Source organism: Dictyoglomus sp. DH (genome assembly GCF_055181375.1).
The window spans coordinates 864491-922161 of record NZ_CM143706.1 but is presented as its reverse complement, the minus strand read 5'-3'; the positions used below and the strand labels follow the sequence as shown (position 1 = coordinate 922161).

At 33.8% G+C, this 57671-nt stretch carries 54 protein-coding genes, 1 tRNA gene and 3 rRNA genes (2 of these 58 running past the window's edge); 4 read left to right on the top strand and 54 right to left on the bottom strand.

Going from position 1 to position 57671, the window contains the following annotated elements; all coding sequences use genetic code 11:
* The 29 genes from lpxB to ACY3JJ_RS04225 form a co-directional block, all read right to left on the bottom strand.
* Positions 1–677 carry the 5' portion of a lipid-A-disaccharide synthase gene (gene lpxB / locus ACY3JJ_RS04365; protein WP_463092548.1) on the bottom strand. 412 nt of this gene lie to the left of the window's left edge, so the window shows 677 of its 1089 coding nt (coding positions 1–677); it begins with the start codon at positions 675–677; the stop codon falls past the left edge of the window.
* Positions 674–1468: an acyl-ACP--UDP-N-acetylglucosamine O-acyltransferase gene (lpxA, locus tag ACY3JJ_RS04360; RefSeq protein WP_463092547.1), complete on the bottom strand. Its 795-nt coding sequence runs from the start codon at positions 1466–1468 to the stop codon at positions 674–676. Before lpxA ends, lpxB begins: the two co-directional genes overlap by 4 nt.
* Positions 1465–1905 carry a 3-hydroxyacyl-ACP dehydratase FabZ gene (gene fabZ / locus ACY3JJ_RS04355; RefSeq protein WP_463092546.1) on the bottom strand — a complete coding sequence of 147 codons (441 nt, stop codon included), beginning with the start codon at positions 1903–1905 and terminating at the stop codon, positions 1465–1467. Before fabZ ends, lpxA begins: the two co-directional genes overlap by 4 nt.
* A gap of 4 nt (positions 1906–1909) precedes the next feature.
* Positions 1910–2713 (bottom strand): UDP-3-O-acyl-N-acetylglucosamine deacetylase, encoded by an 804-nt coding sequence (gene lpxC, locus ACY3JJ_RS04350; RefSeq protein ID WP_463092545.1) that lies wholly within the window; start codon positions 2711–2713, stop codon positions 1910–1912.
* Complete coding sequence (gene lpxD, locus ACY3JJ_RS04345; protein ID WP_463092544.1) at positions 2706–3698, bottom strand: UDP-3-O-(3-hydroxymyristoyl)glucosamine N-acyltransferase; 993 nt, start codon at positions 3696–3698, stop codon at positions 2706–2708. Before lpxD ends, lpxC begins: the two co-directional genes overlap by 8 nt.
* Before the next feature lie 13 nt (positions 3699–3711).
* Positions 3712–4140, bottom strand: a complete 429-nt coding sequence (locus tag ACY3JJ_RS04340; protein WP_463092543.1) for an OmpH/Skp family outer membrane protein — start codon at positions 4138–4140, stop codon at positions 3712–3714.
* Between the two features lie 2 nt (positions 4141–4142).
* Positions 4143–4613: an OmpH/Skp family outer membrane protein gene (locus ACY3JJ_RS04335; protein ID WP_463092542.1), complete on the bottom strand. Its 471-nt coding sequence runs from the start codon at positions 4611–4613 to the stop codon at positions 4143–4145.
* A 13-nt stretch (positions 4614–4626) separates the two neighbouring features.
* Positions 4627–6096 carry a POTRA domain-containing protein gene (locus tag ACY3JJ_RS04330; protein WP_463092541.1) on the bottom strand — a complete coding sequence of 490 codons (1470 nt, stop codon included), beginning with the start codon at positions 6094–6096 and terminating at the stop codon, positions 4627–4629.
* 17 nt (positions 6097–6113) lie between these two features.
* The gene (locus ACY3JJ_RS04325; RefSeq protein WP_463092540.1) at positions 6114–8984 is read right to left on the bottom strand and encodes a BamA/TamA family outer membrane protein; all 2871 of its coding nucleotides are present in this window, start codon (positions 8982–8984) and stop codon (positions 6114–6116) included.
* A gap of 20 nt (positions 8985–9004) precedes the next feature.
* The gene (locus tag ACY3JJ_RS04320) at positions 9005–12202 is read right to left on the bottom strand and encodes a translocation/assembly module TamB domain-containing protein (RefSeq protein WP_463092539.1); all 3198 of its coding nucleotides are present in this window, start codon (positions 12200–12202) and stop codon (positions 9005–9007) included.
* Positions 12203–12399: 197 nt separating this feature from the next.
* Entirely contained in the window at positions 12400–13848 is a 1449-nt protein-coding gene (locus tag ACY3JJ_RS04315) for a translocation/assembly module TamB domain-containing protein (protein ID WP_463092538.1), read from the bottom strand.
* A complete protein-coding gene (gene murA, locus ACY3JJ_RS04310; protein WP_463092583.1) occupies positions 13811–15112 on the bottom strand; it encodes a UDP-N-acetylglucosamine 1-carboxyvinyltransferase in 1302 nt (433 codons plus the stop codon). Before murA ends, ACY3JJ_RS04315 begins: the two co-directional genes overlap by 38 nt.
* A gap of 22 nt (positions 15113–15134) precedes the next feature.
* Positions 15135–15758 carry a uracil phosphoribosyltransferase gene (upp, locus tag ACY3JJ_RS04305; protein ID WP_463092537.1) on the bottom strand — a complete coding sequence of 208 codons (624 nt, stop codon included), beginning with the start codon at positions 15756–15758 and terminating at the stop codon, positions 15135–15137.
* Between the two features lie 4 nt (positions 15759–15762).
* Positions 15763–17007 (bottom strand): serine hydroxymethyltransferase, encoded by a 1245-nt coding sequence (locus tag ACY3JJ_RS04300; protein WP_463092536.1) that lies wholly within the window; start codon positions 17005–17007, stop codon positions 15763–15765.
* Positions 17004–17450, bottom strand: coding sequence for a ribose 5-phosphate isomerase B (rpiB, locus tag ACY3JJ_RS04295; RefSeq protein ID WP_463082411.1), 447 nt, complete (start codon positions 17448–17450; stop codon positions 17004–17006). Before rpiB ends, ACY3JJ_RS04300 begins: the two co-directional genes overlap by 4 nt.
* Positions 17447–17884, bottom strand: a complete 438-nt coding sequence (locus ACY3JJ_RS04290) for a low molecular weight protein arginine phosphatase (protein ID WP_463092582.1) — start codon at positions 17882–17884, stop codon at positions 17447–17449. The genes rpiB and ACY3JJ_RS04290 overlap by 4 nt, the downstream gene beginning before the upstream one ends.
* Positions 17885–17886: 2 nt before the next feature.
* Entirely contained in the window at positions 17887–18900 is a 1014-nt protein-coding gene (locus tag ACY3JJ_RS04285) for an L-threonylcarbamoyladenylate synthase (RefSeq protein ID WP_463082413.1), read from the bottom strand.
* On the bottom strand, positions 18888–19733 hold the full coding sequence (gene prmC / locus ACY3JJ_RS04280; protein ID WP_463092535.1) for a peptide chain release factor N(5)-glutamine methyltransferase: 846 nt from the start codon (positions 19731–19733) through the stop codon (positions 18888–18890). Before prmC ends, ACY3JJ_RS04285 begins: the two co-directional genes overlap by 13 nt.
* Complete coding sequence (gene prfA, locus ACY3JJ_RS04275; RefSeq protein WP_463082415.1) at positions 19720–20823, bottom strand: peptide chain release factor 1; 1104 nt, start codon at positions 20821–20823, stop codon at positions 19720–19722. Before prfA ends, prmC begins: the two co-directional genes overlap by 14 nt.
* On the bottom strand, positions 20801–21685 hold the full coding sequence (locus ACY3JJ_RS04270; protein WP_463092534.1) for a DUF1385 domain-containing protein: 885 nt from the start codon (positions 21683–21685) through the stop codon (positions 20801–20803). The genes prfA and ACY3JJ_RS04270 overlap by 23 nt, the downstream gene beginning before the upstream one ends.
* Complete coding sequence (locus tag ACY3JJ_RS04265; RefSeq protein ID WP_463092533.1) at positions 21675–22271, bottom strand: thymidine kinase; 597 nt, start codon at positions 22269–22271, stop codon at positions 21675–21677. The genes ACY3JJ_RS04270 and ACY3JJ_RS04265 overlap by 11 nt, the downstream gene beginning before the upstream one ends.
* A gap of 6 nt (positions 22272–22277) precedes the next feature.
* Positions 22278–22934, bottom strand: a complete 657-nt coding sequence (gene thyX / locus ACY3JJ_RS04260; RefSeq protein WP_463092532.1) for an FAD-dependent thymidylate synthase — start codon at positions 22932–22934, stop codon at positions 22278–22280.
* Between the two features lie 2 nt (positions 22935–22936).
* Positions 22937–23143, bottom strand: coding sequence for a 50S ribosomal protein L31 (rpmE, locus tag ACY3JJ_RS04255; protein WP_012583166.1), 207 nt, complete (start codon positions 23141–23143; stop codon positions 22937–22939).
* Positions 23144–23271: 128 nt separating this feature from the next.
* A complete protein-coding gene (locus ACY3JJ_RS04250) occupies positions 23272–23535 on the bottom strand; it encodes a stage V sporulation protein S (RefSeq protein ID WP_012548757.1) in 264 nt (87 codons plus the stop codon).
* Between the two features lie 46 nt (positions 23536–23581).
* The gene (locus ACY3JJ_RS04245) at positions 23582–24367 is read right to left on the bottom strand and encodes a TIGR00282 family metallophosphoesterase (RefSeq protein WP_463092531.1); all 786 of its coding nucleotides are present in this window, start codon (positions 24365–24367) and stop codon (positions 23582–23584) included.
* Between the two features lie 3 nt (positions 24368–24370).
* On the bottom strand, positions 24371–25885 hold the full coding sequence (gene rny, locus ACY3JJ_RS04240) for a ribonuclease Y (RefSeq protein ID WP_463092581.1): 1515 nt from the start codon (positions 25883–25885) through the stop codon (positions 24371–24373).
* Complete coding sequence (gene ispG, locus ACY3JJ_RS04235) at positions 25875–26939, bottom strand: flavodoxin-dependent (E)-4-hydroxy-3-methylbut-2-enyl-diphosphate synthase (RefSeq protein ID WP_463083641.1); 1065 nt, start codon at positions 26937–26939, stop codon at positions 25875–25877. The genes rny and ispG overlap by 11 nt, the downstream gene beginning before the upstream one ends.
* Positions 26939–27985, bottom strand: coding sequence for an RIP metalloprotease RseP (rseP, locus tag ACY3JJ_RS04230; protein ID WP_463092530.1), 1047 nt, complete (start codon positions 27983–27985; stop codon positions 26939–26941). Before rseP ends, ispG begins: the two co-directional genes overlap by 1 nt.
* 51 nt (positions 27986–28036) lie before the next feature.
* On the bottom strand, positions 28037–28984 hold the full coding sequence (locus tag ACY3JJ_RS04225) for a carbohydrate kinase family protein (RefSeq protein WP_463092529.1): 948 nt from the start codon (positions 28982–28984) through the stop codon (positions 28037–28039).
* 94 nt (positions 28985–29078) lie between these two features.
* On the opposite strand from ACY3JJ_RS04225, the gene ACY3JJ_RS04220 reads away from it, so the two are divergent.
* Positions 29079–30782 carry an alpha-amylase family glycosyl hydrolase gene (locus ACY3JJ_RS04220; protein WP_463092528.1) on the top strand — a complete coding sequence of 568 codons (1704 nt, stop codon included), beginning with the start codon at positions 29079–29081 and terminating at the stop codon, positions 30780–30782.
* On the opposite strand, the gene ACY3JJ_RS04215 is transcribed toward ACY3JJ_RS04220, so the two are convergent.
* The 13 genes from ACY3JJ_RS04215 to ACY3JJ_RS04155 form a co-directional block, all read right to left on the bottom strand.
* Positions 30706–31884 (bottom strand): divergent polysaccharide deacetylase family protein, encoded by a 1179-nt coding sequence (locus tag ACY3JJ_RS04215; protein ID WP_463092527.1) that lies wholly within the window; start codon positions 31882–31884, stop codon positions 30706–30708. The two genes, ACY3JJ_RS04220 and ACY3JJ_RS04215, sit on opposite strands and share 77 nt — an antisense overlap.
* Positions 31860–33155: a replication-associated recombination protein A gene (locus ACY3JJ_RS04210; protein WP_463092526.1), complete on the bottom strand. Its 1296-nt coding sequence runs from the start codon at positions 33153–33155 to the stop codon at positions 31860–31862. The genes ACY3JJ_RS04215 and ACY3JJ_RS04210 overlap by 25 nt, the downstream gene beginning before the upstream one ends.
* Positions 33148–33921 (bottom strand): hypothetical protein, encoded by a 774-nt coding sequence (locus ACY3JJ_RS04205; RefSeq protein WP_463092525.1) that lies wholly within the window; start codon positions 33919–33921, stop codon positions 33148–33150. The genes ACY3JJ_RS04210 and ACY3JJ_RS04205 overlap by 8 nt, the downstream gene beginning before the upstream one ends.
* Positions 33922–33925: 4 nt before the next feature.
* Positions 33926–34822 (bottom strand): PSP1 domain-containing protein, encoded by an 897-nt coding sequence (locus ACY3JJ_RS04200; protein ID WP_463092524.1) that lies wholly within the window; start codon positions 34820–34822, stop codon positions 33926–33928.
* Positions 34819–35799, bottom strand: coding sequence for a DNA polymerase III subunit delta' (gene holB, locus ACY3JJ_RS04195; protein WP_463092523.1), 981 nt, complete (start codon positions 35797–35799; stop codon positions 34819–34821). The genes ACY3JJ_RS04200 and holB overlap by 4 nt, the downstream gene beginning before the upstream one ends.
* Before the next feature lie 2 nt (positions 35800–35801).
* Positions 35802–36128 carry a cyclic-di-AMP receptor gene (locus tag ACY3JJ_RS04190; RefSeq protein ID WP_463082428.1) on the bottom strand — a complete coding sequence of 109 codons (327 nt, stop codon included), beginning with the start codon at positions 36126–36128 and terminating at the stop codon, positions 35802–35804.
* A 10-nt stretch (positions 36129–36138) separates the two neighbouring features.
* Positions 36139–36747 carry a dTMP kinase gene (gene tmk / locus ACY3JJ_RS04185; RefSeq protein ID WP_463082429.1) on the bottom strand — a complete coding sequence of 203 codons (609 nt, stop codon included), beginning with the start codon at positions 36745–36747 and terminating at the stop codon, positions 36139–36141.
* A gap of 10 nt (positions 36748–36757) precedes the next feature.
* Positions 36758–38287 carry a R3H domain-containing nucleic acid-binding protein gene (locus tag ACY3JJ_RS04180; protein WP_463092580.1) on the bottom strand — a complete coding sequence of 510 codons (1530 nt, stop codon included), beginning with the start codon at positions 38285–38287 and terminating at the stop codon, positions 36758–36760.
* A gap of 1 nt (position 38288) precedes the next feature.
* Positions 38289–39158 (bottom strand): DegV family protein, encoded by an 870-nt coding sequence (locus tag ACY3JJ_RS04175; protein ID WP_463092522.1) that lies wholly within the window; start codon positions 39156–39158, stop codon positions 38289–38291.
* Positions 39159–39180: 22 nt separating this feature from the next.
* Positions 39181–39798, bottom strand: coding sequence for a 50S ribosomal protein L25/general stress protein Ctc (locus ACY3JJ_RS04170; protein WP_463092521.1), 618 nt, complete (start codon positions 39796–39798; stop codon positions 39181–39183).
* A gap of 40 nt (positions 39799–39838) precedes the next feature.
* Complete coding sequence (locus tag ACY3JJ_RS04165) at positions 39839–40780, bottom strand: ribose-phosphate diphosphokinase (protein ID WP_463082432.1); 942 nt, start codon at positions 40778–40780, stop codon at positions 39839–39841.
* 2 nt (positions 40781–40782) lie between these two features.
* On the bottom strand, positions 40783–41697 hold the full coding sequence (locus ACY3JJ_RS04160; protein ID WP_463092520.1) for a sugar phosphate nucleotidyltransferase: 915 nt from the start codon (positions 41695–41697) through the stop codon (positions 40783–40785).
* Between the two features lie 27 nt (positions 41698–41724).
* Positions 41725–41800 (bottom strand) — tRNA-Gln (locus ACY3JJ_RS04155).
* Between the two features lie 63 nt (positions 41801–41863).
* On the opposite strand from ACY3JJ_RS04155, the gene ACY3JJ_RS04150 reads away from it, so the two are divergent.
* Positions 41864–43861: an HD family phosphohydrolase gene (locus ACY3JJ_RS04150; RefSeq protein WP_463092519.1), complete on the top strand. Its 1998-nt coding sequence runs from the start codon at positions 41864–41866 to the stop codon at positions 43859–43861.
* 26 nt (positions 43862–43887) lie between these two features.
* On the opposite strand, the gene rrf is transcribed toward ACY3JJ_RS04150, so the two are convergent.
* The 5 genes from rrf to ACY3JJ_RS04125 all read right to left on the bottom strand — a co-directional run bounded on the left by rrf (position 43888) and on the right by ACY3JJ_RS04125 (position 50699).
* A 5S ribosomal RNA gene (gene rrf / locus ACY3JJ_RS04145) occupies positions 43888–44004 on the bottom strand.
* Between the two features lie 66 nt (positions 44005–44070).
* A 23S ribosomal RNA gene (locus ACY3JJ_RS04140) occupies positions 44071–47085 on the bottom strand.
* A 117-nt stretch (positions 47086–47202) separates the two neighbouring features.
* Positions 47203–48751: ribosomal RNA gene (locus tag ACY3JJ_RS04135) — 16S ribosomal RNA — on the bottom strand.
* The 16S, 23S and 5S rRNA genes sit together here, the layout of an rRNA operon.
* A 7-nt stretch (positions 48752–48758) precedes the next feature.
* On the bottom strand, positions 48759–48896 hold the full coding sequence (locus tag ACY3JJ_RS04130; protein ID WP_463082013.1) for a hypothetical protein: 138 nt from the start codon (positions 48894–48896) through the stop codon (positions 48759–48761).
* Between the two features lie 57 nt (positions 48897–48953).
* Positions 48954–50699, bottom strand: coding sequence for an ATP-dependent DNA ligase (locus ACY3JJ_RS04125; RefSeq protein ID WP_463092518.1), 1746 nt, complete (start codon positions 50697–50699; stop codon positions 48954–48956).
* Positions 50700–50779: 80 nt separating this feature from the next.
* Between ACY3JJ_RS04125 and dapF the strand changes: the two genes are divergently transcribed.
* Complete coding sequence (dapF, locus tag ACY3JJ_RS04120) at positions 50780–51640, top strand: diaminopimelate epimerase (protein WP_463092517.1); 861 nt, start codon at positions 50780–50782, stop codon at positions 51638–51640.
* On the opposite strand, the gene ACY3JJ_RS04115 is transcribed toward dapF, so the two are convergent.
* From ACY3JJ_RS04115 to ACY3JJ_RS04095, 5 genes are all read right to left on the bottom strand, one after another.
* Entirely contained in the window at positions 51637–52113 is a 477-nt protein-coding gene (locus ACY3JJ_RS04115; RefSeq protein WP_463092516.1) for a ferritin-like domain-containing protein, read from the bottom strand. The two genes, dapF and ACY3JJ_RS04115, sit on opposite strands and share 4 nt — an antisense overlap.
* A 21-nt stretch (positions 52114–52134) precedes the next feature.
* Positions 52135–53442: a TldD/PmbA family protein gene (locus ACY3JJ_RS04110; protein ID WP_463092515.1), complete on the bottom strand. Its 1308-nt coding sequence runs from the start codon at positions 53440–53442 to the stop codon at positions 52135–52137.
* Between the two features lie 11 nt (positions 53443–53453).
* On the bottom strand, positions 53454–54845 hold the full coding sequence (locus ACY3JJ_RS04105; protein WP_463092514.1) for a TldD/PmbA family protein: 1392 nt from the start codon (positions 54843–54845) through the stop codon (positions 53454–53456).
* Positions 54846–54914: 69 nt separating this feature from the next.
* Positions 54915–55100: a ferredoxin gene (locus ACY3JJ_RS04100; RefSeq protein ID WP_463092513.1), complete on the bottom strand. Its 186-nt coding sequence runs from the start codon at positions 55098–55100 to the stop codon at positions 54915–54917.
* Positions 55101–55185: 85 nt separating this feature from the next.
* Positions 55186–55647 carry a DUF192 domain-containing protein gene (locus ACY3JJ_RS04095; RefSeq protein ID WP_463092512.1) on the bottom strand — a complete coding sequence of 154 codons (462 nt, stop codon included), beginning with the start codon at positions 55645–55647 and terminating at the stop codon, positions 55186–55188.
* Positions 55648–55691: 44 nt separating this feature from the next.
* Here ACY3JJ_RS04095 and ACY3JJ_RS04090 point away from each other — a divergent pair, with 44 nt between their 5' ends.
* Positions 55692–56768: a DUF763 domain-containing protein gene (locus tag ACY3JJ_RS04090; RefSeq protein ID WP_463092511.1), complete on the top strand. Its 1077-nt coding sequence runs from the start codon at positions 55692–55694 to the stop codon at positions 56766–56768.
* On the opposite strand, the gene nfi is transcribed toward ACY3JJ_RS04090, so the two are convergent.
* Both nfi and ACY3JJ_RS04080 read right to left on the bottom strand, forming a co-directional pair.
* The gene (gene nfi, locus ACY3JJ_RS04085; RefSeq protein ID WP_463092510.1) at positions 56745–57422 is read right to left on the bottom strand and encodes a deoxyribonuclease V; all 678 of its coding nucleotides are present in this window, start codon (positions 57420–57422) and stop codon (positions 56745–56747) included. The two genes, ACY3JJ_RS04090 and nfi, sit on opposite strands and share 24 nt — an antisense overlap.
* On the bottom strand, positions 57412–57671 hold the final stretch of the coding sequence (locus tag ACY3JJ_RS04080; RefSeq protein ID WP_463092509.1) for a glycoside hydrolase family 57 protein. 2254 nt of this gene lie beyond the right edge of the window; 260 of the gene's 2514 nt are visible here — the last part of the coding sequence; its start codon lies beyond the right edge, outside the window; its stop codon occupies positions 57412–57414. The genes nfi and ACY3JJ_RS04080 overlap by 11 nt, the downstream gene beginning before the upstream one ends.

Here is a 57671-nt window from a genome sequence, read left to right as displayed (position 1 = left end):
ATAGAATATAATAAATTAGAAAAATTTTGACTTGCTAAAGGAATAACAAATTTATATCCTGGCAATTTCTCAGCTATCTCTAAAAAAATAGGAGTAAGTTTTTTAATTTCCTGTACTCTACTTCCTGGGAAAAGTCCTATAAGATCATTTTTTTTGTCTATATTTGAATAAACTGAAAGATAATCTATAAGAGGATGTCCAAAAAAAACCACATTATCTCCAAATGATTTATATAAAGAATACTCTTGAGGAAAAGTAGCAATTATCCAATCCAAATTTGAAAGAACTTCTTTAGCTTCTTCTTTCTTTCCCCATAGCCAATATTGTGGAGCAAAATAATATACAGTTATTATACCTAAACTTTTCGCATATTTTGCTAATGGGAGGTTAAAACCTTGAGCATCAATAAATATAGCAAGATCAGGTCTTGCCTCTCTTAATAAATTTTTGGCTTCTTGCTGTATTTTTAATAACTTTGGAATATAAGGTAAAGGCTCAACAAAACCAACAGTACTATATCTTGTTAGGTCCCATCTTACATCTAAGCCTTCTTCCTTCATTCTTTCTCCGCCAAGACCAAAAAAATATATATTTTTTTGTTTTTGTTTTAGCGCATTTATAAGCTTTGATCCATGTAAATCAGCAGAAACTTCTAATGCTGAAAAGAATATTTTCATTCTTCATTCCTCCAAGATGCATCAGCAATTCCTCTTTTCGAGCCTTTAACAAAATCAAACAACATTTTAGCCTCTTCATATTCTATTTTAGATATTGCCTCTAATCTTTTCTCAAAAGATAAACCTTTATCATATAATATATGAAAGAGTTTTCTAATTATTCTAATCCTATCACTCGAAAAACCATTTCTTCTTAGACCTACCACATTAATACCATATATTAGAGCCGGATTACCATCACATAAAGAAAAGGGAGGAATATCTTTAACCAACTTAGATAATGCTCCAACCATTGCATAACTACCTATCCTTACGAACTGGTGAATCCCTACAAGACCACTTATAAATGCCTTGTCTCCAATTTCTACATATCCAGCAAGTTGTGTGGCATTGGCTATTATAACATCTCTTCCAATCTTAACATTGTGAGCCACATGAACATATGCCATTAAATAACAATTATCACCTATGATTGTAGCATTACCTTTACCAGATGCCCTATGAAATACACAATATTCTCTTATTGTTACATTATTTCCTATTATAAGAAAACTTTCTTCTCCTTTGAAACTCAAATCTTGAGGAATATCACCTAAAACACTTCCTGTATGTATATGACAACCACTACCTATAATGGTTCCTCTTTTAATATGAACATTGTTTTCAATTTTTGTATAATCTCCAATTCTTACCCCATCCTCAATTACAGTAAAAGGACCAATCTCTACATTTATACCTATTTCAGCCTTACCACTGATTATAGCAGTAGGATGTATTGATACATCCTTCATTCTTTTCCTCCTAATGCAATAGTAATTTCTCCGTCTGCCACAATATTATCATCTACTTTACAAATTGCATCAAACTTATATATATTCCTTACTGTTTGCTTTAGTTTTACTTCTAAAACTATTTGATCACCCGGAATTACTGGTTTTCTAAATTTAACGTTATTCACCCCTGCTAAATACGCTATATATTCTTTATCACTTTTATCTTTTCCATAGCTTAGAAATAAAAATATACCTGCAGACTGTGCCATAGCTTCAATTATTAATACTCCCGGCATAATAGGTCTTTCAGGAAAATGTCCTACAAAAAAATAGTCATTATACGTAACATTTTTTATTGCTTTTAACCATTCCCCTTCTTTAAAATCTAATACTCTATCAACAAGAAGAAAAGGGAAACGATGAGGAAGAATTTTAGTAATATCAATATTATTCACATCATCACCCCCTAAGTAGATATGACATAGCTTTCATATGTAGCGAGTGTCCTGATCCAATAGATATAATTTTTAATTTTAATCTTTTACCTGAAAGGGACATATCACCTATTAAATCAAGAATTTTATGCCTTACTGGCTCATCTTTGAAGCGAGGTTCATTAACATATCTACCTTCTCCCACAAGAAGTGCATTGTTAAGATCAGCACCACTTATGAGTCCTTTTTTAACAAGCTCCTCTACCTCATAATAAAACCCGAAAGTTCTTGCTGGAGCAATTTCAGTTTTATAATCTTTAAGATCTTTTAAATAAAATGTTTGCCATCTTAAAAAGGAATTAGGAAAAGAGATAGCACAAAGTACTTGAAATCTGCTTGAGGGAAAAAAGAGAATTTCAGCATTTTTAACCCTAAAAGAATATGGTTTCTCAATCGTCAATTCATCTATTAAATCATCCTGATCTTTTACTAAATCCTCAAGAATTTCTACCCAATAAAAAGCACTGCCATCTAAAATTGGCACTTCGTCTCCATCAACTTCCACATATAAGTTAGAAATTCCAAGGTAATATAATGAAGACAAAAAATGTTCAACAGTAGAAATCTTTTCGCCATCTTTTTCTAAAACAACCCTACGTGAAGTTTCTACTACAAACTTATAATTGGCTGGAATTTTTACTTTATTCTTAATAAACAAAACACCTGTATTTTCTGGGGCAGAATGTAAATACATTTTAGTATAACAACCAGTATGTAGGCCTTTACCTTCTACCTTGACAGATTCTTTTATTGTTCTTTGTCTAACCAAGTTTATCCCTCAACTTCTTTATTTCTTCCCAAATCTCAGGAAGTCTTCTCATAATAGCTTGTACTCTCATCTCTTCCCTATGAGGTCTGGCGGGAAATCCAGAAACTATCATGTTATCAGGTATGTCTTTAATCACACCACTCTTAGCAAGGATGGTTACGTTATTGCCTACTTTAACATGATCAGAAACACCGCTTTGACCCGCCATGATTACATTATTTCCTAATTTACTACTTCCAGCTATACCACTCTGACTTACTATAACGCAATTCTCTCCTATTCTTACATTATGTCCTATGATTATCAATGATCCTATTTTAGTACCTTTACCTATGCGTGTTTCTCCCAAAGTGGCTCTTTCAATAACCGTGTTTCCTCCTATTTCTACTCCATCCTCTATAACCACCTTACCAATATGAGGGATTTTGTAATGCTCTTCTCCATTCCATACATATCCAAAACCATCTATTCCAATACTACATCCTGAATGAATTATAACTCTATCTCCAATATAGCAATGGTCATAAATAGTTACTCTTGGATATATGATACAATTCTCACCTATTTCCACATTATTTCCTATTACTACTCCTGAAAATATCTTTGATCCTTTGCCAATCTTTACATTATCTCCTATAACAGTATATGGTGCTATTCCCACATCCTCTCCTAATTGAATCCCTTTGCCCATAATAACTGTAGGATGAATATCTTTAGGATATACCCGCCAATCAAAATACTTTAATAATTCTGCCATTGCAAGTTTAGGATTCTCAACCCTTATATGTGGCTTAGAAGAAGACCCACCATATGGAATCACCATTGCTTTCGCCCCTGTTTTTTCAGCTACTTTTATATCATCCAAATCAAATACAAATATAAGATCATTATCTCCTGCTTTATCCCATTCAGAGATCTTTTCTATATATACATCTTCCCCAACTAACACTCCATTAATTATCTTTGCTATTTCACTAAGATGCATCTTTATTCACCCTTTATTTATTCAAATTTTTTAAAACATCATCAGTAATATCAATCCCACCCCATATTCTTATCTTCTTTTCGATAACCACAGAAAGCTTCTTGATCTTTGCTATATTTTCAACTTCTTTTAAAATTTTATTTTTTATATCTTGTCTTGCTTTCTCTACATATTCTCCTAATTTTTTCTCTTCTTTAGCCCTTAATTCATTAATCTCCTTATCAGTTTTTCCACTTTTCTTGGCATCTACTACCAATTTCTCAATTTCAGACTGTCTTTTCTGTATTACAGTTTGAACACTCTTAGTATATCTGAAATCAAGAAATACCTTTGAATAATCTATATATCCTATATTAATACTCTGTTGAGAAGAAATAATAGAGAAAGATGAAACAAATATAATGTATACAGATAAAATTATCTTCAATAGCCTTTTTTTCATGTCTATTTACCAGAAGATAGAATATTTATAACTTTATCTGTAATATCTACTCCGCCCCAAATTACAATCTCCTGACCTTGTACATTCTTTGTAAGAACTGCTATGTATCCCTCTTTTTTAGCAAGATCAGAGAATATTTTATCAAGAGTCTTTTTTAAGCTATCTAACACTTTTTCCACTGCTTGCTTATAAGGTTGAAGTTCCGCATCATATTGGGCCGATAGTTTCTTTATTTCATCCTGAGATTTTCCAGCCTTCTGAGCTTCATTAAGCTTATTAAGCCTATCTTGATATTCTTGTTGATATTTATTATAGGCATTCATAAAAGGAGGATAACTTCTTAAAAGTTTATCTTCATCAATATATGCTATTTTCAGAGAAGTCTGAGTCTGTGCTCCAACAATTTTAATACCAACAAAGATGAATGAGATTGCAATTAGTAAAAATACTATGAACAGACCATATTTTTTCATTTTTCCTTACCTCCTAAAATTCTAATTTTGATTTGATATAAAAATTTCTTAAAGATACAAGATCACTCTCTAATCCAAAGGCATAGAATAAGGATTTTTGAGTAACTGAAAACTCCACACCAAAAAATGGATTAATTCTAATATCACTTGCAGACACTAAATCTCTTGGATTAAAACAGCTATCACCTCCCACAGATAGAGTTAAATATATCCATTTGTTTAAGGGAAATGCATAAGTAATCTTTAAATACAAAGATCCATCCTCTGGTGAATCTCCAAAAGGATATCTTATATCCCCCATAAAACCTAATATACGTTCATTAAGACCCTCTCCGTATCTTATAAAATACTTACCTGATAATGAGGCTAAAGAATAATTATAATTAGAGCCTCCTCCATGAAAATCTATGCCAAAATTAAAATAGCTTCCAGATTTATAAACACCATCCTCTTCTAAAGTTGTATCTTGAGTTATATCAAAACTCAATACTTTATCATCAAGATTCGGATTATTTTTAAAACCAATTTCACCTACTATATTATTACTACTGGAAAGAGTTTTATTAATACTCAATCCCCAATAATTATCTCCAAAATAAACTTTTAAAAACTCCCGTTGCCAAGAAATAAGGTAGCCAAAAGATCCTCGCATATTGTTAGAAATGTTTAACTCTAAATTGCCATAATTATTCAAATAGTAGCTAAAACATAAATTTACTCTCTCATTTTTTTCATAAATCAAAGAAACTATTCTTGGTGATAGATATTCAACATTAAGATATAAAATTGTATAACCTCCTTCAAAAGCCCATTCTGGTATTATTTTTATCCTTATATTCTTTTTCAAAAGTTTCTGATTAAGTTCATCTATTTTCTTTAGATCAAGAGGATCTCCTATTGAAAGATTCAAATTCTCTTCAATAACCTTCTTTTCCCATTGATTACCGCTTATTATTTCAATACTACCTATAATAGGAGCTTCTTTCCAAATAAATGAAAGAATTCCATCTTTAAAAATATATTGAGGAGAAATTTCTAAAACAAAACCCTTCTTTCTATAAAGATCCTCAATCTTTTTGCAATCCTCTTTAACTTTATCCTCAATAAAAAATTTGCCTTTGCCACTATAAATAACTTTCTGAATAGCATTAATTGTTATAAGCTTTATATCTGGAAATATTATGTCAGCAACAACAGGAAATTCTTCCACCTTTATGATCAGTTCATAACCACTATCTAATTTTTTAAGATCATAAGAGACAGATTTAAAATAACCACTTTCCTTTAACTTATTTAGTTGATCTTCTATATAATTTCCATTATAAAAATTTAACACTTTAATATTTAACATATTCTGAACCGTATCGTAAGAAACATTTTTCAAACCTATTATAGATATTCCCTGAATAAAATAATTTTCATCAGCAAAGGTAAGGTTTAAAGTAATTAAAAGAAATAAAGAAAATATTATTATCCTTTTCAAAGAGATCCCTCCATTCATTAAAATATGTCTCCAAAACTAAAATGAATTCTCCACTTAGTATTAGGATCCATTGGATCATTACCAAAATTATATCCAAAATCAAATCTTATTGGAATAATTATAGTTTCATACCTTAAACCAAGTCCTACGCCAGTATAAAGTTTAATATCAGATAAGGAGGAAATATCTTTTGAATACCATGTACTTCCTGTATCTAAAAAGAAAACTCCATAAATTCCATTCCCAAGAGGAATTCTATACTGGACATTAAAAAGAGCAAATGTATCTCCTTTAAATTCATTATCATAAAATCCTCTGATAGAACTTGAGCCACCTAAGGTAAAGAGTTCAGTAGTTGGTATATTACCCTCCCCATATCCTAATCCTAATCTAAATGATAAAACTTGTCTATTTTTCTGCTCTATAATAGTTAAGGTGGACTCTCTATTAGTGAGAGGTATATGCCACTGAAAATCTCCTACATATTTGATAAAGTTAGCATCACTTCCACCACCAGCAAATTCTAAGTTTACATATTGTCTATTTCCTTGTGTAGGATTTAAATAAAAATCTCTAGAATCTCTTATTAATCCTATCTTAAAACTCCCTACACTACTCTTAGGATTAGAGTTATCCAAATAAGTAATCTCTTCATATTTAAAACCAAAAGAAAGGCTCCAAAGTCTACCCAAAGGATAGGAGAATGAAAAAGCACCCCCAGTCTTTTCAACGGTAGATGTTGTTAATCCTGAAATAGTTGTTTTTTTGTCATAAATATCCAATTGAAAAGAATTTCTCCCTCCTAAAAACCAAGGATCACTGAAACTTAACTGATAATTGATCTTTCCTAAACCTGTTAATGATAATTGTAAACTTAAACTTTTAGCTTTCCCAAATAAATTGCCTTCTTTATACTCCACAAAACCATATATACCTACATCCGTTGCATACCCACCACCAAAATTAAAAGATCCGGAAAGTTTTTCTTTTGAAACATAAATAACCTTTACCATTTCCTCTGAACTTCCCTGTTCGAACCTAACAGATACGTCTTCAAATATTCCCACATTATATATATTTTGAAGATCCCTTTTTATCTTTTCCCAATTAACAGGTTCTCCAACCTTTAATGAAATTTCCCTCTTAATCACATTCTTATCTGTCGGTCTTCTTAGTACAGCTAAAAATCCTAATACCGAAGTTTCTGTAGCAGGAACAATTTCTACTCCAATGTCTTCTACTTTATACTCCTTAAAGGTAAATATCAATTCACCATCTTCATTAAAAGAGAAGGATTGAAGAACTGTGAAAACATACCCTTTTTGTTGGAGGAAATTTTGAATATTAATTATATCCTTTTTTACAAAATCAGGATTAAAAGGTTTATCTTCTTTCGTTAACAAGATGGTCTTTAAGTAATCAATTGCTACTCCCGTTAATCCTACAAAACTTATCTTTCTAACTATAGGATTTTCCTTAAAAATAAAAGTAAGAGATATCTTATCTTCATTGGTTATGGATTCTACATCTACATCTTCAAAATAACCTAATTCTTTAAATTTAGAAACTTGTTCATCAATCTTATCTTGCGTAATAAAATCCCCTTTATCTATTATTCTATACTTGTCAACCTCAGATTCTGCAACTTTAGAAAGTCCTTTATAACTAATATTCTCTAAGATAGGATTTTCCCTTACTATAAAAGTCACATAAGCCATATTATTAGGTGACACCACATATTTTATATCTACATATGAAAAATAACCAGAATTTATTAAGAGATTTTTTCTTTCTTCAATATATTTCTCAGATAAGAAATCCTTTGAAGTTTTTTTAATTATATTAAAAAACTTATCCTTGGACACATTTTTTAAACCCTTTACATCGATCAAAACTATCCATGGATTTTCCTTTAAGTCAATATCTAATCCAGCAGCATTGTTTCCAAGATTAATTGTTTTAAAAGCTATTTCTTTAAAATATCCTGCATCCTCTAATCTAGATCTTAGATTGTCTAAAAGCCCTTGAGACAGAAAAACCTCTGTATTTAAAAATATAGAATTTCCTTTTATATCTCCCTTAAATCCTATTACTTGCATTAAATCTTTCATCTCTAATTTATTTAGACCAGAAATCGAGATTTTAGATAATAACGGATTCTCTTTTAGATTTATACTAAGAGATAACCTATTATCCTTCTTTTCAATTTTAAAATCTACTTCAGAAAATAAATCACTATACATTAACACTTCTTTCTTCTCTAAAATTGCCTCTTCCGATATAAGCATGCCTTCTTTTAACCCTAATAATTCCAACACTCTCTCCTTAGATATTCTATTTAGTCCGTTTGTTTGAATGCTATCTAAAACTGGATTTTCTTTAAAATAAAAAGTCAAAATCACTCCAGAATCTATTTTTTCTTGTGTAATATTAATATCAGAAAAATAACCTTTAGACATGAATTTTCTTCTCTGCTCCCAGATAAGCTGATCAGTAGTCCATCCTATATAAGGAAGAATAACTGAATCTTGAATATCTTTTAAAGTTAGTTTCTGTAAACCTTGAAATCTTATTCCATTCACAAATATAAGAAAGGGTGATTCTACCACATTTATTTCAAGAATAATTCCATCCTTCTGGGAGATCTTATTTAACATAACAGAAATGAAATAAGAAGAATCCTCCAATTTTTCTTTTATCGCACTCAGTTTATCTTCAGAGATATACATATTCTTCCCTATTCCTGCTATCTTTAATATCTCTTGGGTGCTTATTTTTGTATTGCCCTTTACTATAATATCTATTAATTTATATTCTGTCTGAGCGAATACTAATACAGAGAAAAATATTAAAAAGAAGAATAAGGATAAAAATACTATCTTTTTCAAAGCTAATTCACCTTCCCTTCTTAAAACTTTGTAGAATATTCCATATTAAAATTGAATTGTTTTCCCTGAGAAGTATAAAGCTTAAACTTCAAATCATTACTTAATTTATAGCTAAATTCACCACTCCACATCCTATCTCCCCCTAAAGAATAACTTAATGTGAAATATAATCTATCCCAAATTCTCTTTTCAAGAGTTAAGCTTTTCCATATTGGTAATAAACCTTGTATTTCATAATCTACTTTTAAACTATCAAGATTAAAAATATTAGATATCTCTGAAACAATAGGATTTAAAATAAAATTTCCAAAAGCAGAACTTATAACTCCTTCTACTCCTAAAGGAATGCTTTCTATAATACTCGAAAGAGTCCAGGTTTCTGATTGTGCTATAGGAAGATTTTTTTGTCCTACAAGAAGAAATAAAATTTCTCTAAAGGTAAGAGGGGGATCTGAAGAAAACACAAAAGAATTATTTCCCATAAAACTATAACCTTTCAAATATATGATATATCCCTGTATGATAGTACTAGCAGAAATTTCCCAAATATTCTCTTCAAAACTTAAGCCAGGAAACTTAATATATCCATTATTCACAATAAAAGAATTACCTAAAACATTAATATTTCCACTATTAAAGGATAACTTTCCCTCCAAAATTGGCTTTGCATTATTACCTCTTACTGTAAGATCCCCATTAATCGACAGATATAAAAACTCATTTTCATAAAACATAACATTATCCTTAAAGGATATTTTAAGATCAAAATCTAATGGAAGAGAAATATTAGGAGTCTGTGTATTTAACTGCGGATATTTAATATGGGTATTAAAAACCGTGCAATTTCCACTAAGAATATATCTATCTTTTTTCTGATAAAGCATTAAATCCCCAGATAAATAGCCCTTTGCCATATCAGGTATGCTAAAACAAATTTCTGAAAAATCAGATTTTATCATTATATTTGGATAAATTTTACCTTTTAAAATAAGATTATTATTGTCCCCAACTAAATTTAAATTATTTAATATAACCTCACCAATTTTTGCAATAATATCAAAACTTGCATACTTGAACTTTTCTTCCATATAATTAACCACAATCGGATCTTTCCATTTAATATCACCTTCAATACTTTGAAGGTCCTTATTACCCTTTATACTGACCCTTAATTCTCCCTTAGTTATATCTCCGCTTTTTAAAATTCCTTTCGGTAATAACGAATTAACAAAGAAAATATCAGGTAATGATATGTTAAATGTAAAGTCATTCAAAGAAAATTCTCCTTTAATTTCACCATTATCTTTTGACAATTTTGAGATCGTTCCTCTCAATAAATATCTATCCTTGATGTTACAAATATTCATGGATATATTAAAGGGAATAAATCCAGAGATAACTACATCTTTGGCATCTAATTTTACATTATTCACTTGAAAATTCTTTATCTCCATATCACCAGATAATAGTCCACCTACAAAATCTATATTCATATTTCTCAAAAAACTAAGATTAATATTTTCGAAAGACCAAAATCCATTTCCAGAAAAATCTATGTTCCCTTCAATTTTTCCAGATTCTTCTAAATAACCCCTCAAAAATACTTCTCCTTCTTTTAAAGAAATATTAGCGATGAGATCTTCTAGTTGAAAAACATTATGCTTATCTATTTTGAGATTAATATAATCAAGATCCTTGTTGACTTTTCCAATAAAAGATGAATTTAAGAGAGAAATCTTAGAATTAATATAAAGATTAAAATCATTATTTTCTTTGAAATCAAATGCCCCATCAATTTTTAAATTAACTGATGAATAATCAAAAACAATCTGGTATTCCAAAAGATCTTTGTAAGCTCCTTTAAATACAACATTATTTAAGTTTATATTTCGAATGCTAAAAGTCTTAGAAACCCCAGAGAAATTAATCCCTCCATTAGCAAAATCTATTTCTAATTGATCAATTTTTCCTAAATAATCATTAAGAGAAGAAAGATCTAAATTCTCACAGAGAATTTTAACCTCTTTTTCTTTCAAATTCACATTACCAGCTAACTTTCCTCCAAGAATATCCCCATTTAATTTCATATTATCCTTTTCAATCTCTACACTAAGCCTAACAAATTCATTTCTCTCTCTATATATAAAAATCTCTCCTTTTAGATTTACACCATCAAAAGAAAACTTTCCAACTCCTTCTAAAGAATATGGTCCAATAAAGCTGATATCTTTTATCTCTTTAGAATTTGAAAGATCTAATGTTGCTTTTATATCTTCTATATTCATGCCGTAAAAATCTAATTTAGGAATTTTAAAGAATATCTTTTTCTCTTTTATTAATACATTTCCTGAAAGCTCAAAATCCAGCAACTTAATATCATTAAAATCTATGTTCCCATCACCTGAAATATCATAATAACCTTTTATTGATCCCTCAAGAATTTGCCCATCTATATTAAATTTGTTATCCCTAAAGCTCCCATGTATATATCCAAGTTTATTTTTATTAATTAAAAGATTTTCAAGTAGTATATTTCCTTTTTCTAAAGAAAAAACAAAATTACCTTCCAAACTACCTATATTATCAAGCTCTGAATAAAATTCTCCTGAAAACTTATTATCCATGGTTAATTTCAATTTTTTAACCTTACCACCCAAAAAATCAATATTTTCGCCCCAAAATGAAATCTTCCAATTGTTAAAATCTCCTTCTATTTTTGCATTCAAAAAGCAATCTTTATCCACACTCAAAAAATAACCATCAACACTTCCACTACTATCTAAATTCAAATCAAAATTAGAAACCTTAATTTCAAAATCTTTATATTTTAGACTTCCTATTTTTGTATAAAATTTCAACTTCCAAGAAGAAAAATCTCCTTTAAAATAAAATAAACTATTAAAACTAAACTCCTCTCTAAAAGATAATCTTCCTTCCACTTCCCCATTCATATTTAAAATATTTAACTTTCCCTTTCCTAAAAATAAACTATTATTATATTTTCCACTTAAGGACAGGCTTAGATTCTTTAAATCATGACCCTTTAGATTTATGCTGACTCTTCTCAATGGAAAGTTTTTGATAATAAGATCTTTTCCATAGAGAGATATATCAAAATAGGGATTCTTTAAAATATTACCTGAGATCTTAATCCTTATCAACAGATCTCCATCAATATCTAAGTTGGATAATTGATGAATTGAGGATTTAATTTTCAATATTTCAATATTTGATGAAAGGAGAGAAATGTATCCTAATAGATTTTTAGGATCATATTTACCGCTTACCCAAACATATCCAAAATCATCAGTAAGTAATTTACCATTAATATTAAAATCTTCCGTAGTAGTTTTGTTTATACCTAATACTCCTTTTTTAATATATATCCCTGCGGATATACTAAAAAACTCTAACCTTAGCTTTTTAAAAAAAAAACTGAATTTCTCAATAAATCAAAATTTAAACTTCCTTCCTCATTTTCCAAAGAAAAGATAATTTTTTCAGCAGAATAATCTCCCATTTTTCCATTCTCTATTACTCCATCAACAAAAACCTTCCATCCTTTACTAGCCTCTTTATTCCCTTTCACAACTAAAGAACCTTTTCCTTCTATATCTGGTAGGTTAAATAACTTGGATATCTTTTCTAACCTTATGTTTTCACCACTTAAGTAAAATTTGCCAGAATTCTTCTCAAGATCATAATTCATATTTCCTGATGCCTTACCAATTTCCAAATCACCAGTAAAAGAGACTAAAAGCCCAGGTATCTTAGCATCCAGATTTAAGGCTATATTATCAAACTTGATATCATAAATAGTTCCGTCTTTAATATACACCTCTCCTGAAATCCAGGGTTTATCCCATGAATTCTTAATAATTAAATTTCCTTTTCCCTTTCCCTTAAATTTGAGGGAATTATTAAAGAACTCTTTATCTATTTTCTCTACATTAAGGTCCTTAAAAGATACTTGGACATCAGGATCTGGTGCTACTTTCCCACTGAAATTTGCAGAAGCTTCAAACCAAACCCCATTTCCTTGCACAACTGATATATTTTCATTATTTATTTTTACCTTCATACATACATTCTCTATTATTCCTGGAATACCAGATATGCTTCCTTTTACCTCTTTTGTATCTATTTCCCCACTGTAACTCCATTTATCTTTTTCCCCTTTTGTATTAAACCATCCTGAAAAAGTTCCCTCTTCAACCTTAAACATATCAGGTAGAAATATAGGAGCCCATATTGTAGCATTAGCATTTTTAAACTCAAAAGTTAAATCTCCCGATGATTTGGTAAAATTATAATATCCATAGGCTTTTATGTTTTGTCCACCAACCAAGATTGTAGCTACATTATAATTTATGACTTGATTTTTATAAGATAAATCTCCATTTACCTTATTTATCTCTATATCTTTCTTAAGCTTCAAATCCCTGATTACAAAAATTCCATCTTTTATTCTTCCCTTAATCTCAATATTGATATTTTGAGAAGATGTTCCAGATTTTCCAATACCAGGAATTTCAGGAAACTTCCATTCCCCTTTTTCATCATGTATTATTATTATTTTGGGTTTTATAAGTTCTAAAGTAATAGGAGAAAGCTTTATAGCATCTCCCACTGAAAGGCTTACATTGGTAAATGATGCAAAATTTCCAAGCTCTAACTTTGCAATCTGTATCTCATTTGGAAAGATATACCTTACATCTTCCACCTTAAAAGTTTCTCCAAAATTTCTATTCAATACATAAACTACGACATACCTTACCCATAATGGTGATGTTACGTATATAATTCCTATTAATATAAAAACTATACTAAAGACTAAGATCAGAAACTTTTTTGCCTTCTTCATAACTCACTCTCTTAACATTTGCTCCTAATGCAGAAAGCTTTTCTTCTAAAGCCACATATCCTCTATCTATATGTTCATCCACATCTAATACCTCTGTAACTCCTTCTGCCACTAAACCTGCAAGTACTAAGGCAGCACCTGCTCTTAGATCTGTAGCCTCTACAGGTGCTCCTTTCAATTTTTCAACTCCCTGTATCAAAGCTGTTCTTCCATCTATACTTATTTTAGCACCTAATCTCAACAATTCTCCTACGTGTAAGAATCTATTTTCAAAAACAGTCTCAACTATCAAACTTGTACCCTGAGCAAGGCTTAAAAATACCATCATTTGAGGTTGAAGATCTGTAGGAAAACCAGGATAAGGCATAGTAGTTACCTCTATTCCTTTCCAAACCTTTTCACCTTTAACCCTTACCTCTCTATCCCTTATTTGCAAAGAATTTACGCCAGCCTCTTTAAGCTTAATAAATAAACTTTGGAGATGTTCTGGTTCTATATTCTTTATTAATAAGTCTTTTCCTATCATTATTCCTGCTATTATAAAGGTCCCTGCTGCTATCCTATCAGGAATAATTTTATAATAATCAATGGGTTGTAATTCTTTCTTACCTTTTATATGTATGGTGGAAGTACCTAAGCCTTCAATTTCCGCTCCCATGCTTTTTAAAAAATTTCCTAGGTCTACAACTTCAGGTTCACAAGCTGCATTCTCTATTATAGTTTCTCCTTGAGCTAAAACAGCAGCCATCATAATATTTCTTGTAGCTCCTACGCTTGGTTTATCAAGATGAATTTTGGCTCCCTTTAACCCCTTTTTTGCTCTTGCACAAACAAAACCTTTATCTACAGTTATCTCTGCTCCTAAACTTTCAAAGCCTTTTATATGAAGATCCACTGGTCTTAAACCAATTCTACACCCACCTGGATAAGGAATCTCTGCTTCTCCAAAGTAAGCAAGTAGAGGTCCCATCAATTCAAAAGAAGCTCTCATTCGAGAAACTAATTCATAAGGAGCTCTATATCCCTTTGGCTCTCCTTTAATATGTACCTTATCTCCTTCTAAAAACTCTACGCTTAATCCTAAATATCTCAGTATTTCAGCCATTGTTAAGTTATCTTTTACAGGTGGAACATTATCCAAAATAAGATCTCCGGAGTTTAAAAGAGAGGCAGCCATAATAGGCAGAGAAGCATTTTTACTTCCCCATATATCTATTTCACCTTTAAGCTTATGTCTGCCTTCAATAATAAACTTATCTCTCATTCCAGCTTTATTTAAAGTAATATTATTTGGTTCCAAAAAGTCTGTCCCCTGCATCTCCAAGCCCCGGCACTATATATCCGTGATCATTTAGATACTCATCTACAGCAGCAGTATAAATTTCCACATCTGGGTAAACCTCTTTAAAAGCCTTAATACCTTCAGGAGCAGCTATTATACAAACAAATTTAATGTTTTTAACTTGCTTTGATTTCAAAATGGATATGGCTGCAATTGCTGATCCACCAGTAGCAAGCATTGGATCAACTACAATTACTTCTCTTTCATTTATGTCTTCTGGTAGCTTAGTATAATATTGGACTGGTTGAAGGGTATTTGGATCTCTATAAAGTCCTATATGACCAACCTTAGCTGAAGGAAGAATTTGTAGCATACCCTCAGCCATTACAAGACCAGCCCTCAATATAGGCACTATCGCCAAGTCTTTATTGTTTAAAACTTTTCCCTTTGCTTTACCAAGAGGAGTTTCCACTTCAACTTCTTTTAATGGTAAATCTCTTGTAACTTCATATAGCATAAGGCTTGATATCTCTGAAAGTAATTCTCTAAATTCTTTTGGCTGTGTATTTTTATCTCTTAATTTTGTAAGTTTATGTTGAACTAAAGGATGATCAACCAATTTAACCATTTAATTAATTCTCCTTTCTATAAATTGGAAATTGCTTGCAAAGCTCTTCTACTTCACTTTTTACCTTTTCCTTTACTTTATCATCCTTTATATTTGATAAAACCTCATGAATAAGTCTCGCAATATATCTCATTTCATCTTCTTTCATACCTCTTGTAGTTAAAGCTGGTGTACCAATCCTTATACCACTTGTAACAGTAGGTGGTTGAGGATCAAAGGGTATTGAATTTTTATTCACAGTAATACCAGCTTCTTCTAATGCTTTTTCAGCTTCTTTTCCAGTAATACCCTTATCTCTCAAATCTACTAACATGAGATGATTATCAGTACCACCACTTACCAATCTATATCCAAATCTCATAAGTTCATCAGCAAGAGCTTTAGCATTAAGTATAATTTGTCTTTGATACTCTTTAAACTCAGGAGACATAGCCTCTTTAAATGCTACAGCTTTGGCTGCAATTACATGCATAAGAGGACCACCTTGAATACCTGGAAATATAGCCTTATCAATATCCTTTGCAAACTCTTTTTTACAAAGGATAAAACCTCCTCTTGGTCCTCTTAAAGTTTTATGAGTAGTACTTGTAACAAATTGAGCATAAGGGACAGGAGATGGATGCAATCCTGCAGCAACCAGCCCTGCAATATGTGCCATATCAACCATAAGATAAGCACCTACATCCTCTGCTATACCTGCAAATTTTTCAAAATCAATAATACGAGGATACGCACTTGCCCCAGCAACAATAAGTTTTGGCTTTACTTCCTTTGCCAAATTCCAAACAGCATCATAATTTATTCTCTCAGTGTCTTTATCAACTCCATAAAAATAAAAATTAAAAAATTTACCAGAAAAATTTACAGGACTTCCATGGGTTAAGTGTCCCCCATGGGCCAAATTCATACCTAAAACCTTGTCTCCAGGATTTAACACTACAAAATAAACAGCCATATTTGCTTGACTTCCAGAATGAGGTTGAACATTTGCATGCTCAGCACCATAAATAGCCTTTACTCTTTCTCTTGCTATATCCTCTACCCTATCCATATAAAGACAACCACCATAATATCTTTTTCCAGGATAACCTTCAGCATACTTGTTAGTAAGAACAGAACCTTGAGCTTCAAGAACAGCTCTACTTACAAAATTTTCAGAGGCTATAAGTTCTAAATGATACTCCTCCCTATATTCCTCACCCTTTATTGCTTCATAAATTTCAGGATCTACATTAGGTAAGTACTTCACAGCTCCTCCTCCTCAATCATAGATATTTTTTGAATTCTTAATTTATGTCTTCCACCAGTAAACTCAGAATTTAGCCATACTTTTACTATCTCCTTTGCCAAATCATAACCAAGGATTCTCCCTCCTAATGCCAAAATGTTTGCATCATTATGTTCTCTACTTAATTTTGCCTCATAAGGATCTCTACATAAAGCAGCTCTTATACCTTTTACTTTGTTAGCTACAATACTCATACCTATACCTGTACCACAAATTAATATACCTTTTTCAAAACCCCCTCTTGCCACAGCCCTTGCTACTAATATCCCATAATCAGGATAATCTGTTCTTTCTGCCGAATAAGTTCCAAAATCATGATAACTAATATTCCATTCTTCTAACCATTTTTTTAATTCTTCTTTTAACAAATATCCTGCATGATCAGCCCCAATTGCAATCTTCATAGATCTACCCTCACCATCATATTTTTGATTAAGTCTTTTAATTCTTTTTCTACCTTATTACGAACTTCTCTATATGTCTCTATATCTTTACCATATGGATCCAAAATATCTTCATCACTTAGAGTAGATATCTTGTAGCTATATTTAGGATAAACACTTTTTAAAATCTCAGCTTGTTCTTTTGTCATAGTAAAAACACAATTAGCTCTTTCCATGAGTTCATTATCTATTTTTTTAGAAGAATGATTTGTAATATCAACACCTATCTCTTTCATTACTTCTTGAGAATATATAGATGCCTTATTTCCTTCCAAAGCAAATATACCTGCCGAGGAAACTTCAATTTCTATATCATACTCTTTAATAAGCTCACGAAAAAGATATTCTGCCATTGGACTTCTACAAGTATTTCCTGTACAAACGAATAATATCATCACTATTTATCACCTGCTGCTCTCTTTAGTCTATCCATAATTGCAAGACCTATTCCCTCTTCTGGATAAGATTCCGCAAGAATAATATCAACTTCCTTCTCCAATCTTCGTAAGGAGGGAAATAAATTTAAAGCAATATTATATAGATCAGATCTACTTCCTATAACATAAATTTTAAGATCTTTTGGATAAACATCTTTGGTTTCTTCTGAAGCAAGAACTCCCACTTTTTTACCTTCCTTTATCCAAGATTTTATTTTATTTTGCCATATTTCATTAAACTCTTCAATAATGTATAAAGGTACCTTAGGAGCATAATGTCTATATTTTAAGCCAGGAGAGGGAATATCTTCTTTTTTTACTTCTTTCCAAAAAACTATTTTTTTCTTTAATACTTTCTCAATTTCTTCTTTTGGACATGCTCCAGGCCTATATAAAACAGGTGGATCAGTAGTTATATCCAAAACTGTAGATTCTACTCCAAAACTTACATCTCCCCCATCAATTATTAAATCAACCTTATCTCCTAAATCCTCAAGAACGTGTTCAGCCTTAGTAGGACTTGGTCTTCCGGAAGCATTTGCAGAAGGAGCAGCTATTGGCCGTCCAAAAAGATTTAGAAGGGTTAGAGCAACCTTATTTTGAGGTTCTCTTATACCCACTTTGGGACTTCCACCTGTAACTATATCACTAACTATAGGTGATTTATAGAAAATTAAAGTTAATGGCCCTGGCCAAAAAGCTTCCATTAGTCTCTCAGCATCAGGTGGAACATCATCCACAAGACTATAGACTTGCTCCATATTTCCTACATGAACAATAATGGGATTATCAGGTGGCCTACCTTTAGCTTCAAAAATTCTTCTAACAGCCTCTTCATTCAAAGCATCAGCCCCAAGACCATAGACAGTCTCTGTAGGAAAAGCTACAAGACCACCTCTTCTTAATACTTCAATTGCTATATTTAAAATCTTTTCATCTGGATTGTTTCTATCTACCTTAATTATTTCCACCATATTAATTTGATCACTCTACTCTTTTGGGAAAGATCTTTGTATACATGAAATTCAAACTTAAGAAAGGTTCTTTTAATCAATTTTACTAAATTGTCATAAATAAACGGTGAAATTTCAAAAATAAATACACCTTTATCCATCTTTTTCAAGTCCTTAATAATATTCTCATAAAAAACACAACCATTCCAACCACCATAAAGAGACTCCCAAGGCTCTCTTTTAACTTCCTTTTGAAGAAAAGGCATTTCCCAAGAAGCAATATATGGTGGATTACTTAATATTAAATCAAATTGTAAATTTCTCATGATAATAGGGTGTAGATAAGGTCCTAAGAAGAATTTAATCTTATCTATAACCCCATATTTTTGAGCATTAATTTTTGCAAATTTTAGAGCAAAAGGTGATATATCACACGCATAAACAGTGAGATTGTCAATTTTCTTAGCTAACGTTACTGCTAAATTACCACTACCTACCCCGATGTCAACAATTTTTTTTGAAGAATAACTTTTGATAGTATCAATAGTCACATCTACTAATAATTCCGTTTCATTTCTCGGTATCAAAACCCCTTTATCTGTAAAGAACTCATAATCATAAAAAAATTTTTTCTTAAGGATATAACTTATAGGTATTCCTTTTTTCCTTAAACCTAATAGTTTTTTAATCTCCTTTACCTTTTCTTCTTCAATAAAATCTACCGTATAAATAAAGCTTCTATCTTTATTTAGAACGTAGGATATAAGTAATTCAGCTTCCAAATATGCAGAATCTGGATCTATGTCTTCTAATTCTCTTTTTAACCAAAATAATACTTCTCTAAGAGCCTGCACTTACTTCTTCAAAAAGTTTTTTAATTTGCTCTTCTTTTTCAGCAAGGATGAGCCTATCTATAAACTCATCCAGCTCTCCTGATAACACTTCTTCTAATTGGAAAGATGAATAATTTATTCTGTGATCCGTAACTCTTCTTTGTGGAAAATTATATGTTCTTATCTTTTCACTTCTTTCCCCACTTCCTACTTGAGCTCTTCTTTGAGAAGCGATCTCATTTTCTTTTTCCTTTTGATAGTATTCATACAATCTTGCTCTAAGAACTTTCATGGCCTTTTCTCTATTTTGATGCTGAGATCTCTCGTCTTGACATTGAACCACAATTCCAGATGGTATATGGGTTATTCTTACTCCTGATTCTGTCTTATTTACATGTTGTCCTCCTGCCCCACCAGATCTAAAAGTCTCAATCCTAAGATCCTTAGGATCAATTTCTATTTCCACTTCCTCCATTTCAGGAAGAACCGCAACAGTAGCGGTGGATGTATGAATTCTTCCACTTGACTCAGTCACAGGTACTCTCTGAACTCTATGCACTCCACTCTCAAATTTGAGCCTACTATAAGCACCTTTACCTTCAACAATAAATATAATCTCTTTATAACCCCCAAGTCCTGTTGGGTTAGAACTCACAATATCTACCTTCCATCCCTTCTTCTGGGCATATCCAATATACATTCTAAAAAGATCTGCAGCGAAAAGGGCAGCCTCCTCTCCTCCAGCTCCTGCTCTTATCTCCATAATAATGTTTTTCTCATCATTAGGATCCTTAGGCAAAAGAGCAGATTTTAATTCAAACTCCTTTTGTTCAATCTTTCTTTCTATTTCTTCCAATTCCATCTCAGCTAAATTTCTAATCTCTTCATCATTTTCTTCTCTTAATACTTCTTCTAAATCTTCTTTTTCCTTCAATAATTTTTTATAATCTCTAAAATTCTCCACTATTTCCGTAATTTTTGCTCTTTCTTTAAGAAGATTCTGGTATTTGTTAAAATCATTAATTACCTCCTGTTGAGCTAAGAGATCCTCAATCTCATTAAATCTTTTTTCTATTTCTTCTAATTTTTCAATCACTATATCTTGAAGCATTTTCCTCCAGTGTCACCTCCTTTAAAGCTACAATTGCTGTTTCTAATTGCATATCATCTGGTTCTTTTGTTGTAAAATACTGCATCCATAACCCTGGTTTAAGCAAGATTTTCCAAAAAATAGAATCAATATGCTCAGATCCTAATTTTATTATCTCGTAAGATATACTAAAAATCAATGGGATAAGCAAAACTCTAGTAATAATTCTTAAAAGAAAAGGCTGTTTACCTAAAAAGGCAAAAATAATTATACTTACTATCATTACTACCAATAGAAAAGAGGTTCCACAGCGGGGATGAAAACGAGGATATTTCCTGCAATTCTCAACTGTTAATTCTTCTCCTGCCTCATAACAGAATACCGTCTTATGTTCTGCACCATGATATTGGAAAACTCTATAGATTTCTTTTATCTTACTTATTAAATAAAGATAAATTACAAAAATAGCTAATCTTATAATTCCCTCTAAAAGTCTCAAAATTATTAAAGAATTTATATATACCTCTATAGGTTTTAATATAAGAAGGGGTAAGACAATAAATAATGCAACAAAAAGAAGAAATCCTAAAACTAATGCAATACCTATCTCGGCATTACTGGTTGGTTTTTCATCTTCCTCAAAAGCAATCGATGTGGAATAATTCAATGCTTTTATTCCCCAAAAGAGAGAATCCATTAAAACCATAAGACCTCTTAGTAAAGGTATTCTTGTCCAGTTTTTAAAAAAGGGCTGTAATCTCTCTTTCTTTACAATAATTTCTCCCTTTGGGTCTCTTACAGCAACAGCAATATCTATTCCCTTTCTCATCATTACTCCCTCGTAAACTGCTTGTCCACCAACTGACTCTTTTTTATTCTTCATCTTTATCTCTCCTTAAAACTGTATGGCAATTTCTACATCTTGCTTCATAGCTTTCAAAAGCTCCTACTAAAATAATTGGATCGTCATTGTATGCAGGTTTTCCATTAATTATTCTTTGAGTTCTACTGGCTAAATTTCCACATTTCATACAAATAGCATGAAGTTTATCAACGTATTCTGCTACTGCCATTAAATATGGCATAGGGCCAAAAGGTTCTCCTCTAAAATCCTGATCTAAACCTGCCACGATAACCCTTTTCCCTTTATCTGCTAATCTCTGGCAAACTTTTACAATTCCCATATCAAAGAATTGTCCTTCTTCTATAGCTACAACCTGAGTATCCTCGTCTACATACTTTTCTATGTCTGCACTATTACTCACAGCTATCGCCTCTATCTTCAAACCTGTATGAGATGTTATATAATCTTTATCATATCTTGTATCTAAACTGTGCTTAAAAACTTGCACTTTTTGTTTTGCAATTTGTGCTCTTCTAACTCTTCTAATTAACTCTTCACTTTTTCCACTATACATTCCTCCACAAATAACCTCTATCCACCCTGAAGGCATATTCATAAATTCCATAAATTATCACCTTCTCTCAGGAATACAGCTCTTTCCCTCAGGACATGGACCTCTAAAACAAGACGGTCCTGCATCTTCAAATATATTAGGTGCTACTTTTTTAACCAAATCTAACATTTCCCAAGCCATCTCCCTTATTTCCCATTGGGCAGAATTACATGTTCTTAAAGTAAAAAAATGAAGTAGTTCTCTGGCATTCATAGTAACAATTATTTTAGATTCCACAGCTTGGGGTAATAGATATCTTGCATCCTCCTTAGGAACTCCCATTTTTACAAGTTCCTCATAAGCATTAAAGGCTTTATCTAAAGTTTCTTTATATACTTTTTCCCTCTCCTTATCTATCAATATAGACTCAGGAATTACATATTCTTGCCTTATTTTTACATACCTCTGACTTTGTTGTGAATAAGATGCAATCCTATGTCTCACTAACTGATGAGTAGTAACTCTTGATATACCTTCTATATAAAAAGTAAAATTAGCATGCTCAAATATGGAAAAATGTTGTAAGGTTTTTGCCTTTTTTAAAAGACGAGAAATCTCCTCAAGAGTTAGTTTTTCTTCCAACTCTTCAATATTTCCCTGATAATGACATAATCTCATAGCCAGAGCACATACTTTTTCGGGCTCTGGCGTATAAGCTATTAGTTTTACCCTCAATTTTATTTAATTTCCCAATTATATTTTTTAGTAAATCTTTCTACTCTTCCCTCCGTATCCACAAATTTTCTTTGACCTGTAAAGAATGGATGGCATTTAGAGCATATTTCTACTGTCATATATTCCTTTGTTGATAAAGTCTCATAAACAGCCCCACATGCACATACTATCTTTGCTTTTTTCAATTCTGGATGAATACCTTTTTTCATGTTTCCTCTCCTTTCTTTACTATAAAATTTCCAAATTTACATTCTGAAAAATTATACCATAAAAATTATAAGGAGGCAGAAAGAAAATCTTCCTGCCTCCTTTTTACTTACCTTTACTTCAATTTAAATTAACGAGGCTCAACTATAAAACGGATGGCTGTTCTTTCTTCTCCATCAATTTGTACATCAGTAAATGCAGGAATACAAATTAAGTCAATGCCACTTGGAGCTACATAACCCCTGGTAATAGCAATTGCTTTAACTGCTTGGTTGACAGCTCCAGCACCAATTACTTGGATCTCAGCACGTCCCTTTTCACGAATTACACCTGCTAATGCACCAGCTACTGCATTAGGATTAGATTTAGCGGAAACTTTTAATACTTCTACCATAAACCTACCTCCTTTATATGTTCTTCCCATGGCAGACTTTTAAATTTTAAATTTCTCCCCTCCTTTGTAACCTGATAATGTTTTTTGTCTTTCCATTTACTTCTTCTACCTCTATAATCACCCCTTCCACTTTAAAAAGTCCTTTTTCTGGTACATCAAATTTTTGAGGTATTTGGAGAAGAAATTTCTTAAGAACAGCCTCCTTACCTACACCTAATATAGAATCGTAAGCCCCACACATACCTAAATCAGATATATAACCAGTTCCCCCTGGGAGAATTTTCTCATCAGCTGTCTGAACATGTGTATGTGTACCTACTACTGCTGTTACTCTTCCATCTAAAAAATATCCCATAGCTATCTTCTCAGACGTTGCTTCAGCATGCATATCCACTACTATTATTTTAGTATCTTTTTCCATTTCTTCAACTATATTATGCACTACTGTAAACGGATTTTCAATAGGTTCCATAAAAATACGTCCTTGTATATTAATTATACCAATTTTTTTGCCATAATATGAGACTGTAATATAGCCTCTACCAGGAACTCCCGAAGGATAATTAGCAGGTCTTAATACTCTCTCGTAATTCTCTAAAACAGAGATCCCTTCTTTTTTATCCCAAATATGATTACCACTTGTAAAAGCATCTATACCATAATCCATTAATTCTTTCAAAACACTTTCAGTAATACCAAATCCGGCAGCAGCATTTTCAATATTTGCAATTGTAAAATCAATTCCATATTCTTTTTTAATTTGAGGGAGAAGAAGCCCTACACCTCTTCTCCCTATTTTTCCTACTATATCACCAAGTATAAGAATATTCATAATTTATTTTGCGTACTCTACAGCCCTTGTTTCTCTTATTACAGTAACTTTTATTTGACCAGGATATTCCATTTCTTTCTCAATTTTTTTAGCAATCTGATAAGCTAATCTAGTAGCTGTCAAATCATCAACTTCTTCAGGGCTTACTAACACTCTAACTTCTCTTCCTGCCTGAATGGCATAAGCCTTTTCTACACCAGGAAATGACATAGCTATCTCCTCAAGCTTTTCCAGTCTCTTTATGTAAATTTCTATGCTTTCTCTTCTTGCTCCAGGCCTTACTGCAGAGATACTATCCGCTACTTGAATTATAACATCTAAAGTCTTAATAAGAGGAATCTCTTCATGATGAGCTGCCACTGCATGGATCACATCTGGATGCTCTCCATATCTCTTTAAAAGATCAGCTCCTAAGGTTGCATGCGATCCCTCAACCTCATAATCTATAGCTTTTCCTATATCATGTAAAAGCCCAGCCCTCTTTGCTAAATTTACATCCGCATGTAATTCTGCAGCAATAATTGCTGCAATTTTTGCAACCTCAATTGAGTGCTGAAGAACATTTTGTCCATAACTGGATCTATAATAAAGTCTTCCTAAAACCCTTACTAAATCAGGATGTAAATTTTGAAGACCTACTTCTATTGAAGCTCTTTCTCCCTCCTCTCTTATCTTACTCTCTACTTCTTTTCTTGCTTTATTTACCATTTCTTCTATTCTTGCAGGATGAATTCTCCCATCTTTTACTAATCTTTCTAAGGCAATTCGAGCAATTTCTCTTCTTACTGGATCAAAGGAAGAAAGAACCACAGCCTCTGGAGTATCATCAATTATAAGATCTACACCTGTCAAAGTCTCAAAAGTTCTTATATTTCTTCCTTCTCTACCTATTATTCTTCCCTTCATTTCTTCACTGGGCAAACTAACAACAGATACTGTAGATTCCACAGTATGATCCACTGCACATCTCTGAATTGCTTCCGTTAAAATCTCTCGAGCCTTTTCATCTGCTATCTCCTTATATTTTGCCTCTGCTTCTTTTATCCTCATAGCTATATCTCTTTGTAATTCTTCTTCCACCTTCTTGAGAATAATATCACGAGCTTCTTCTCTACTCATCTGAGCAACCTTTTGAAGCTCCATAAATGCTTCTTCTTCCAATTTCTTTAGATTTTCGAGTTTTTTATCTATTTCTTTTTCTTTATTGGAGAGAATTTCCTCTTTTCTCTCTAAATTTTCTTCTCTTTGAAGAATTCTCTTCTCCAAATTGAAAAGCTCTTGTCTTCTTTCCTTAATTTCCCTTTCAGTCTCAGACCTTAATTTAAAAATTTCTTCTTTAGCTTCTAATAAAGCAGTTCTTTTCCTTTCTTCTGCTTCCTCTTCAGCCTTTTTAACTATCTCCTCTGCTCTCTTTTCTGCGACTTGTATTGTTTTTTGCTCAATATTTTTCCTTATAAGATACCCGAGACCAACTCCTATAATAAGTGTGATTAAAGCTATTAATATGCTAATTTGAATTCACCTCCTTCCATTTTTCAAGCTCTTTTTCTAATTCCAAAATTGCTTTTTCCCATGTTGTCTCCTTTACTATCTTACCATACTTAAAAATTATAACTCTTTTATTTGAGCCTGCAATTCCTATATCTGCCCATTTCGCTTCACCAGGACCATTTACTTCACATCCCATTACAGCTATCGTTATATCTAATGGAAAATCCTTAAATCTTTTTTCTATTTCTTTAGCTACTTTTTCTACTGGAAAATGAGCTCTTGCACACATGGGACACGAAATAACTTTTATACCTCTTTGCCTTAATTCTAAGCTTTCCAATATATGGTATGCTACTTCTACTTCTTTTTCTGGAGAAGCAGAAAGAGAAACCCTAATTGTATCACCAATACCCTCATAAAGTAAGATACCAATTCCTACTGCGGACCTAACACTTCCTGGAACAAGTGTACCAGCTTCTGTTATTCCTATATGGAGAGGATATTTTACTTGGGAAGAAAGTAGCTTATAAGCCTGTATAGTCAAAGGAACAGATGAAGATTTAACAGACACAACTATATCAGTGAAATCATTCTCCTCTAATAATCTAATCTCATTTAAAACGCTCTCTACCAATGCCTCAGGAGTAACTCCACCATATTTTTCAAGAATCTCCCTGCTCAAAGAACCAGCATTACTACCTACTCTTATTGGTACGCCTCTTGCTTTTGCTTCCTTTGCTATTAAAGATATATATTTAGGATTCTTAATATTACCTGGATTTATTCTCAATTTGTCTGCCCCTTGCTCCAAAGCTATTAAAGCAAGTCTATAATCAAAGTGTATATCAGCAATAATAGGAATAGGGCTCTTTTTCTTTATCTTTCCCAGAGCTAAAGCTGAGTCTTTATCAGGTATTCCTAACCTTACTAACTCACAACCCTTCTTAGCCAATCTTCTAATTTGTCTAAGAGTAGACTTAACATCTACTGTAGGAGTCTTAGTCATAGACTGTACTCTTACAGGATTATCTCCACCAATCTCTACATTTCCTACTTTTACTACCCTTGTTCCTCTTCCCATCACTTTCTAAGTCTTAACACATCAAAGAAAGTAATAATGATCATGAGAAATAAGAGAATTAGTAGACCTATCCAATGTACTATTTCTTCTTTTTTAGTTTCAATAGGCTTTCCCCTTATTTTCTCAAGAATAATAAACAATATCCTACCTCCATCTAAAGCAGGAAATGGAAGTAAGTTAAATATCCCCAGTTGTACACTTAACAGTGCTGTAAAATTAAGATAATATACAAACCCTAAAGAAGCTACTTCTCCCGTCATCTTGGCAATACCAATCGGACCTGAAACTGATACCCCTTGAGCTCCTGTAAAAAGTGCTTTTAATACAAAGAAAATAAGCAAAAAAGCATTGATTAGCATAGCAAATCCATTTTTCAGTGCTAATGTTATAGGATATCTCTTAGGGATTGATCTAAAGACAATACCTATAATACCTCCCTTTCTCTCCTCATCCCATTGAGGTATAACTCTTAAAGTAATTAGTTTACCATCTCTTTCCACATCCACTGTTATTTCTTTTCTATCATTAGGGCTTTTTATAGATTTTGTAATAAGATTTACTACATCCTCTATTTTTTCTATTTTTATACCTTCTATCGAGATAATTTTATCACCTGGTAGAAAACCTGCCATTTGAGCTGGTTTACCTTCTACTACTCTATCAATTATAGGTATAGGTTGAGGAATTCCAATTAAAAAAATACTTACAAATAAAAGAAAAGCAACCAAAAAATTAAAAAAGGCTCCTGCAAAAAGTATTAAGAAGCGTTGCCATGGAGCCTTTTTATAGAATTTTCTTTCTTCTGGAACCTCCTCTTCTATTGGTAACTCTAAATCATCAACACCAGCCATTTTCACAAAACCACCAATAGGAATCAACCTCAATACAAATTTAGTCTCTTTACCTTTGTATTCATAAAGCTTAGGGCCAAAACCAATAGCATATTCAAAAACCTTAACCCCAAAAAGTTTAGCTAATATAAAATGTCCAAGTTCATGCGGTACAGTAAGTATAGCAAAAAGGACCAAAAACAAAATAATATCCATCTATTTTTTCACTCCTTTTTTATCTCTTCTCCTAAAAATCTAAAATTCTATTCAATAATACAGGTTACTCATAAATTTTTCAACCTCGTCTAAATTAGGGGGGTTAGCACCACGCCTTGTACAAGTTAAAGCAGCTACACTGTTAGCAAAAATAAGAATATTTTTTAACTCTTCTAAAGAAAGATTGGATATTTCTTTTTTAACTGTTTTGCCAAGCTTATATAAATAATATAAAAAGCCCCCCATAAAAGAGTCCCCAGCTCCTACAGTATCTATAACCTTTACCTTCATACCTGGCACTTTAACATAATTAGATTTTTGATAAGCAACAGATCCATCCTTTCCTAAAGTAACCACAAAAATTTTAACTCCCAAATTAATAAATTTCTCAGCAATTTTGTCTAAATCCTCTTCTCCATATAACCACTTCAAATCTGCCAAACTTACTTTTAATATATCCACCCTACTTACCCAATTTTCAAATCTTGATAAATACTGTTCCTTATTCACAATTAGATTTGGTCTTATGTTTGGATCAAAGGAAATTATACAATTTTTGTAATTTTCAAAAATCATTTTTTCAAAGACATAACAACCAGGTTCTCTAATCATTGATATAGATCCAAAATGAAGGATTTTAATTTTCTGTGAATCAATAAAAGGAATCTCTTCTTCTTTAAGCATAGTATCAGCAGTATTATCCCCATAAAATATAAAATAAGGTTCACTGTCCTTTAATATTACAAAAGCTAAAGTAGTAAGATATTTATCTCTTAACACAAAAGATGTATCCACATTATTTTTTATAAGATTAGAATAAAGAATCTCCCCAAAAGGATCATAAGAAATTTTACCAAAGAAATATACACGTGCTCTAAGCTTTCCAAGGGTAATAGCAACATTATATGGAGATCCTCCAGGATTAGGTACATACGCATATCCATCTCCTAAAGATATAGGCGTAAAATCTATTAAGGATTCTCCAGATACTAATATCATATTTTCTTTAACCTCCACATAAAAAATATTGTATTTAATTATAACCTATGATAGAATAAAACTAACACGAGTTAATATAAAGAGGTAAGGAGAAATGTATATAGATGATAAAATTTTTGGAGATTTAGAAAAAAAAGAATTTTTATCAAATAGAAAAATAGAAGAGCTTGAAAAGTTTCCTTATATAGAAATAATTCCTGAAGATCCAACTCCTAAGGATGAAATTAAAGTTATATTTACTTGTACTCCATCTCAGAATTATAAGACTATTTATTATAAAATAAAATCCCAAACATCAGAAATACAAGAAGTTTCAATTGAAATTAAAGATGTGATTTGGGATAATGATTTTTTTAGTTTTTTACAAATCTTAGAAACCCAAATTCCTCCTTTGAACAAAGAAGGTATAATTGAAATAACATTAAATCCGGAAGATGATTATGAAAAAGATTATTTTTCTTTTTCCATTGATGAATTTGAACCACCAAAGTGGTCCCAAGAAAGCATAATATATCACATCTTTGTTGATCGATTTGCAAAAGATAATTTTGAAGTGAGTTTATCTAATAATCTAAAAGAGAAACTTGGAGGTAATATCAAAGGAGTTATCAATCACCTTGATTATATAGAATCCTTAGGTATAAACACAATTTGGCTTTCTCCTATATTTAAATCAACTTCTTATCATGGATATGATATAGAGGATTATTTTGAAATTGATCCCGCATGGGGTAATAAAGATGATCTCAAAAAATTAGTTAATGATGCATTTGAAAGAGGAATTAGAATAATTTTGGACTTTGTACCAAATCATTTATCCTATTTAAATCCTATATTTCAAGATGCATTGAATAATAAAGATAGTAAATACAGAAATTGGTTCATTTTTAAGGACGATAATTCTTATGAATCATTCTTTGGAGTAAAATCCATGCCACAGATAAATCTAAAAAATAGAGAAGCAAGAAAATATATTATAGATGCAGCTAAATATTGGATTAAAAATTTCGGAATATCTGGATATCGATTGGATTATGCAATTGGACCAGATATCAATTTTTGGACTGAATACTATTATTCCATAAAAAGAGATTTTCCTGAAACTTTTCATTTTGGGGAGATAGTAGATACTCCCGAATATGTAAGAAGGTTTATAGGGAAAATGGATGGAGTACTTGATTTTTACCTTTTTAAATTAATAAGAGAGTTTTTTATAGGTAAAAAATGGAAATTAAAAGAATTTTTGAAAATTATAGATTTAAGATATAAATTTTACAAGAATCATATAAGGCTAATTTCGTTTTTAGAAAATCACGATTCTAATAGATTCCTTTTTGTAGCTAATGACAAAAGATTATTAAAAATAGCTTCCATATTTCAATTTTCACTTAATGATATACCCATAATATATAATGGACAAGAGATGGGTGCTAATCAATATAGAAACATGTTAGAAGGAAACAGGGCTCTTCATGAGTATGTACGACTACCTATACCCTGGGATGAAACTAAACAAGATTTAGAACTTATTGAGTTTTATAAAAAACTATCAAGAATTAGAAAAAATTATCCAGCCCTATATAAAGGAGATTTTACCTTAGGCCCTATAAAGGATATTATTAGCTTTTACAAGATTTATGATGATCAAAAAATACTGGTAATAATAAATAATACAAAAGATGAAAAAAATATATATCTTAATGGTGTTTTCAAAAATTTATTTAATAACAAGATTTATAAGAATGATTTGATAATTCATCCTTTTGAGGGATACATACTTCTTGAGCTAAATCACTAATTTTCTCTAATTTTACATTGTTAAAAAATCCTTCCTGATAAAGCTCTTTTAACACCTTTATGGTCTTTGGTCTTAAATGAAATATGAATATACCCCAACTTTTCCTCTCAGCTATCTTAATAGCTTGAGAAAACCTGTATTTTATTCTATCTTCTTGATTCTCATGATCTATAAATAACATATTTTCTAAAACAGGAACTCCCACTTTATTACCGATTTTTTTCCCTACTGAATTTAAAATAGTTTTACTATCCAAAAAGCTTAGGCCATATTTTTTGAAAACCTTTAACACTTTCTCCATAGTTTCATCGTCTTTTGTAACTTTCGATCCCATATGATTATTAACCCAACATATTTTAGCATCTCCAAATCTCTTTAGATGAAGTTTCACAATTTTATCTATTTCCTCTTCACTCATACCACTCATTATTGCTTCTGAAGTTAAATATTTTGCATCTTTCGGATAAGTAATTGATTCCATAGGAATATGCATCATTACTTCCCAACCCTTTTTGACAAACTTATATGCTAAGTCCTTTGTATGTGATGTAGGAATTATAGAAACATTCAATGTATAAGGAAAAGATAATAATTCTTCAACCCAATAATTATCTTCCACTAAATCATCTACCACGAAAGCTATTTTGGGCTGAGATGACTTATGAGATATGTTAATTGGAAAATATAAAAATATATTATCAAGCTCAATTGAATCACCATTAGGAAGATCTATATCTGAACTTAAAATATACTTTTCATATTTAGAAGATATGGTTCTCCTAATGTCATAATTTTTAATTATTTCTTTTCTAATCTGAGTATTATAGACAGTTGATCTAAAATAAACAGAATATAACTTCCAATTTATAATATAATCTCCAGTTTCTCTTCTTTTTCCCTCTATTATGTATCTTTCTATAAAAGGCTTATATTCAGATAAAATTTTATTTATTTCACCTGATTCAACATTTATTTCAATCCTATTTTTCACAAATTTTTTATCATCTTTTAAAACTTCCTCTTTTCTGTTTTCCTTACATCCATAAAAAACCAATAGAAAAAATAAAAATAAAATTCCTATCGTCCATATCTTTCTTTCCATAATTTTTTAATCCTTTCTTTTATTATTTTCTCCTTTCCTTGCTCAGTTGGATTATAAAAAACCTCATTCACATCATATGGTAAATATCTTTGAATTACAAAATGTTCCGGAAAATCATGAGGGTACAAATAATCATGAGAACTTCCCCATAAATGCTTTGGAATCTCTGACACTCCTTTCTCCTGTATGTAATTCATGGCTTTTTCTATGGAAGATATCACACTATTACTCTTTGGAGCAGTCGCAAGGTATATGGTAGCTTCAGCTAAAGGAATTCTTGCCTCTGGCATACCTACCACATCCACAGCATAATATGCAGACTGAGCAATCAATAAGGCTAAAGGATCTGCCATTCCTATATCTTCAGCAGCATGGATTATAAGTCTTCGAGCAATAAATCGCGGATCTTCTCCTGCAAGAAGCATCTTAGCCAGATAATATAAAGCAGCATCGGGATCAGAACCTCTTATGCTTTTAATAAATGCTGATATAGTGTGATAATGCTCGTCCCCTTTTTGATCATATCTTATCACCCTTTTCCCTATTACCTCTCTTACCACAGATGCATCAATAAGGACTTTTCCATCTTCATCAGCTTTTGCAACAAAGGAAGCAATTTCTAAGGTATTAAGAGCAATCCTTGCATCACCATTGGCAAACCTAACTATTTCATCAACAGCATCTTGAGAAATTACAATGTTTTTTCCCCCTAAACCTCTTTCCCTATCTTTTATTGCTCTGTCAATTAATATCCTTAGTTTATCATCTGTTAAGGGCTTCAGTTCTATAATCCTACAACGAGAAAGAAGGGTTGTATTTAAAGCAAAAAGAGGGTTTTCAGTAGTAGCACCTATAAGAATTATTATACCTTTTTCTACAAAGGGTAGTAGCACATCTTGTTGTAATTTATTGAAATGATGTATTTCATCAAGAAATAAAACAGTTTTCTTTTTATAAAGTTCAATATTTCTTTGAGCTTTTTGAAGGGCTTCTTTAAGATCTTGTACTCCAATTATAGCAGCATTTAATTCTATAAAATCAGCATTTATCTCCTTAGCTAACAGAATAGAAAGGGTAGTCTTTCCAGATCCTGGAGGGCCAAAGATAATAAGGGAAGGTAAATAACCTTTTTGAACTGTCCTTCTTAAAAAAGATCCTTCACCTATAATCTCCTCTGCACCAAGAAACTCATCAAAACTTCTTGGCCTCATTCTGTATGAAAGAGGTTGAAAACTATTATCCTCTTTAAATAGCTTTTCTTGCCTATCCATCTAAGAAGTGCCTAAAAACCACCTGAAAATTTTTTATTATATCTCCCTTACTTTGCATTATATAAATCCCATTATCAAAAGCGTATACACCATCTTTTAAAGATAAGACATTTATTTTTTTACTTTTCATAAATCTTCTTTCTAATAGAGAATATATATTTTCAATTATATTTCTTTCTATTTTTAATGTTGTATCAATAAAAAATATTGTAATCTTTGGTTTTAATACTTCTCTTCTTCCTAAAAATTCCCAAATTTCTCTTAGTCTTATATTATTAGGAGGACTTGTTTTACACTCCACATACAATAAGTTATTCTCTAATATGGAGAGGATATCAAAGTCTCCTCCACCTTTAATCTCCTTTATTTTTATTCCCCAAATCGTGGGCATATAAAATTCCCTTTTTAATATCTCCGATATGAACCACTCTAAAGTTTCTCCAAAATTATCCAAATAAAAGTAAGAAAACAAATACTGATCTCCTTTTAAACTTTCTATAATATGAGCTTTCAATAAAAAATTCCATTGTTCTTCTACTTCATCCTTTTTCCAGCGAGAAAAAAGAGTTTCACAATCAATATAATCATCTTTTCTAAATAGTAAAAGATCACCTAAAAAGCGTCTAAATCTATAATTAAAAAGTCTTTGATAATATTCGTCTAAAAACTCCCCTCCTTTAGGTACTATCACCCTCTCAATAGGACATTCTTCTATTATCTCATATCCTCTACGCCAAAGTGCTCTTCTTACCTCTTCAGAATTCATTAAATCAATCTTTATCTTCCTCTAACATCTTTAGAATTTTTTCCAGTACTTTATCTTTGCCATTATCCCTTTCTTCTTTTGTATAAACCCTAATCACTTCATCTAAAGATACTAATTCTCTTCTTTCTTCGTCATATTCTACAATAAGCTTACTTAATGGTACATGATGATCTACTACTACTCCCTTCCCCTGCTTAGTTTCTACAATACTACCTTTGGGAGGCATCTCTTCCTTAATTTTTTGATATGTTTCATATTCATAAGCTAAACAGCACATGAGTCTTCCGCATATTCCAGATATTTTTAATGGATTTAAAGCCAAAGATTGCTCCTTTGCCATCTTAACAGAAATAGATTCAAATTCTTGCAAAAAAAGATGACAACACACTTCTCTACCACATATTCCTAAGCCTCCCATATATTTTACTTCATCTCTTACTCCTACCTGATGTAATTCAATTCTTGTTTTATATTGTGAAGCAAGATCTTTTACTAATTCTCTAAAATCTACTCTATCTTCAGAAGCAAAATGTATCGTTATCTTGCTATAATCAAAAGTTATTTCACAAGCAAGCATTTTCATAGGAAGAGACATTTCATTTGCCTTTTTTTGAGCATACTCTAAAATTTGTTTCTCCTTTTCCCTATATCCTCTTATCTTCTCTAAATCTTCTTCTGTTGCTCTTCTTAGTATAGGTTTTAAGGGAGATGGAGGTTGAAAACCATCTGGAGGCTCAAAGGGCGGAATTGCTACTCTACCTGCCTCTGTTCCTTGTACAGTTTTAACAATTACCCAATCTCCTACTTTTAAATTTAAATCATTAGTAGAAAAATAATAAACCTTCAAACTTCTTAATCTAATACCTACCACATATTCTTTAGCTTTAATTTCTTCCATCATCCTTTTATCCCTACTCTCAAAAATAAGGTTTCTAATGTAAGAGTCAAATTTGCATTATTTCTAATATTCCTAATAGCATCCTGCGTCATTCTAAAGAAAATTTTCAAATCCTCTAAGGAATATTCTTGAGATTTTCTCGCAATCTCTATAGAAAAATCTTTCTGAGTTATAAAATCCTCTTTCTGTAATAGTTTCCAGAAAAACATATCTCTCCACCAAAAAAGAACTAATTCTAAATAATTAATTATCTTTTCATTATCCTTTTCTTCTACAAGAAAATCAACTACCTCAAATGGAGAATATAATTTTTCTTTCTTTAGTAAAGTTAAGTATTTAAAAAGCTCAATTCTTTTATTCCAATTTTCTTCTTCATTCCAATACAAAGCCTTTCCAACACTTCCTTGGGATAAAGATATTAATATATCAATTCTATCTTCTGGAACTCTATCTTCTATAATTTTTCGGACTTCTTCCTCGTTAAGATATGAAAAATTAATAATCTGACTCCTTGATATTATAGTAGGAAGAAGAAGCTCAGGACGATAAGCTATCAATATAAATATGGTATATTCCGGAGGCTCCTCAAGTATCTTCAAAAGGGCATTTGCCCCTTCATTTCTCAATTGATGAGCATCGTCTAAAATAAAAACCTTATAATTACTTACATAAGGCTTTAAATAAGCTTCCCTTCTCAAATCTTTAATCTGCTGTATCTTATACCACATTCCATCAGGTTGAAGATACAATAGATCAGGATGACTCAATTTCTTTATATTTAGACAAGTCTCACACTCCCCACATCCCTCAAAAGGTTCTACTTTACAATTTAAAGCCTGAACCAAAGAAATAGCTGTTAACTTTTTACCTACCCCTTCAGGACCCACAAAAAGATAGGTTTGGGATACTTTGTTCTCCTTAAGGGATTTCCTGAGTATTTTTATAGCTAAATCCTGACCTATAACCTCTTTAAATGCCATCTCTAAATCTTCTCAAAATAAGCCACATCTACAGCAAACACAATGGCTCCGCCAACTTTTACCTTAACAGGCATTGGTACCATCCTTAAAAGTTCTACAGAAGGAAGAGGAGGAATAATTATTTTTTCTCTTTCCTTACAATTTTCTTTTAAAACTGTAATAAAATCCTCAAATTCATCATCTTCTACAACAGTCATTATAGTAACACTACTTTCTTCTAAAAATCCTCCTTTACTTCTAAAGAAGGTCAAGGAAAAGTTCTTCTCTAAGAGAATCTCTCTAACTTTTTTCCAATCCTCTTCCTGAATAATAGCAAAAACTAATTTCATTTATCCACCTCTAAAGATATTTTCTTTCCAAATAAGCAATGATGTCTTTACTTACTTCTTCCTTTGGTCTATCTCCAGAAATTACTACAAATCTATCTTTTTCAATTTCAGCTATTTCTAAATATCCTTTTCTTACTTTATTATAGAACTCTAAATTTTCCCTTTCTATTCTATCAAAATTCTTTTTTCTACTCAAAGACTTATAAGGATCTATATCAATAAGAAAGGTTATATGGGGTATCAAATTGGAAGTCGCAATCTTATTAAGATCAGATAATATATTTATTGGTAAACCTCTACCATATCCTTGGTAAGCTATAGTAGAATCCATATAACGTTCACATAGAACCCAAAACCCTTCTTGAAGCTTTTCCTTAATCTTTTCTGTATTTTCTACTCTTGATCCTATATAGAGAAAAGCTTCGGTCCATGGTCTTAATGCTAAATCTGGATCTAAAAGGATAGACCTTATTTTTTCTCCTACCTCTGTTCCTCCAGGTTCTCGAGTTACATAGACCTTTACACCTTTATCTTCCAAATAATTTTTAAGTATTGAAATCTGAGTACTTTTTCCAGATCCATCTAAACCTTCAAAAGTTATAAATACAGATCTTTCCATTTTTATAAATCTATGCTGGGAATATTTTTACTTTTCTAAAGGGCTCCACACCAACACTCTCAGAATGTAAACCATATTGTTGAATAAGTTGATGCTGTAATCTCCTTATGTAGGCAGGTTGAGGAGACAATTCATAGGGTTCTTCATGGGTAAGAACATATTCAATTCCTTCTTGAGCTTCTCTTAAGGCCTCTTCTTCTTCGCTACTCTTTCCTCCTACAGTTTTAATTCCAAATCTTTCTCCTAAAAACCTTTCAATTTGTGTCACAGTATTACTTCTTAATACTGCTATATCTATCTTTCTTTTTTCTGCCTCTTTAAGTAAATCCTTAGCCCTCTTTTGATGAGCTTTCAATATAAGTAAACAATTTGCTTCTGATAAATTTTTTACTATGAAAGCTGGTACACCAAGATTTCGAATGGCTTTTTCCAATCTATTTCTACTTATACCATAAGGATAAATTTTAAGGACATCTGTCTTTTTATCTATCTTAACGACTGACTCCTCTGTCTCTTGAGAAGAAATTTCCAGTACAGAAGCCTCAACCCTTTTTACTTCACCTTCTGCAGTCCTTACTCTTATCTCTGGTCTTATAATATAACCTCTTAATAATGCATCTACTGTTTTTGCTACATCATGATGAATAGCTAGCTTATCCCTTTCTTGTATCTCTACTACAACTTGAAAGGTTGGAGGAGCTTTTCTCTCTAATACCGTTTTTTGGGTACCTCTTCTCTTTGCCTCTTCATCACTTAAAGTTACAACTTGTATACCACCCACAAGATCCGATAATGTAGGGTTTAATAAAAGGTTTTGTAAGGTTATTCCATGAGCAGTACCAATAAGTTGTACCCCTCTTTCTGCAATAGTACGAGCTGCTTTTGCTTCAAGCTCTGTACCAATCTCATCAATTACTATAACTTCTGGCATGTGATTTTCTACTGCCTCTATCATCACATCATGTTGTTTTGAGGGATTTGGCACCTGCATTCTCCTTGCTCTACCAATAGCAGGATGCGGAATATCACCGTCCCCACCAATTTCATTAGAAGTATCTATTATTATTACCCTTTTACCTAATTCATCAGCTAAAACCCTTGCGGTCTCTCTAAGAAGGGTGGTCTTACCAACTCCAGGTTTTCCTAATAGTAGAATATTTTTTCCACTTTCTATAACATCTCTTATTATATCTACAGTACCTAAAACTGCCCTACCCACACGACAAGTTAAACCTATAATTCTTCCATGTCTATTTTCAATAGCTGAAATTCTGTGTAATGTTCTTTCTATGCCAGCCCTTTTATCACCACTAAACTCGCCAACTCTGGCAATAATATAATTTAAATCCTCCTCTGTAGTATATCTTCCTTCAAAAATAATAGTTTTTTTATAAAATCTCGCTTCTATTTCCCTACCAAGATCTAATACAACCTCTATAAGATCCTTAACATCAGAATCCTTTTCCAATTTTTCTTTAATATCCGCAGGAAATATAGATAAAAATTTATCTAAATCATCAACTATTTGCTGAACCAAAATTCTATACCTCTCCTTCTTTTTGAATTTCCTTAAAAGCTATTATACCCCATGATCCTGGACCTATATGTGAAAGAATAGTACAACTAAAAGATCCTATATAAAAATCAGTAATTCTAAATATTTTCTTTACTTCTTCTGCGACTTCTAAGACTTCTTCATAATTATCAGAATAAGCTATAGCTATTTTTACAGGAACATCCCCCACTCTTTCCTTAATTATTTCTATAATTCTTGATTTCACTTTTTGTTTTGTCCTAACCCTTTCAACTGGCTCTATTGCTCCATCTCTAAGCTCCAAAATAGGCTTTATCTGTAACAAACTTCCCATCCATGCTTGGGCTGCGCCTATTCTTCCTCCCCTATAAAGGTATTCCAAAGTATCTACTGTGAATTTTACTTCGGAATTTCTAAACATAATCTCCGGAATATTCAAAATCTCATTTATACTTGCTCCCTTTTCTATGGTCTTAGCCAACTCTATAACTACAACACCAAGAGCAAGTTCTGTAAGTTTTGAATCAATCACATATATTTTATCACCGTAAGGTAAAAGCTCTTTTGCAGCATTTGCAGACCCAATAGTTCCACTTAATTTAGAAGAAATATGTATAGATATAATCCCCTCTAAATCTGGATTCTTCTCAAATATATTTTTGTATGCATTATAGAAATCTTCCACAGAAGGCTGAGAAGTTTTCGGGAATATATTGGTTTCTCTTGCCTTTTTAAAGAAAATTTCAGGCGTTATATCTATACCATCTCTATACACTTCTTCCTCAAAAGCAACCTTTAGCGGTACGACTATTATATCATATCTTTCTACATATTCTTTTGGAAGAGCAGCTGTACTATCAGTTACAATTTTAAACATATTTTCCCCCCTAAATTTATTTTTAAGATCCCTCAGTCTCTTCAGAAACAGTAGTTTCTTCTGTATACCTTTGTGGGGTTACTATGGCAACTATAACATCATCAAGAGGAGTTAATACCTTAATTTTATCAGGGATATTTAAATCCCCCACAGTAATCGCATCTCCAATATCCAAATCCGAAATATCTACTTCTATATTGGTAGGTATATCAAGAGGTAAAGCCCTAACTAAAATTTCTTCCACTCCATGTTGTAACAACCCACCCTGTTTAACTCCTTTTGGCTCTCCTTTAAGAACCACAGGCACATAAACATCTACTACTTCTTCCAATGTTACAGCATGAAAATCTACATGTATTGGTTCATCTGTTAATGGGTCAATTTGTATATCTTGAAGTAAAGCAGTCTCAGTAACACTGTTATTACCATCTTCTACTATTATTTTAAGTATATGCTGTTCTTTTGAATGCCCTCTTTTAATTAGATCCCACAATGCCTTTCTTTCTATCAATATATGAACATTTTCCTTCAAGTGTACCCCATACATTACACCTGGTACCAACCCCATTCTTCTATATTTTTTTGCAGATTCTTTTCCTAATTTCTCTCTTTTTTTGACTTTTATTTCAACCACATCCATTTTCTTAAACCTCCTTAAATCAATTTTTTTAATCAATTTTTTAGTCAAATAATGAACTTAAGGAATCCTTATTTGAGATCCTTTTAATAGCTTCTCCTAAAAGATTACCTACTGATATTATAGTAAGCCTTGGGACCCTCTTTTCCACAGGAATTGGTATTGTGTTAGTTACTACTAATTCCTTTATCTCAGATTCTTCTAATCTCTTATGGGCATCATTTGTTAAGATACCATGCGTAACAGCTGCATAAATATCTCTTGCACCTCTTTCTCTTAAAAGCTTTGCCGCTGAAAAAAGAGTATTCCCTGTTGTAATTATATCATCACATATAATAACATCTCTTTCTATAACATCTCCAATTATTTCCTCAACCTCTGCCACCTCTGGAGCTGGTCTTCTTTTATAAATTATAGCAAGAGGAGTATGTAATCTTTCTGCTAAAGCTCTTGCTCTTGTAACACCTCCAATATCAGGTGATATAACAACAGGATTTTTAAGATTTTTATCCTGAAAATACCTTGAAAAAAGAGGTAAAGCTGTTAAATTATCAACAGGAATATCAAAAAACCCCTGAATCTGACCAGCATGAAGGTCCATAGTTACAACCCTTGAAGCCCCAGCAACTGTAAGAATATTAGCTATAAGCTTAGCAGAAATAGGCTCTCGAGATTTAGTTTTTCTATCCTGTCTTGCATAAGCATAATATGGAATTACAGCTGTAACCTCATCTGCAGATGCCCTTTTTAAAGCATCAATTATTACTAAAAGTTCCATAAAGTATTCATTCACTCTGCTACCAAGAGACTGAATTACATATACTTCTGCTCCTCTTACACTTTTTGAAATCCTTGCATATATCTCACCATCTGAAAATCTTCTTATTTCAATTTCTCCAAGCTCAATACCTAAATATTTAGCTACTTCTTCAGCAAGTTCCCTATTAGAGGTCCCACTATACAAAGCTAAACATTTATGTGCCATACTTACTCTCCTTTAACTCTTTTATTTATATTTATATATGAGTAAGGCCCAATTATTGCTCCCTTTTTAAGATTAATATCTCCAAATATGAAAGAAAAAGGATATACAATAACATCATGCTCTATATTAGTTTTTTTCCCTATTACAACATTCTCCGGTTCTATCATAATAACACCATTTTCCATATGTTTTTTATTTATTTTATTCTTTAATATTTTTCTTAAAAATGCAAGCTCTTCCTGAGTGTTAGCTCCTAACACCTCTTCCTTATTTACATGAAAAACACCAACTTTTTTGCCTTTTTCAACAAAATATCTAATCGCATCAGTTAAATAAAATTCTCCTTGAGCATTATTGTTAGATAAAAGTGGTAAAATTTCTTTAAGATACATCCATTTAAAAACATAAATAGATGTATTAATCTCCTTGATATTCTTTTCTTCTTCATCTGCATCTTTTTCTTCTACAATTTTCAAAACATTACCATTAAAATCACGTACAACTCTTCCATATCCTTTAGGATCTTCTAAAAAAGTAGTTACTAAGGTACAATCATTATTTTTTTCTATATGTTCCCTACACAAATCTCTTATCGTATTTTCTTCCACTAAAGGTACATCTCCTGGAAATATTACCAGATTACCACTAAAATTACCAAGTTTTTCTTCAGCCCTTTTTATTGCATCACCTGTACCTAAAGGAACATCTTGAACCACCATGTGATCATTATCAGAAATTAACGCTTTTATTTTGGGGCTCACAACTAATATATAATTTTCACCAAAAACCGACTTTATTGTATCAAGTAAAAAATCTAAAAGATTAGATTCATAGAGGGGATGAAGAACCTTTGGAAGCTCAGTTCTCATCCTTTTACCTTGTCCTGCTGCTAAAATTATAGCCTTAAATCCATTCATGCTTAGGTGAATTTTTATAATAAAAATTGGCTGGGGAGGCTGGATTCGAACCAGCGAATGGCGGATCCAAAGTCCGCTGCCTTACCAGCTTGGCTACTCCCCAGTGCCAAAATAATTATATATTATAGTGAAAAAGAGGTCAATAAATGATAAAATAATTTTCAAAATGAAAGTCAGGATTAATTCAAACTTTAAAAATTTAAGAAAAGTCTATAAAAATCTGATTGAAAAATCAAAACATAATATAGTTAATCCTCTATTATTATTTATAATTATCGACCTTTTAATCCTTTTAATTGATTTTATTATTACCCCACCTTTAAAAATAGGAGATATAGCCCCTAAAAATATAGAAGCACCAAGAACTATAATATATAAAGATGAAGAGGAAACAGAAAGAATAAAAAATCTCCTTCTTTCTCAATTCAAACCAGTTTATACTATTGACCAGAATATTATCTTACAGAATATTAGCAAGCTATCAGAATTAATGATAGTTAAAGAAGAATCTTCAAATATAACCAAGTATTTTTCTTCTCTTCCCTCATCAAGAATTAACCTAATTAAAAAGAAAATAGAGAAATGGTTAACAGAAAATTATACAAAAGGGATTAAACCAGAAGAGACTGATGAAGTAAAACAAAAATTTATAAATTTCCTAATAGATGAAATTTATATACCAGCCCAAATAGCCCAAGAACTTTCAGAAATACTGATAGTTCCTAACATGTTTATAAATGAAAAAGAGACAGAAACAAAAAAACAAGAACTATTAAAGTCCATTAAACCTATAGAAAGACTAATTACAAAAGGTGAAATTATTGTTAGAAAGAGTGAAAAAATAACAAGAGATAAATTTATAATTTTAGAGGCCTTAGGCTATACCCTTTCTCAAAAAAACATATTAAGACTTATAAGTCTTTTTTTAACTTTATCAGCTCTCCAATTATCCATTACCATTTTTACGAGAAAATATTTAATAATAGAAAAAGACTTAAATATTTTTCTATTGATGAATTTTTTATTTACTCTATCAATACTTTCATCTAAGATTTTCTCTTTCTATTCTCCCTACTTAAATCCTTTAACTTCATATTTATTCATTTCTACAGTTTTATTAGATTTTCCATTATCTTATATTGTTTCTCTAACAATAATAGTAAGCTCTTCTATTTTCTCCTTTTCTTATACTATCCCTATTTTATCGTTCTTTGATTTTCTTATCATAAATAACAAAATTAAAGAATTAGAAAACAGATCAGATTATGTAAAGATTGGTTTTCTTATATCACTAATTAGAATACCCTTTATTGTTTTTGGCAAGCTTGTTTTTAACGAGTCAGATTTGACATATACAAACATGATTTATTCATTTATTAACCCTACCTTATCAGCTATTCTTTCAGTGGGAATAATTCCTCCCATAGAAGAATTATTTAGAGTAGCTACACCATTAAAATTATTAGAAATGACAAATCCAGATCATCCCCTTCTAAGAAAACTCCTTATGGAAGCACCAGGTACTTATTATCACAGTTTAATTGTAGGAAACTTAGCAGAAAGAGCAGCTAAAGAAGCTGGAGCAAATGAGAGAATAACAAGAACTGCAGCCTTATATCACGACATAGGTAAAGTAAAAAGACCTCAATATTTCATAGAAAACCTTCTTCCAGGCCAAAATAATCCTCATGAAAATTTATCTCCCTATATAAGTGCTCTTATTATCAAATCACATCCAAAAGATGGAGCGATAATTTTAAATAATTATAAGTTTCCCAAAAACATTATAGATATTGTTGAGCAACATCATGGTACAAGCCTCATTAACTATTTTTACAATAAGCAATTACAGATTTCTAAGAAATATGTACCTGAGGATGATTTTAGATATCCTGGCCCAAAACCCGAATCTAAAGAAGCAGCTATAGTGATGTTGGCAGATAGCATAGAAGCAGCCACAAGAACCATTACTAATATTACTCCAGAAACTATAGAAAAAGTAATAAGAGAAGTAATTAGAGAAAAACTTATAGATGGACAATTAGAAAACAGTAAACTAACCTTAGAAGAATTAGAAAAAATTGCTCAGAGTTTTATAAAAACAATTATTGAGCTAAGACACCCAAGGATACCATATCCAAGTTTTAAACTTAAGGAAGAATAAAAAAATCAACAAAAAAAGAGGAGGCTCTCTGGCGATGACCTACTCTCCCACCCCGTTGCCAGGGCAGTACCATCGGCGCTGGAGGGCTTAGCTTCCGTGTTCGGAATGGGAACGGGCGTTTCCCCTCCGCTCTAATCACCAGTAGCCTCCTCTTCTTTCATAACTCCATCATAAATCCTTCTTGAGAGAGATCACACCGTAACCAGCCAGGCGTCAAAGCCTCGGCATATTAGTACCGGTCGGCTTCACGCATTGCTGCGCTTCCACCTCCGGCCTATCTACCTCCTCTTCTCGGAGGTGCCTTACCAGGTTTTCCCTGTGGGAAACCTTATCTTGGGGTGGGCTTCGCGCTTAGATGCTTTCAGCGCTTATCCCGTACGGACTTGGCTACCCAGCTCCTGCACCTGACGGCACAACTGGTACACCAGAGGTCCGCCTGCTCCGGTCCTCTCGTACTAGGAGCAGTTCCCCTCAAGTTTCCTACGCCCGTGGCGGATAGGGACCGAACTGTCTCACGACGTTCTGAACCCAGCTCACGTACCGCTTTAATGGGCGAACAGCCCAACCCTTGGGACCTTCTCCAGCCCCAGGATGCGGTGAGCCGACATCGAGGTGCCAAACCTCGCCGTCGATGTGGACTCTCGGGCGAGATCAGCCTGTTATCCCCGGAGTAACTTTTATCCGTTGAGCGATGGCCCTTCCACTCGGGACCACCGGATCACTAGGCCCGACTTTCGTCTCTGCTCGGCCCGTCGGCCTCACAGTCAGGCAGGCTTAACGCCCTTACACTTTAGGCACGATTTCTAACCGTGCCAAGCCTACCTTTGGGCGCCTCCGTTACCTTTTAGGAGGCGACCGCCCCAGTCAAACTGCCCACCAAGCACTGTCCCCCAAAAGGCTCTTCTTTTGGGGTTAGAACCCCAACACCACAAGGGTGGTATTCCACCGGCGGCTCCACAGAGGCTGGCGCCCCTGCTTCTCAGCCTCCCACCTATCCTCTACATGCGGTGCCAAAGTTCAATGCCAGGCTGCAGTAAAGCTTCACGGGGTCTTTCCGTCCTGCCACGGGTAGTCCGTATCTTCACGGACACTCTAATTTCACCGGGCCCCTCGTTGAGACAGCGCTCCAGTGGTTATGCCTTTCATGCGGGTCGGAACTTACCCGACAAGGAATTTCGCTACCTTAGGACCGTTATAGTTACGGCCGCCGTTCACTGGGGCTTCGGTTCAGGGCTTCGGGTATTCCCCTAACCCTTCCCCTTAACCTTCCAGCACCGGGCAGGCCTCAGCCCCTATACATCGGCTTCTACGCCTTAGCAGAGACCTGTGTTTTTGGTAAACAGTCCCCAGAGCCACTTCACTGCGGCCCTTTCAGGCTATTCACCTTACTCGGGCACCCCTTCTTGCGAACGTACGGGGCCATTTTGCCGAGTTCCTTAACGAGGGTTATCCCGCGCACCTTTGGATCTTCACCTCGCCCACCTGTGTCGGTTTGCGGTACGGGCACCCGCTAACCTCCCTAGAAGCTTTTCTCGGCAGTGTGGGCTCGATGCCTTCGCCCTCTCTCGAGGACTCCCCATCACTCCTCGGTTCATCAGGAGTGCGGATTTGCCTACACTCCCTCCCTTAGAGCTTGGACCTGGTATGTCACCACCAGGCGCACCTACCCTCCTGCGTCCCTCCTTCGGTATTAACGGTTAGCAGGTGGGGCCGGAATATTAACCGGCTGTGCATCACCTACGCCTTTCGGCCTCGGCTTAGCTCCCGCCTAACCCTGGGAAGACGAGCTTTACCCAGGAAACCTCGGGCTTTCGGTGGGAGGGATTCTCACCCTCCTTTTCGCTACTCATGCCGGCATTCTCACTTCCGCCTCGTCCAGCGGTCCTTCCGGTCCGCCTTCTCCCTACAGCGGAACGCTCCCCTACCGCTCTACCTACCCGAAGATAGGTAGAACCCAAAGCTTCGGTGCCGGGCTTTAGCCCCGTGTATTTTCGGCGCAGCTTGGCTCGATCAGTGAGCTATTACGCACTCTTTGAATGATGGCTGCTTCTAAGCCAACATCCTGACTGTCTTCGCCAAGCTACCTCCTTTACCACTTAGCCCGGACTTTGGGACCTTAGCTGTTGATCTGGGCTGTTCCCCTCTCGACTATGGAGCTTATCCCCCACAGTCCGACTCCCAGCCATCCACCTAAGGCATTCGGAGTTTGACTGGACTCGGCAGCGGATCCCCGCCCCTCGCCCAACCAGTGCTCTACCTCCTTAGGCTTCATCAGCTGAGGCTAGCCCTAAAGCTATTTCGGGGAGAACCAGCTATCTCCAGGCTCGATTAGCTTTTCACTCCTACCCACAGCTCATCCCATAGCTTTTCACTGCTAACGGGTTCGGACCTCCACGGGGGGTTAACCCCGCTTCATCCTGGCCATGGGTAGCTCGCCTGGTTTCGGGTCTAATGCGTGTGACTTGACGCCCTCTTCAGGCTCGCTTTCACTTCGGCTCCGGGACTCCTCTCCCTTAACCTCGCCACACGCATTAACTCGCCGGCTCATTCTTCAACAGGCACGCAGTCGAGCCAGCTCAAAAGAGTTACCCCCTTTTGAGCATCGCTCTCCTACTCCTTGTGGACGTACGGTTTCAGGTTCTATTTCACTCCCCTCTCCGGGGTTCTTTTCACCTTTCCCTCACGGTACTATGCGCTATCGGTCACCAAGGGTATTTAGCCTTAGGCGGTGGTCCGCCCTGATTCGCGCAGGATTCCACGTGCCCCACGCTACTCGGGATTAAGGCCCATAAGAGATACATACTTTTCGCCTACGGGGCTCTCACCCTCTCTGGCCAGCCTTCCCAGACTGTTCGGCTAAGTATGTATTCCCTTACGAGAGAGTCGCGGCTCCCTCCGGCCTTATCCCTCTACCCCTGAGTGGCAACGCCCGCGAGCTTCTCCACCACTCAGGTTTAGGCTCCTCCCCTTTCGCTCACCACTACTCAGGGAATCGATTGTCTCTTTCTTCTCCTCGGGGTACTAAGATGTTTCAGTTCCCCCAGTTCCCCTCCCTAAGAGTTTCCCCTTAGGGATACTCTGGCATTACCCAGAGTGGGTTTCCCCATTCGGAAATCCCCGGATCATAGCTTGCTCGCAGCTCCCCGGGGCGTTTCGCCGCCTGCCGCGTCCTTCTTCGGCCCTTGGCGCCTAGGCATCCACCGTACGCCCTTTCTACTTTGACGCCCGGCTGATTACTGCATCATCCCTCTCTATCTTCTCTTGTCTAAGGTGCAAAGATACAGGGAGAAAAGAGGGAGAAGAGATAAAGGAAAAAGAGGACACTTTTCCTTCTCCATAAGAAAGGAGGTGATCCAGCCGCACCTTCCGGTACGGCTACCTTGTTACGACTTCACCCCAATCATCCGCCCCACCTTCGGCAGGCTCTTCGCCTGACTTCGGGTGTTGCGGACTCTCGTGGTGTGACGGGCGGTGTGTACAAGGCCCGAGAACGTATTCACCGCAGCGTGGCTGATCTGCGGTTACTAGCGATTCCGCCTTCACGCAGGCGAGTTGCAGCCTGCGATCTGAACTGGGGGTGGTTTTAGGGATTCGCTCCACCTCGCGGCTTCGCTCCCCTCTGTACCACCCATTGTAGCGCGTGTGTAGCCCAGGGCATAAGGGGCATACTGACTTGACGTCATCCCCACCTTCCTCCGGCTCATCGCCGGCAGTCCCCTTAGAGTGCCCGGCTTTACCCGCTGGCAACTAAGGGCAGGGGTTGCGCTCGTTGCGGGACTTAACCCAACATCTCACGACACGAGCTGACGACAGCCATGCACCACCTGTGCAGGCTCCAAATAAGGGGAAACCCCCCTCATTCGGCACTTACCCTTTCGGGTAAGCTTTCAGCCTGCATGTCAAGCCCTGGTAAGGTTCTTCGCTTAGCATCGAATTAAACCACGCGCTCCACCGCTTGTGCGGGCCCCCGTCAATTCCTTTGAGTTTTAGCCTTGCGGCCGTACTCCCCAGGCGGGGCACTTATCGCGTTTGCTGCAGCACGGAGAGTCTGACTCCCCACACCTAGTGCCCATCGTTTACGGCTAGGACTACCGGGGTATCTAATCCCGTTCGCTCCCCTAGCTTTCGCGCCTCAGCGTCAGGGCCAGTCCAGAGAGCCGCCTTCGCCACCGGCGTTCCTTCCGATATCTACGCATTTCACCGCTACACCGGAAGTTCCGCTCTCCTCTCCTGCCCTCTAGCTTAGCAGTATCAGATGGCCTCCCCAAGTTGAGCTTGGGGCTTCCACATCTGACTTGCTAAGCCGCCTACACGCCCTTTACGCCCAGTAAATCCGGACAACGCTCGCCCCCTACGTCTTACCGCGGCTGCTGGCACGTAGTTAGCCGGGGCTTTTTCCTCGGGTACCGTCAGCTTTCTTCCCCGAGAAAAGAGGTTTACACCCCGAAGGGCTTCTTCCCTCACGCGGCGTCGCTCCGTCAGGGTTTCCCCCATTGCGGAAGATTCCCGGCTGCTGCCTCCCGTAGGAGTCTGGGCCGTGTCTCAGTCCCAGTGTGGCCGACCACCCTCTCAGGCCGGCTACCCGTCTTCGCCTTGGTGGGCCATTACCCCACCAACTAGCTGATAGGCCGCAGGCCCATCCCAGAGCAGTATACAGAGTTGCCTCTGTATACTCTTTCCTTACCTTAGCTCTCCGCTCGATAAGTATATGGGGGTTTAGCACCCCTTTCGAGGTGTTATCCCCCTCTCTGGGGTAGGTTACCTACGTGTTACTCACCCGTGCGCCGCTCTCACTCCTATCGGTTATCCCAATAGGAGCTACCGCTCGACTTGCATGCCTTAGGCACGCCGCCAGCGTTCGTCCTGAGCCAGGATCAAACCCTCCATCCAGTATATATCATACCTTCCCTTTCGGGTCTGTATCCTCGCTCTCTATATGCCTTCCTCTCTTCTTCCTTCTCTCTTCTCTCTCCCTTTTCTCCCTTTGTCTAATGTGCATCCGCCCTTTCTCATCGGGCGGATTAAATTCTATCATATATATCTCCCTTTTGCAAGAGGGGGACAAAAAAATATAAAAAGGCAAAAAAGCCTTTTATACCTCTTGATCTTCTTCTACCTTCTCTCTTCTTTGATTTCTAAACATTTCTAAAATTTCAGAGACAGAAGTTGCATCATAAGGACCTTTATCCTCTCTAATAAAGCCAATAACTCTTGGGAATCTTAATGCATAACCTAATCCATCAGTTTCTTTCCCACAAGTATGCACGGGGCTTCTTGTTATTTCATCAGCTTGAATTTCTACCACATATTTAGGTTCTACCCATACATCAGGTTCTATTAAAGAATCAACATTACTGGGTTTATGGTCAACTTTTACTTCATCTAAAACTTCCCTAAATTTTACCCATTCCTCTTCCGTTGGGCCTGTTCCTATTTTTGCTATAGTCTTAAATAGATCTCTCTCTTGATCATACACTCCAACAAGAAGGGCACCTATTCCAAATTTTGCTCTATGTCCTCTTCCTTTAAAATATCCAAGAATCACACAATCAACTGTATCTGTAAGATGACTTTGATAAGATCTCTTTAATTTTATCCAGTTAAAATTTCTTACTCCTGCCTGATATGGGGCATCTAATCTCTTAGCTACAATACCTTCCAATCCTTCACTAATACATTCCTCAAAAAACATCTGTATTTCCTTCGGATCACTGGTAACAATATTCTTTGTTATAAAAATTTTATCTCCTTCTTTTATATTCTCTTCTAATTTTTTTCTTCTTCTAAGATAAGGTAAGGATGTAATATCTTCTCCATTTACATATAATATATCAAAAGTAAATAGCTGGAGAGGAAAAAGCTCTACCATTTCACTGATATTATATTTCCTCTTTCTTTGAACAGTAATCTGAAAAGGATAAAACTCTCCAGTTTCGGGATTATAAGCGATAGCTTCACCCTCAATTATTATCTCCTCCTTAGGTATCTGATTAAGTATTCCTTCTACTAAATCAGGAAACATATGGGTATTATCTTCTAAATTTCTTGAGAAAATTTTGACAATTTTACCTTTTTTATGTATCTGACACCTAAATCCATCAAACTTAGGTTCTACTGAGCATTTACCCATTTTTTTAATGATCTCTTCAGGCTTAGAAACCCTTTCTGCTAATGCCATCCTTATTGGTCTTCCAACTTGTACCTTGATTTTCTTTAGAGCTTCTGTACCTCCTTCCCAAAAAACCTTAGCCACATATCCTAAATCAGAAGTAATATTAAAAGCTCTTTCTATAAAAGACCTTAGAGTCTTATCTTTTGCCTTTGCATAAGAAAGAGCATCCATAATTGTTGGCTCTCCTATTCCAAGCCTTAATTTTCCTAAAACTATTCTTACCAGATATTTTGCTCCTTCTGAAGTTAAGGAGTTTATAAGAAATGCCAATCTATTTACTTTAGTATCAACACTTCCTTCTCCAGAGATACTAGCTATCTCATATAAAACATTAAACACCTCAGTAATTGATAAATCTCTTTCTCCTCCTCTATGGTATCTTATTACAATTTCTCCCAAGTCTCCTATTTCCTTATAAACCCTTTCAAGTTCTGATATAGGCACTATAAATGCTAAAGTCATAGCTCTTAATACTAATTTATCTGACATACCAAACTCGACTTTTTCATATTCAGGAGTAACTCTTCCATTTAATAGATAGATTATCTTATCAATTTCTTCTTTATCTGCCTTTTTAAATAAATCAGCTAATATTTCAGTCATCTCATTTCTTTTTGTAGTAATTTCTAATCTTCTAAAATATTCGGCCAATTCACTAAAAAACATACCTCTTCATTCTCCTTTCATTAAAATCTTTTGATATAATTAATTTTATCACTATAAAAAAGAAGGGAGGAAAATTAGTTATGGAATTTGTAAAAAGTCATGGTCTTGGAAATGATTATATAGTCCTCGAAAAAAATAAAATTGATTTTATATTAAACGAGAAAAACATTAGATTAATCTGTAATAGAAATAAGGGTATAGGATCTGATGGCATCCTTGTATTTGAAAAGATTAATGATAATGAATTTGCTGTCAGAATTTTTAATCCTGACGGAAGTGAAGCAGAAAAGAGTGGCAATGGACTCAGAATTTTAGCTAAATATATATACGACTATGGTTTTACCTCTCAAAAAGGATTTTTTATACACACATTAGGAGGAAGGGTTAAAGCCAATATAATTGAGGAAAAAAATAACAAAGCAAAAAGTATAGAAATTGAAATGGGAAAAGTTACCTTTAATACTAAAGAAATTCCTGTAAATACAAAAGAAGAAGAAATTGTAGACAAAGAATTAGAAATAGATCACGAAAAAATAGAAATAACCTGTCTTGCCATAGGTAACCCTCACTGTGTGTTTTTTGTTGACAATATTGATGAAGAAAAAATTAAAAAATTAGGTCCAATTTTGGAAAATCACCCTCTCTTTCCAAATAGAACAAATGTTCAAATGGTAAAGGTAATATCTCCTGAAAAAATAGAGATAAGAATATGGGAAAGAGGTGCTGGTTATACACTTGCATCTGGTAGTAGCTCTTGTGCAGCAGTTTCAGCAGCATATAAAAAAGGTCTTGTCAATAATTGTGTAGAGGTTCTTATGCCTGGTGGCGAATTAAAAATAAGAATAAATAAAGATTGGACTGTTAACCTCATAGGTCCTGTAGAAGAAGTATTTAAAGGTCAATTTTCTGAAGAATTTTTGGAAAAACTTAAAGAGATTTAAATCATTCCTTTTTTAAATTCTGTTAATTGATATAAATGGTCTTTCTCTTGTTTTATTATCTCAGAGAGGATTTTTCTATCTTTCTCTGGTATAAATGGTTCTATCTCATAATAAAATAAAAGAGAATCCTTCTCAAGTCTGATAGCAAGTTCTAATACTTCTTCTTTGTTCCATACAGTTTTCTTGGTAAGTTCATTCCAATCAATAAATGCCTGTGAATCCACCCAAGCATGTAAATATTTATTGGCTTCTTCATCAGGATAAGCAGATACAAAACCTTCTTTTTCAATCTCACGATAAATCTCTTTAAAAGTTATTGCATGAGAATGCTCCTGAACAGCAAGATATGAAAATAGTCTTTTTAAGTCTTCTTTCTCTACTTTAGATTCCAATATCTTATAAAATTTTTCACCCTCTTCTTCCAAGTGAATTGCCATTTCTAAAAGATCAGCAGAAGAAAACATCTTTACCATTTTCTACAAAACCTCCTTTTTTTACTTTCCAGATACCATAACATCTTCTAACTTTATTATTGGAGAAATTACATTCCCTTTAAAATATAATTCGCTTCCTACTTCAGATATTGATTTTAAAAGATCCTTTAAATTTCCAGCAACTGTCATCTCTGCTAACGGTTTATAAAATTCACCATCTTTTATTTGCAAACCTTCTATACCTAAGGAAAAATCTCCAGAAACTGTATCTGCAAGATGTAATCCCATTAAAGAAATAATATAAATACCATCTTTCACAGAAGATATTATCTCTCTCTCTGTTCTAATACCTGGTTTTATATACATATTGAAGGGGGCTATTTTAGGTAGACTCTTAAAATTAAGACGCACTCCATTTCCAGTAGAATTTCTTTTTTCTTTATTAGCAGTGTACAAATTATGAAGATATTCCTTTAATATTCCATCTTCAACAAGATACTTTTTATATGTTTTAACTCCCTCATCATCAAAAGCCCTTGGAATTAATGACCTTTCATCAGTAGGATCCTCTATAATACTCAATATTGGAGATGCTACTCTTTGATTAATTAATCCCTTCAACAATGATTTGTTTTTCTGAACATTGTCAGCAATAAACATATATGAAAGAAGCTCTAAAAAATCACTTGCCACATCTGAGGGGAGTAAAATTGTAGTACGTTTAGATAGGATTGGCTCAGCTCCCAATAAGCTCGTAGCCTTCCATACAACCTTATCTACTAGATCATCAAAATTCAAATCATACCAGGTCCTTCCAGCATCAAACTCAAAACCACTTCTTTCACTATTCCCATCAGAAGCTGAAATTTCTACATAAACATATTGATATTGATAATTGTATTCAAGGAAAGTATTTAATGTATTTATTATCATATTATTATCACATATTTTCTCCCAAACTATATTTCTTATATTTTTTATTCTCTTATCCTTAGAATATATTTTTTTCTCAATTTCTTTAAGAGTGTTAATTCTTTCCTCCATTGGGGGATCCTCAATATATCTTTTTATATCCTTGGCTTCCAAATCTTCTACTAAACTCCAATTTTCATCAATAGGCATATAATCAACATATGCCAATGCCTTATTTATAGCTTCCTCCACATTCTTGATATCTGTTGTATATGAAAAACTTTGCTTGTTTTTTTTAAGTATTCTTATACCTATACCTTGTTCTTTTGATACTTGATATTTCTCTACGTCTCCACCATATATTGTTAAAGAATGTTTTTCCTTTTCTTGATAAAAAATTTCTCCTTCAACTTTCTTTTTCTTAAGAAGTTTCAAAACAGATTTCATATCTAACATGATTAAAAAATTTAATCCTCCCTCTTTTTAGTTCCACCTACAGTAATCTCAGATATTAATATGGTAGGCATTCCATCAGTAACAGGTACACCCTGACCATCCTTTCCACATGTTCCTGGAGTAAAACCAATATCATCACCTATCAATTCTATTTTCTCAAGGATTTTAGGCCCATTACCTATCAAAGTAGCTCCCCTCACAGGATTTTTAATTTTTCCAGATTCTATCATATAACCTTCTTCAATCTCAAAAACAAAATCTCCTGAGACTGTATCAACCTGACCACCACCCATTTTTACCACATAAAGACCTTTTTCTACTTTATCTAATATATCCCCTAACTTACTATTCCCAGGAAGGATAAAAGTATTAGTCATCCTTGGGATTGGTGGATATCTAAAACTTTGTCTTCTACCATTGCCAGTAGGAGCTACTCCAAACTTTTTAGCAGTAATTCTTGAATGCATATAATTTTTTAATATTCCCCTGTCTATTAACACATTATAATTTGTTTTAACTCCTTCATCATCTACATAAGAACTTCCATATTTTTCTTCCAACACACCAGCATCTACTAATGTCACAGAATCAGAAGCTACTCTCTCCCCTATCTTATCTTTATAAACAGAAACACCTTTTTCAACTAAGTCTGCCTCCAAACCATGACCTACTGCCTCATGAATTAGAACACCCCCGGCCTGAGAAGAAATAATCACAGGCATAATTCCAGCAGGTGCTTCCTCAGCTTCTAACATTAAAATAGCTCTACGAGAAGCCTCTAAAGCTACATTCTTAACTAAATCCTCAGTAAAAAGCTCCCAGCCTAAAGTAGCCCCTACAATCTCATAACCAGTTTGTATAAGTCCATCTTTTTCACCAACTGCAAACCCATAAACGACACTTCGCACTCTCTTTTCTTCTACAAAGTCACCATCACTATTTGCTATAAGTATTTCCTGGGTATGGTTCCTTATTAATGATGTAAATTGGACGATTCTTGGACTATAGTTTCTTGAACTTTCATCCATTATTTTCAAAAGGTCAATACCTTCTCTAACCTCTACCGATCTATAATCTTTCAATGCTTTGGTAATAAATTCCTTTTTATCCTCTATAACTACCTTTTTACTGTTTTCTCCTTTAATAACTACCTCTGATAAATCATGAGCAAGCTTCTTTAAACCAAATTCACTTATATCAGTAGTATAACCATAATACGCTTTGTCTCCTTGAATAATCCTTATACCAGCCCCTATATCCTCTCCATAAATTACTTCTTCCGCCTTCCTATCATCCCAATAAAAATAAAGGGAACAAGAATTTTCTAAAAATATCTCTGAAAATTCTCCCCCATGTCTGAGAGTAATATCAAGAATTTCTTCTATTAAGTTTTTATTTAACATATTCATTAACCTCAATTATTAACCTTAAGGGGGAGAGTTTCATCTCCCCCTCAAATCTTTAAATAATTCTTAAAGAGTAATTGCACCGACTGGACAAGAATCTGCTGCATCTTGGCAACAACCAGCAGACTCACAATCAGCCCCTTCTCTTACAACAGCTTTTCCTTCGCTATCAATCTCAAAAACATCAGGGCATAAAGATGCACAAACACCACACCCAATACAAAGTTCTCTATTTACCTTTGGTACGCTCATTTAATTAACCTCCTTTTATAATATAGTATTATCATCTTAAAAAATTCTCTTAAAGAATAGAAAATTTTATCCTAAAAGTCAACAATTATTCTCTTATGTAATCTATTTTAGCTCCTACAGAGAATTTAAATCTTTCAAAAAATCCTGCTTTAACTTCCAAAGCATATCTATAGGGTTTAGGACTATAATACACAGGACAATCTTTACCCTCTTTACATGGTAACATTCTCTGAATATTAAAGATACTCTTATCAGAAGAAATAAATGCAATATCTAACGGTACATACGTATTTTTCATCCAAAAACCGTAGGATACATCGGTGGAAAATATAAAGAGCATTCCATACTCCCATGGTATATCCTTTCTATACATGAGTCCTAAAGTATGCAATTCTTCCCTATCAGCTATCTCTATTGGAATCTCCAAACTTCTATTGCTTTGGGTAATAATAAGTCTTCCCTTTGGAAAAACTGTCTTAGAAGTTCCCAAAGTTACTAAAGATATAATTAGGATCCCAAAAATCATTAAAAATATAAACTTTTTCATTACATAATAGCCCCTTTCTTTTTATTTCTTGCTATAATTATAGTATGATAAAAAGAGAATTTGCAGAATTACCTCTTCATACTGGTAAAGCGCCTCAATGGCTTTTTCAGAGAATGAAAAAGCTATCAAGAGAAATTATTCTTCTATTCTATATGGAGAACAAAATTGATGATCTTATAAAAAAACTTTCAGATCCTTACTGGTTTCAAGCTTTAGGATGCATATTAGGCTTCGATTGGCATTCCAGTGGACTTACAACAACTACTGGATCCGCACTTAAAGAAGCTCTTAGAGAAATTCCAGATGACATAGGACTTTATATAGTAGGAGGAAAGGGGAAAACAGCTTTAAATACTCCTAAGGAAATCATAAAAATATCAGAGAAAAGTAACATTGATCCAAATAAATGGATCTTTATAAGTAGAATAGTAGCGAGAGTAGATAATAATGCCATTCAGGATGGATATCAATTGTATACCCATCTTCTAGTATTTACAAAAAATGACAAATGGTGTGTTATCCAACAAGGAATGAATGAAAAAAACCACTATGCAAGAAGATATCATTGGTTAGGAGATGAAATAAAAAGTTTTGTAGAAGATCCCCATAAAGGTATTATTAGTGAAAGATTTGAAAATTATGTATTAAACCTGGTTTCAAAAGAAAGTAAAAAAGCTCAGGAAACAATAACATATTTATTTCACGAAAGGCCAGAAGATATAACAAGACTATGGGAAAAAGTTTCTTTAAGACTACCTCCCCACCATCCAATAACTGCTAGAGAAATAAAGCCTGAAAATCTTAAGACTGTATTATTGAAAAACTATGAAAATCCTCCAAAGGATTTCCAAGATTTAATGCTAAGGGAAGGTGTAGGAGCAAAAACTCTTAGAGCTTTAGCATTGATATCCGAGCTTGTATATGGAAATCCAGCAAGCATAAAAGATCCAGCAAGGTTCTCTTTTGCTCACGGCGGAAAAGACGGACATCCCTATCCTGTAGACAAAAGAAATTATGATAAATCCATAGAAATATTAGAAAAGGCGATTAAAAATGCAAAATTAGGTAGAAGAGAAGAAATAGAAACTCTTAAAAAATTATCTTTCTTTTTTAAGATCTAATAGAATCTTCTTACTGTATATGTGGGCTAATCTTATAGGTTCAGGCAATCTGTATTTGAAAGTACAATTAATCGAAATTTTTATAGAGGATTCTAACGAAACTTTATGACCAGGAGATATATATATAGGTTTTACATTCTCTTTTGTCCTTAAAACCGCACCGATAACCTCTCCCTTATCATATATATAACTAAATGCTCCCTTTTTATTATCAGGTTCTTTAAAATCTCCTATTAATAAACTTTTAGCACACCCTATGGTTGTTATATCTAATATTACCCCTACGTGAGACGCAATACCCAATCTTCTTGGATGTGCTATGCCTTGACCATCAAAGATTAATATATCAGGCTTTATTCTGAGTTTCTCCCAAGCCTTCATTATACTTGGGCCTTCTCTAAAACTTAAAAAACCTGGCATATAAGGAACTGTTACATCCATTGAATGATAAGAAACTTCTATTAACTCTAATGTTTTGTAATTCATAACTACAATAACAGATAATGCAACATCTTTAGAAAAAGATGTATCCACACCACCTACTGTGTTTATATTAATAAACCCATCTTTTAAAATAATTTTTCTTTTTAGCTCCTCTTGAATTTTTATTGCTTCATCTCTACTTTTCCAGACAAAAAACCTTTCATAATCCATAAATCTCTATACTTCCTAACTTCTCCATATCTATATTCAGATTCTTATCCCCGCCACATTTACTCATATAAATATCTATAAATCTTTTCATTGAATTTTTGGGCTTAAGAATATAGACATTATTCAGTTTTACAGAGTAAGCAAAAGGATAAAATATAGTGTAATTTGATAAGATAAAAATATTTAAATCTCTTAAGGCTAGTAAGAATAAAATAAATTCATCTAAATAAATAATTTTCCTTATTTTAA

What these genes read in the sequence shown, in the direction of transcription:
- lpxA (WP_463092547.1), bottom strand. Translation starts at nt 1,468, where the DNA reads ATGAAGGATGTATCAATACATCCTACTGCTATAATCAGTGGTAAGGCT.
- lpxD (WP_463092544.1), bottom strand. Translation starts at nt 3,698, where the DNA reads ATGCATCTTAGTGAAATAGCAAAGATAATTAATGGAGTGTTAGTTGGG.
- ACY3JJ_RS04340 (WP_463092543.1), bottom strand. Translation starts at nt 4,140, where the DNA reads ATGAAAAAAAGGCTATTGAAGATAATTTTATCTGTATACATTATATTT.
- ACY3JJ_RS04335 (WP_463092542.1), bottom strand. Translation starts at nt 4,613, where the DNA reads ATGAAAAAATATGGTCTGTTCATAGTATTTTTACTAATTGCAATCTCA.
- ACY3JJ_RS04315 (WP_463092538.1), bottom strand. Translation starts at nt 13,848, where the DNA reads ATGAAGAAGGCAAAAAAGTTTCTGATCTTAGTCTTTAGTATAGTTTTT.
- murA (WP_463092583.1), bottom strand. Translation starts at nt 15,112, where the DNA reads ATGAGAGATAAGTTTATTATTGAAGGCAGACATAAGCTTAAAGGTGAA.
- upp (WP_463092537.1), bottom strand. Translation starts at nt 15,758, where the DNA reads ATGGTTAAATTGGTTGATCATCCTTTAGTTCAACATAAACTTACAAAA.
- rpiB (WP_463082411.1), bottom strand. Translation starts at nt 17,450, where the DNA reads ATGAAGATTGCAATTGGGGCTGATCATGCAGGATATTTGTTAAAAGAA.
- ACY3JJ_RS04290 (WP_463092582.1), bottom strand. Translation starts at nt 17,884, where the DNA reads ATGATATTATTCGTTTGTACAGGAAATACTTGTAGAAGTCCAATGGCA.
- ACY3JJ_RS04285 (WP_463082413.1), bottom strand. Translation starts at nt 18,900, where the DNA reads ATGGTGGAAATAATTAAGGTAGATAGAAACAATCCAGATGAAAAGATT.
- prfA (WP_463082415.1), bottom strand. Translation starts at nt 20,823, where the DNA reads ATGCTTCAAGATATAGTGATTGAAAAATTAGAAGAAATAGAAAAAAGA.
- ACY3JJ_RS04270 (WP_463092534.1), bottom strand. Translation starts at nt 21,685, where the DNA reads ATGAAGAATAAAAAAGAGTCAGTTGGTGGACAAGCAGTTTACGAGGGA.
- ACY3JJ_RS04265 (WP_463092533.1), bottom strand. Translation starts at nt 22,271, where the DNA reads ATGGAATTTATGAATATGCCTTCAGGGTGGATAGAGGTTATTTGTGGA.
- rpmE (WP_012583166.1), bottom strand. Translation starts at nt 23,143, where the DNA reads ATGAAAAAAGGTATTCATCCAGAATTGAAAAAAGCAAAGATAGTATGT.
- ACY3JJ_RS04250 (WP_012548757.1), bottom strand. Translation starts at nt 23,535, where the DNA reads ATGGTAGAAGTATTAAAAGTTTCCGCTAAATCTAATCCTAATGCAGTA.
- ACY3JJ_RS04245 (WP_463092531.1), bottom strand. Translation starts at nt 24,367, where the DNA reads ATGAATATTCTTATACTTGGTGATATAGTAGGAAAAATAGGGAGAAGA.
- ispG (WP_463083641.1), bottom strand. Translation starts at nt 26,939, where the DNA reads ATGGGAAGAGGAACAAGGGTAGTAAAAGTAGGAAATGTAGAGATTGGT.
- rseP (WP_463092530.1), bottom strand. Translation starts at nt 27,985, where the DNA reads ATGGATATTATTTTGTTTTTGGTCCTTTTTGCTATACTTACTGTACCG.
- ACY3JJ_RS04225 (WP_463092529.1), bottom strand. Translation starts at nt 28,984, where the DNA reads ATGATATTAGTATCTGGAGAATCCTTAATAGATTTTACGCCTATATCT.
- ACY3JJ_RS04220 (WP_463092528.1), top strand. Translation starts at nt 29,079, where the DNA reads ATGTATATAGATGATAAAATTTTTGGAGATTTAGAAAAAAAAGAATTT.
- ACY3JJ_RS04215 (WP_463092527.1), bottom strand. Translation starts at nt 31,884, where the DNA reads ATGGAAAGAAAGATATGGACGATAGGAATTTTATTTTTATTTTTTCTA.
- ACY3JJ_RS04210 (WP_463092526.1), bottom strand. Translation starts at nt 33,155, where the DNA reads ATGGATAGGCAAGAAAAGCTATTTAAAGAGGATAATAGTTTTCAACCT.
- ACY3JJ_RS04205 (WP_463092525.1), bottom strand. Translation starts at nt 33,921, where the DNA reads ATGAATTCTGAAGAGGTAAGAAGAGCACTTTGGCGTAGAGGATATGAG.
- ACY3JJ_RS04200 (WP_463092524.1), bottom strand. Translation starts at nt 34,822, where the DNA reads ATGATGGAAGAAATTAAAGCTAAAGAATATGTGGTAGGTATTAGATTA.
- holB (WP_463092523.1), bottom strand. Translation starts at nt 35,799, where the DNA reads ATGGCATTTAAAGAGGTTATAGGTCAGGATTTAGCTATAAAAATACTC.
- ACY3JJ_RS04190 (WP_463082428.1), bottom strand. Translation starts at nt 36,128, where the DNA reads ATGAAATTAGTTTTTGCTATTATTCAGGAAGAGGATTGGAAAAAAGTT.
- tmk (WP_463082429.1), bottom strand. Translation starts at nt 36,747, where the DNA reads ATGGAAAGATCTGTATTTATAACTTTTGAAGGTTTAGATGGATCTGGA.
- ACY3JJ_RS04175 (WP_463092522.1), bottom strand. Translation starts at nt 39,158, where the DNA reads ATGTTTAAAATTGTAACTGATAGTACAGCTGCTCTTCCAAAAGAATAT.
- ACY3JJ_RS04170 (WP_463092521.1), bottom strand. Translation starts at nt 39,798, where the DNA reads ATGGATGTGGTTGAAATAAAAGTCAAAAAAAGAGAGAAATTAGGAAAA.
- ACY3JJ_RS04165 (WP_463082432.1), bottom strand. Translation starts at nt 40,780, where the DNA reads ATGGCACATAAATGTTTAGCTTTGTATAGTGGGACCTCTAATAGGGAA.
- ACY3JJ_RS04160 (WP_463092520.1), bottom strand. Translation starts at nt 41,697, where the DNA reads ATGAATGGATTTAAGGCTATAATTTTAGCAGCAGGACAAGGTAAAAGG.
- ACY3JJ_RS04150 (WP_463092519.1), top strand. Translation starts at nt 41,864, where the DNA reads ATGAAAGTCAGGATTAATTCAAACTTTAAAAATTTAAGAAAAGTCTAT.
- ACY3JJ_RS04130 (WP_463082013.1), bottom strand. Translation starts at nt 48,896, where the DNA reads ATGATAGAATTTAATCCGCCCGATGAGAAAGGGCGGATGCACATTAGA.
- ACY3JJ_RS04125 (WP_463092518.1), bottom strand. Translation starts at nt 50,699, where the DNA reads ATGTTTTTTAGTGAATTGGCCGAATATTTTAGAAGATTAGAAATTACT.
- dapF (WP_463092517.1), top strand. Translation starts at nt 50,780, where the DNA reads ATGGAATTTGTAAAAAGTCATGGTCTTGGAAATGATTATATAGTCCTC.
- ACY3JJ_RS04115 (WP_463092516.1), bottom strand. Translation starts at nt 52,113, where the DNA reads ATGGTAAAGATGTTTTCTTCTGCTGATCTTTTAGAAATGGCAATTCAC.
- ACY3JJ_RS04110 (WP_463092515.1), bottom strand. Translation starts at nt 53,442, where the DNA reads ATGTTAGATATGAAATCTGTTTTGAAACTTCTTAAGAAAAAGAAAGTT.
- ACY3JJ_RS04105 (WP_463092514.1), bottom strand. Translation starts at nt 54,845, where the DNA reads ATGTTAAATAAAAACTTAATAGAAGAAATTCTTGATATTACTCTCAGA.
- ACY3JJ_RS04100 (WP_463092513.1), bottom strand. Translation starts at nt 55,100, where the DNA reads ATGAGCGTACCAAAGGTAAATAGAGAACTTTGTATTGGGTGTGGTGTT.
- ACY3JJ_RS04095 (WP_463092512.1), bottom strand. Translation starts at nt 55,647, where the DNA reads ATGAAAAAGTTTATATTTTTAATGATTTTTGGGATCCTAATTATATCT.
- ACY3JJ_RS04090 (WP_463092511.1), top strand. Translation starts at nt 55,692, where the DNA reads ATGATAAAAAGAGAATTTGCAGAATTACCTCTTCATACTGGTAAAGCG.
- nfi (WP_463092510.1), bottom strand. Translation starts at nt 57,422, where the DNA reads ATGGATTATGAAAGGTTTTTTGTCTGGAAAAGTAGAGATGAAGCAATA.